49 protein-coding genes, 2 tRNA genes and 1 riboswitch (2 of these 52 running past the window's edge) are annotated in these 57,671 nt (G+C 61.7%); of the genes, 33 read left to right on the plus strand and 18 right to left on the minus strand.

What is annotated here, in order from left to right; genetic code table 11:
• Positions 1-2,094: the 3' portion of a type IV pilus modification PilV family protein gene (locus V3330_RS12780; RefSeq protein WP_354695818.1), read on the plus strand. 48 nt of this gene lie to the left of the window's left edge; only the last 2,094 of its 2,142 coding nucleotides appear in the window; its start codon lies off the left edge, out of view; it ends in the stop codon at positions 2,092-2,094.
• Positions 2,095-2,134: 40 nt separating this feature from the next.
• Positions 2,135-2,773, plus strand: a complete 639-nt coding sequence (locus V3330_RS12785) for a hypothetical protein (protein WP_354695819.1) — start codon at positions 2,135-2,137, stop codon at positions 2,771-2,773.
• Positions 2,774-2,795: 22 nt separating this feature from the next.
• On the opposite strand, the gene V3330_RS12790 is transcribed toward V3330_RS12785, so the two are convergent.
• The gene (locus V3330_RS12790; RefSeq protein ID WP_354695820.1) at positions 2,796-5,111 is read right to left on the minus strand and encodes an ATP-binding protein; all 2,316 of its coding nucleotides are present in this window, start codon (positions 5,109-5,111) and stop codon (positions 2,796-2,798) included.
• A gap of 344 nt (positions 5,112-5,455) precedes the next feature.
• Here V3330_RS12790 and V3330_RS12795 point away from each other — a divergent pair, with 344 nt between their 5' ends.
• From V3330_RS12795 to metB, 18 genes are all read left to right on the plus strand, one after another.
• Entirely contained in the window at positions 5,456-6,739 is a 1,284-nt protein-coding gene (locus V3330_RS12795) for an efflux RND transporter periplasmic adaptor subunit (protein ID WP_354695821.1), read from the plus strand.
• 34 nt (positions 6,740-6,773) lie between these two features.
• Positions 6,774-7,496 (plus strand): ABC transporter ATP-binding protein, encoded by a 723-nt coding sequence (locus V3330_RS12800; RefSeq protein WP_354695822.1) that lies wholly within the window; start codon positions 6,774-6,776, stop codon positions 7,494-7,496.
• Positions 7,489-8,808, plus strand: coding sequence for an ABC transporter permease (locus V3330_RS12805; RefSeq protein WP_354695823.1), 1,320 nt, complete (start codon positions 7,489-7,491; stop codon positions 8,806-8,808). The genes V3330_RS12800 and V3330_RS12805 overlap by 8 nt, the downstream gene beginning before the upstream one ends.
• 18 nt (positions 8,809-8,826) lie before the next feature.
• Positions 8,827-10,041, plus strand: coding sequence for an ABC transporter permease (locus V3330_RS12810; protein ID WP_354695824.1), 1,215 nt, complete (start codon positions 8,827-8,829; stop codon positions 10,039-10,041).
• Between the two features lie 165 nt (positions 10,042-10,206).
• A complete protein-coding gene (locus V3330_RS12815) occupies positions 10,207-11,559 on the plus strand; it encodes a sigma-54-dependent transcriptional regulator (RefSeq protein ID WP_354695825.1) in 1,353 nt (450 codons plus the stop codon).
• 14 nt (positions 11,560-11,573) lie between these two features.
• Positions 11,574-12,902, plus strand: a complete 1,329-nt coding sequence (locus V3330_RS12820) for a sensor histidine kinase (RefSeq protein ID WP_354695826.1) — start codon at positions 11,574-11,576, stop codon at positions 12,900-12,902.
• A 90-nt stretch (positions 12,903-12,992) separates the two neighbouring features.
• Entirely contained in the window at positions 12,993-13,754 is a 762-nt protein-coding gene (locus tag V3330_RS12825; protein WP_354695827.1) for a phosphocholine cytidylyltransferase family protein, read from the plus strand.
• Between the two features lie 16 nt (positions 13,755-13,770).
• On the plus strand, positions 13,771-15,402 hold the full coding sequence (gene aepX, locus V3330_RS12830) for a phosphoenolpyruvate mutase (RefSeq protein WP_354695828.1): 1,632 nt from the start codon (positions 13,771-13,773) through the stop codon (positions 15,400-15,402).
• 11 nt (positions 15,403-15,413) lie between these two features.
• Positions 15,414-16,574, plus strand: a complete 1,161-nt coding sequence (gene aepY / locus V3330_RS12835; RefSeq protein ID WP_354695829.1) for a phosphonopyruvate decarboxylase — start codon at positions 15,414-15,416, stop codon at positions 16,572-16,574.
• A 134-nt stretch (positions 16,575-16,708) separates the two neighbouring features.
• Positions 16,709-17,311, plus strand: a complete 603-nt coding sequence (locus V3330_RS12840) for a methyltransferase family protein (RefSeq protein WP_354695830.1) — start codon at positions 16,709-16,711, stop codon at positions 17,309-17,311.
• Between the two features lie 20 nt (positions 17,312-17,331).
• On the plus strand, positions 17,332-18,408 hold the full coding sequence (locus V3330_RS12845) for an aminotransferase class V-fold PLP-dependent enzyme (RefSeq protein ID WP_354695831.1): 1,077 nt from the start codon (positions 17,332-17,334) through the stop codon (positions 18,406-18,408).
• A 59-nt stretch (positions 18,409-18,467) separates the two neighbouring features.
• Positions 18,468-18,737, plus strand: coding sequence for a hypothetical protein (locus V3330_RS12850; protein WP_354695832.1), 270 nt, complete (start codon positions 18,468-18,470; stop codon positions 18,735-18,737).
• Positions 18,738-18,749: 12 nt separating this feature from the next.
• The gene (locus V3330_RS12855) at positions 18,750-19,946 is read left to right on the plus strand and encodes a CDP-glycerol glycerophosphotransferase family protein (protein ID WP_354695833.1); all 1,197 of its coding nucleotides are present in this window, start codon (positions 18,750-18,752) and stop codon (positions 19,944-19,946) included.
• Positions 19,939-21,762, plus strand: a complete 1,824-nt coding sequence (locus tag V3330_RS12860; protein ID WP_354695834.1) for a DUF3413 domain-containing protein — start codon at positions 19,939-19,941, stop codon at positions 21,760-21,762. The genes V3330_RS12855 and V3330_RS12860 overlap by 8 nt, the downstream gene beginning before the upstream one ends.
• Positions 21,759-23,189, plus strand: coding sequence for a membrane protein insertase YidC (locus tag V3330_RS12865; protein WP_354695835.1), 1,431 nt, complete (start codon positions 21,759-21,761; stop codon positions 23,187-23,189). Before V3330_RS12860 ends, V3330_RS12865 begins: the two co-directional genes overlap by 4 nt.
• 15 nt (positions 23,190-23,204) lie before the next feature.
• On the plus strand, positions 23,205-23,969 hold the full coding sequence (locus tag V3330_RS12870; protein WP_354695836.1) for a phytanoyl-CoA dioxygenase family protein: 765 nt from the start codon (positions 23,205-23,207) through the stop codon (positions 23,967-23,969).
• 37 nt (positions 23,970-24,006) lie between these two features.
• Positions 24,007-24,396, plus strand: a complete 390-nt coding sequence (locus tag V3330_RS12875; RefSeq protein ID WP_354695837.1) for a DUF6165 family protein — start codon at positions 24,007-24,009, stop codon at positions 24,394-24,396.
• A gap of 67 nt (positions 24,397-24,463) precedes the next feature.
• Positions 24,464-24,584: riboswitch (SAM riboswitch) on the plus strand.
• 98 nt (positions 24,585-24,682) lie between these two features.
• A complete protein-coding gene (gene metB / locus V3330_RS12880) occupies positions 24,683-25,876 on the plus strand; it encodes a cystathionine gamma-synthase (RefSeq protein WP_354695838.1) in 1,194 nt (397 codons plus the stop codon).
• A 9-nt stretch (positions 25,877-25,885) separates the two neighbouring features.
• Here metB and V3330_RS12885 read toward each other — a convergent pair whose 3' ends face one another.
• Together V3330_RS12885 and V3330_RS12890 are read right to left on the minus strand one after the other, a co-directional pair.
• Positions 25,886-27,322, minus strand: coding sequence for an amidohydrolase family protein (locus V3330_RS12885; RefSeq protein WP_354695839.1), 1,437 nt, complete (start codon positions 27,320-27,322; stop codon positions 25,886-25,888).
• A gap of 104 nt (positions 27,323-27,426) precedes the next feature.
• On the minus strand, positions 27,427-28,512 hold the full coding sequence (locus tag V3330_RS12890) for a glycosyltransferase family 9 protein (protein ID WP_354695840.1): 1,086 nt from the start codon (positions 28,510-28,512) through the stop codon (positions 27,427-27,429).
• A gap of 57 nt (positions 28,513-28,569) precedes the next feature.
• Here V3330_RS12890 and V3330_RS12895 point away from each other — a divergent pair, with 57 nt between their 5' ends.
• The 6 genes from V3330_RS12895 to V3330_RS12920 all read left to right on the plus strand — a co-directional run bounded on the left by V3330_RS12895 (position 28,570) and on the right by V3330_RS12920 (position 34,435).
• Positions 28,570-29,277 (plus strand): 3-deoxy-D-manno-octulosonic acid kinase, encoded by a 708-nt coding sequence (locus tag V3330_RS12895; RefSeq protein ID WP_354695841.1) that lies wholly within the window; start codon positions 28,570-28,572, stop codon positions 29,275-29,277.
• 86 nt (positions 29,278-29,363) lie between these two features.
• A complete protein-coding gene (locus tag V3330_RS12900) occupies positions 29,364-29,942 on the plus strand; it encodes a GNAT family N-acetyltransferase (RefSeq protein ID WP_354695842.1) in 579 nt (192 codons plus the stop codon).
• On the plus strand, positions 29,914-30,765 hold the full coding sequence (locus V3330_RS12905) for an MBL fold metallo-hydrolase (RefSeq protein ID WP_354695843.1): 852 nt from the start codon (positions 29,914-29,916) through the stop codon (positions 30,763-30,765). Before V3330_RS12900 ends, V3330_RS12905 begins: the two co-directional genes overlap by 29 nt.
• A gap of 290 nt (positions 30,766-31,055) precedes the next feature.
• Positions 31,056-31,922 (plus strand): SPFH domain-containing protein, encoded by an 867-nt coding sequence (locus V3330_RS12910; protein ID WP_354695844.1) that lies wholly within the window; start codon positions 31,056-31,058, stop codon positions 31,920-31,922.
• Between the two features lie 375 nt (positions 31,923-32,297).
• On the plus strand, positions 32,298-32,915 hold the full coding sequence (locus V3330_RS12915) for a peptidylprolyl isomerase (RefSeq protein ID WP_354695845.1): 618 nt from the start codon (positions 32,298-32,300) through the stop codon (positions 32,913-32,915).
• A 659-nt stretch (positions 32,916-33,574) separates the two neighbouring features.
• Positions 33,575-34,435, plus strand: coding sequence for a DUF6502 family protein (locus tag V3330_RS12920; RefSeq protein ID WP_354695846.1), 861 nt, complete (start codon positions 33,575-33,577; stop codon positions 34,433-34,435).
• Positions 34,436-34,518: 83 nt separating this feature from the next.
• Here V3330_RS12920 and V3330_RS12925 read toward each other — a convergent pair.
• Positions 34,519-34,595 (minus strand) — tRNA-Arg (locus tag V3330_RS12925).
• A 72-nt stretch (positions 34,596-34,667) separates the two neighbouring features.
• Positions 34,668-35,825, minus strand: coding sequence for a ribonuclease D (gene rnd / locus V3330_RS12930; RefSeq protein WP_354695847.1), 1,158 nt, complete (start codon positions 35,823-35,825; stop codon positions 34,668-34,670).
• A gap of 385 nt (positions 35,826-36,210) precedes the next feature.
• On the opposite strand from rnd, the gene V3330_RS12935 reads away from it, so the two are divergent.
• The gene (locus V3330_RS12935) at positions 36,211-37,845 is read left to right on the plus strand and encodes an SUMF1/EgtB/PvdO family nonheme iron enzyme (RefSeq protein WP_354695848.1); all 1,635 of its coding nucleotides are present in this window, start codon (positions 36,211-36,213) and stop codon (positions 37,843-37,845) included.
• Positions 37,846-37,895: 50 nt separating this feature from the next.
• Here V3330_RS12935 and V3330_RS12940 read toward each other — a convergent pair whose 3' ends face one another.
• Positions 37,896-38,756: a S1/P1 nuclease gene (locus V3330_RS12940; RefSeq protein ID WP_354695849.1), complete on the minus strand. Its 861-nt coding sequence runs from the start codon at positions 38,754-38,756 to the stop codon at positions 37,896-37,898.
• Between the two features lie 169 nt (positions 38,757-38,925).
• Between V3330_RS12940 and V3330_RS12945 the strand changes: the two genes are divergently transcribed.
• Complete coding sequence (locus tag V3330_RS12945; RefSeq protein WP_354695850.1) at positions 38,926-39,591, plus strand: putative 2OG-Fe(II) oxygenase; 666 nt, start codon at positions 38,926-38,928, stop codon at positions 39,589-39,591.
• Between the two features lie 4 nt (positions 39,592-39,595).
• Here V3330_RS12945 and V3330_RS12950 read toward each other — a convergent pair.
• Both V3330_RS12950 and metX read right to left on the minus strand, forming a co-directional pair.
• Positions 39,596-39,682 (minus strand) — tRNA-Leu (locus V3330_RS12950).
• A 119-nt stretch (positions 39,683-39,801) separates the two neighbouring features.
• The gene (gene metX / locus V3330_RS12955) at positions 39,802-40,908 is read right to left on the minus strand and encodes a homoserine O-acetyltransferase MetX (RefSeq protein WP_354695851.1); all 1,107 of its coding nucleotides are present in this window, start codon (positions 40,906-40,908) and stop codon (positions 39,802-39,804) included.
• Between the two features lie 175 nt (positions 40,909-41,083).
• Here metX and trmB point away from each other — a divergent pair, with 175 nt between their 5' ends.
• A complete protein-coding gene (gene trmB, locus V3330_RS12960) occupies positions 41,084-41,689 on the plus strand; it encodes a tRNA (guanine(46)-N(7))-methyltransferase TrmB (RefSeq protein WP_354695852.1) in 606 nt (201 codons plus the stop codon).
• A gap of 25 nt (positions 41,690-41,714) precedes the next feature.
• Here the strand turns inward: trmB and V3330_RS12965 are convergent, their stop codons facing one another.
• The 9 genes from V3330_RS12965 to ccmA are packed head-to-tail and all read right to left on the minus strand — an operon-like array spanning position 41,715 to position 48,478.
• Entirely contained in the window at positions 41,715-42,740 is a 1,026-nt protein-coding gene (locus V3330_RS12965) for a tetratricopeptide repeat protein (protein ID WP_354695853.1), read from the minus strand.
• Complete coding sequence (locus tag V3330_RS12970) at positions 42,740-43,219, minus strand: cytochrome c-type biogenesis protein (protein WP_354695854.1); 480 nt, start codon at positions 43,217-43,219, stop codon at positions 42,740-42,742. The genes V3330_RS12965 and V3330_RS12970 overlap by 1 nt, the downstream gene beginning before the upstream one ends.
• Positions 43,216-43,749 carry a DsbE family thiol:disulfide interchange protein gene (locus V3330_RS12975; RefSeq protein ID WP_354695855.1) on the minus strand — a complete coding sequence of 178 codons (534 nt, stop codon included), beginning with the start codon at positions 43,747-43,749 and terminating at the stop codon, positions 43,216-43,218. Before V3330_RS12975 ends, V3330_RS12970 begins: the two co-directional genes overlap by 4 nt.
• Complete coding sequence (locus tag V3330_RS12980; protein WP_354695856.1) at positions 43,746-45,707, minus strand: heme lyase CcmF/NrfE family subunit; 1,962 nt, start codon at positions 45,705-45,707, stop codon at positions 43,746-43,748. The genes V3330_RS12975 and V3330_RS12980 overlap by 4 nt, the downstream gene beginning before the upstream one ends.
• A 6-nt stretch (positions 45,708-45,713) precedes the next feature.
• A complete protein-coding gene (gene ccmE, locus V3330_RS12985) occupies positions 45,714-46,175 on the minus strand; it encodes a cytochrome c maturation protein CcmE (RefSeq protein ID WP_354695857.1) in 462 nt (153 codons plus the stop codon).
• Positions 46,159-46,311: a heme exporter protein CcmD gene (ccmD, locus tag V3330_RS12990; protein ID WP_354695858.1), complete on the minus strand. Its 153-nt coding sequence runs from the start codon at positions 46,309-46,311 to the stop codon at positions 46,159-46,161. The genes ccmE and ccmD overlap by 17 nt, the downstream gene beginning before the upstream one ends.
• Positions 46,311-47,186 carry a heme ABC transporter permease gene (locus tag V3330_RS12995; protein ID WP_354695859.1) on the minus strand — a complete coding sequence of 292 codons (876 nt, stop codon included), beginning with the start codon at positions 47,184-47,186 and terminating at the stop codon, positions 46,311-46,313. The genes ccmD and V3330_RS12995 overlap by 1 nt, the downstream gene beginning before the upstream one ends.
• Positions 47,187-47,201: 15 nt before the next feature.
• Complete coding sequence (ccmB, locus tag V3330_RS13000; RefSeq protein WP_354695860.1) at positions 47,202-47,870, minus strand: heme exporter protein CcmB; 669 nt, start codon at positions 47,868-47,870, stop codon at positions 47,202-47,204.
• A gap of 17 nt (positions 47,871-47,887) precedes the next feature.
• Positions 47,888-48,478: a heme ABC exporter ATP-binding protein CcmA gene (gene ccmA / locus V3330_RS13005; protein ID WP_354695861.1), complete on the minus strand. Its 591-nt coding sequence runs from the start codon at positions 48,476-48,478 to the stop codon at positions 47,888-47,890.
• Between the two features lie 282 nt (positions 48,479-48,760).
• On the opposite strand from ccmA, the gene gor reads away from it, so the two are divergent.
• Together gor and V3330_RS13015 are read left to right on the plus strand one after the other, a co-directional pair.
• Positions 48,761-50,116, plus strand: a complete 1,356-nt coding sequence (gor, locus tag V3330_RS13010) for a glutathione-disulfide reductase (RefSeq protein WP_354695862.1) — start codon at positions 48,761-48,763, stop codon at positions 50,114-50,116.
• Positions 50,117-50,138: 22 nt separating this feature from the next.
• On the plus strand, positions 50,139-54,341 hold the full coding sequence (locus tag V3330_RS13015) for a S8 family serine peptidase (RefSeq protein WP_354695863.1): 4,203 nt from the start codon (positions 50,139-50,141) through the stop codon (positions 54,339-54,341).
• Between the two features lie 105 nt (positions 54,342-54,446).
• Here V3330_RS13015 and kynU read toward each other — a convergent pair whose 3' ends face one another.
• Entirely contained in the window at positions 54,447-55,742 is a 1,296-nt protein-coding gene (kynU, locus tag V3330_RS13020) for a kynureninase (protein ID WP_354695864.1), read from the minus strand.
• 149 nt (positions 55,743-55,891) lie between these two features.
• Here kynU and queA point away from each other — a divergent pair, with 149 nt between their 5' ends.
• Together queA and tgt are read left to right on the plus strand one after the other, a co-directional pair.
• Positions 55,892-56,908, plus strand: a complete 1,017-nt coding sequence (queA, locus tag V3330_RS13025) for a tRNA preQ1(34) S-adenosylmethionine ribosyltransferase-isomerase QueA (protein WP_354695865.1) — start codon at positions 55,892-55,894, stop codon at positions 56,906-56,908.
• Positions 56,909-56,912: 4 nt separating this feature from the next.
• Positions 56,913-57,671, plus strand: partial view of a tRNA guanosine(34) transglycosylase Tgt gene (gene tgt, locus V3330_RS13030; RefSeq protein WP_354695866.1) — the 5' portion only. It continues 348 nt past the right edge of the window; the window shows 759 of its 1,107 coding nt (coding positions 1-759); it begins with the start codon at positions 56,913-56,915; its stop codon lies beyond the right edge, outside the window.

The raw sequence follows: 57,671 nt of genomic DNA on the forward strand, positions 1-57,671 counted from the left end.
TTGTTGGAAGTGCTCGTTGGCATTACCGTGTTCGCGGTCGGCATTCTGGCACTGACCCAGTTGCAGGGCGGCCTGGCCCGGTCGGCGGCAGAATCCAATACGCGCACGGTCGCGATCAATATCGCAGAGGAGGCAATTGAAACCAATCGAGGCTTCAGCCGGATCACTCAGGATCCTGATGGCCTCGAGTATGCCTACCTGGATATCGAGACCCGCCAGTACACGGTCACGCGCGGCGGCATTACCTATTCGGTGGACCTTCAGGTCACCGATTACTGGTACGACCGGGCGGCCGAGTCCTTCACGACAACCGAGCCTCTCGTCGCAGCGGTATCGGACTTCAAACTCATGCGCATCAACGTGGGCTGGGGTGACGGGCCGGAGTTCATGATCGACAAATCCAAATCTACCCAGGGCCGGTTGGGGAGCGACGGGGTGGTCATGAGTGAAGTCATTTCGTCAATCACCTCCGCGGCTGACGCCAAGTCGGCCACCGGTGGCACCGGGGGGCTGTACCTGCCGACCATCGATTACAATCCGGGCAGCAATCCGGAGATCATTTCGATTTCGCTGGGTGACAACAAATTCAAGGAGTCGACCACGCCGCTGCCCAGGGTCATTCGGGACGATGAACTGGTGGAAACGACGTTCGACGTCGTGACCTATTCCCAGGATGACCAGGGCGCCACCTTCCTCCGGCGCGAGGAATTTCGCGCCGTAAGCTGTAACTGCCAATTGCGCGTACCGAACTCGGGTGAAGCAGGCGGGTTGCGGCCCACGATCTGGGATGGCAACGACTACACCCGCGGTGAATTCGTATCCAAAGTCCATGGCGTGGGCACGTCCAACCAACAGAGCCAACTGTGTGATCTCTGCTGCCGCGACCACCACGACGGCGGAACAGGAGAAGAAGACGACCCCGCCGACCCGGGGCGTTCGAAATACGACCCGTTCCGTCCCGCGGATGAGTATCACTCCAGCGGCGCATTGAGCGGCGATCATAAACACTACTACCGCAACAGCAGTGGCGGGCTGACGCTTGCCGAATCCAACGGCAGCAATTACATGGAAGCCTGCCGCATGGTGCGCAAGGATGGTTTCTGGCAGGTGGCCCAGGATCTGCGCCAGGAAGGGTTGAACCTGTTTCCAGAGGATTACCTGAATACCAGCGCGGAGGTGTCCGTCTATTCCGATTACGTGACGGACGCCCTGGGACTGTACGAGTCCGCCATGGACGGTGTCGATGCCTACGAGCTTAACCCGCCGCAGTTGACCGCGCCTGAAGACATGACGCCCGTAGTCCAGTTTCCGGCCACCGAGTCCGACGATCCAACGATCCTGCCGACCCCGCTTGGCAATACCAGCCAGCAATTGCGTGGACGCGGGATTTACGTTGACTACATGTCCGATACCCTGCGCACCATCGTAGACTGCCTGCAGGATGGAGGTACCGGCGTGGAGTGTGGTGCGCCGTACATCACCACGCCGCTGGAGATCATCCCTTTTTACGACGTTCAGCTCACCTGGCTGGCACGCTGGAACGAAACTCCATTCAACAACCCGGTGGACGTGAGCAACGAAGCCATCGCTGACAACAACACCCACAGCCGCGGTGTCGCACAACGCACCCAGGGTACCGGCGACTCCACGATCGATGCCAAGGTGCACAGCGGCAATCTCGGTCTGACCGGGACAGATCCCATTGATCCACAGTACGTGGCTGATCTCAATTCGCAGATACTCTACGTGAGTGCGCAAAGCAGCACGCCGCCTCCCGGGGTAAACCAGATTGAGGTCGAGGGCACCATTACGTCGAACATCAACGGCTTCAAGGCTTCTGATGTTGAGATATCCGCCACCGGCGCGCAGTGCAATCGTACGAACACCGGATTCGCCTGCCTGCTGGAATCCGGGGTCAACAATCCGCGCATCACGGTCACCAACTACTACAAGCACAACCAGACTCGGGTTGCGTGCAGCCCGACCTTGTCTGTGCAGGGTTCAGACACGGGTGCCAACGGCTGGACCCGCTTCAATCTGCCGATGTCGTCGACGACGGACGCCGACATCATCATCAAACTAAACAGCTGCTAGGACGCGGCGAGAATAAACCTGAGGAAAGGGAGAAACCAAAATGACCCGCGAAAGAACTCTGGATGCATTACTGACCAATTACCAGGATTTCGATATTGGTGAACTGCAGCGAAACTTCGAACTGGACAAGCACGAGGAGCGGGTCAAACGCCCGGTCGCACGCTATTCCTACGCTTTAATGCGAGCCGCGCTGAATGTATTCGTTCAGCATAATTTCGCGGATCACCTCAACACCCTCGCATTCGACCGGGATACCTTTTGCGAGAATGTTCAGCGCTACGTGCCGCAAGTCTGGGCCTACTACCTGCAAGAAGCGCAGGAGAGCCTGCCTTCGGCGCGAATTTCCCAACTGTTCGATCTGGAATTTCTCGACTGGGGCCAGGGGGGGGCGAACCGTTTCGGTGCCTGGCACCGGTTGACTTTTCCGGAGTTCCAGGTGGATGTGCTGCTCCAGGTTTCCAACGGCAAAGCGCGGTTGGGGGCCTTCGAAGGCCTGTGCTTCCTCGACAATGACCGGAATCGGCAGTTCAGTCTGCCCGAGGGGCACGAGCACGAAGCCTGTCAACACCTCGGGTCGGTACATCTGCAGACCATCACCGATGAAATTCTGCAGGCATTGGGCATCACGCCCGAATCGGCGATCGCGGCCATCAAGTGGCAGATGCGTCAGCCCGGATAATGCATCGCGCCGGAGATATTGGTCAGGCGCCTGCGTCGACTCGCGGTAACCATGTTTCCATAATGGACTGAAGCTGTGCCAGCCTGAACGGTTTGGCCAGATGATCGTCCATGCCGGCCGCGAGGCAGTCTTCGCGTGCGCCGAACATGGCGTGGGCGGTCAATGCGATGATCGGCGTCCGGGGTCGTCCTTCGGAGGCTTCCCGGGCGCGGATGCGGCGGCTGGCGGCATAGCCGTCCAGCAATGGCATCTGGCAGTCCATCAACACCAGGTCGAAGTCCTCCTCGAACATCCGGTCCACGGCCTGCTGGCCATCGTTGACGGTGGTGACCCGTACGCCGAGGGCTGCCAGCATTTCCTCACAGAGGATACGATTCACTTCCTTGTCGTCGGCCACCAGCACGTGGGGGCCGGGCTCGGCTTCATCCCCAGTCTCGCCGTCATTCGGTTTGCAGGCCAGGGCCGCTGTACTCGACCTAGCCTCGTCTTCGGTCGAAGGGCGCGGGGCCGCGGTGCTCATTCCCGGGGGAATCTCCATCGGGGGATGCGTAACAGCGATGTCGGGCAGCGGTGCCGAGTCGGGCAGCACCTGCAGCGGTACCGAAAACCAGAATCGTGATCCTCTGCCCGGTTGAGAGTCCACGCCGATTTCTCCGTCCATGAGTTCGACGATGCGGCGGCTGATCGACAAACCCAGGCCGGTGCCGCCTTGCAGCCTCGCCGTTGAAACACCGGCTTGCGCATACGGAACAAACAGGCCTTCCCGCTGACTGTGCGTGAGGCCACTCCCGGTGTCCTCGACCGTGAAATTAAACCGGTCGCCCAGTGGTTTCCCGGGTTCCCTTCGCAATTTGAGCCTCACCTCGCCTTGATCGGTGAACTTGATGGCGTTATCAACGAGATTGACGAGAATCTGGCGCAGCCGCAGGGGGTCACCCGACACGCGGCTGGGAAGGCCGTCCTCGCAGTCCACGGTCAGGCGCAAGCACTTGTCCTCGGCCCTCAAACGGAACAGGCCGGCAACCTGTTCGAGCAGTTGGGCGGGATTGAACGGCACCTGTTCGAGTTCCAGGTTGCCGCTTTCTATCTTGGAATGATCGAGGATGTCGTTGATGACCCCGAGAAGAGCGGAAGCGGAGTCCTGCGCCAGTTCCACGTATTGGCGCTGGGTTTCGTCCAGTGGCGTGGAGCGCAGCAGCTCGAGCATGCCGGAAACACCGGACATCGGGCTGCGGATTTCGTGACTCATCTCGGCGAGAAAGCGTGCGCGGGCCTGCGCGACAGCTTCGGCGGATTCTTTTGCCTTCCTGAGCGCTTCGGCCGTCTGCCGGTGGGTTGAAATGTCGCGCAGCATGGCCATGGCCAGCCATTCGCCGTCGACGTAAATCCGGCTCAGCCGCAGGCTGCATGGAAATGTCGAGCCGTCCTTGTGGCGCGACACGATTTCCCGGTCCGTCCCGGATGAATCCGGCAGCTCCGATTCCAGCAACTGCTTGAGGTCGCTCTGCGGATCATGATCGTCTGCAATGGCACAGATGTCGCTGACCGCCCGGCCCACCAGTTCGCGTTGCCGGTAGCCCAACATCGAGAGGGCGGCCGGATTGGCCGAGCGAATCATGCCTTGCGCATCGGCGGTTACGATTCCGTCCAGGGCACCGTCAAAGATGGCGCGATACTCGGATTCGCGGATTTTCAGGCGCTTGCGAATGGGAATGATGGCGCTGCGAAAGCCCAGCGTGATGAGCAGGGCGACGACCATCCACGCCATGGAATTGACCAGCACAGCCTGCACATAAGGGCGGCGAATTTCCGACATGGGAAGTTTCGCAACCAGCCCCAGCTGGAATTCCGGCAGCCATCGGTAAGCACCGAGCATTTCCCGGCCGGCAAAGTCCGGGCCCGTATCCGTACCCGTACGCCCGGCCAGAGCGCGCTGCATGAACACCGCCAACCCGTCGTCGGCGTCAATGCCCAGTCGGCGCGTGTCGATTTCCCCACCCTTGGATTGCAGCACGACGACCGGGCGGCCGTTGTCCAGCCGGCCGACACAGTATTCGACCGGTGTCGGAATATCCTGCAGCAGCGACTGGGCAGCCAGAAGTGGGAGAAGGGTCTCGTCGCGGGTGTTGCCGCTTGCCGCCGGCGGGACCATGTCTTCCGGTGATTCGGCCAGCCGGACCAGAAGCTCTCTTTGGACGCGCAGTCCCTCGGCCAATTGCGATTCGGCACGGTTGCGGGCCTGCTGATACGGGAAATAAAGGGTGGCAGCCACCGCGCCCACGATGAATGCGAGCGTGGCTAGTGTTCCGGCCACGACGGCTAGAAGGCGACGGGACATGTGGGTCAGCGCCTCAGCCGCTGGGATTGGGAGATGCCCGGCCGCGCCAGGACGACGCTTCCTTGCGCCGCCGGGCCGGGATCCAGTGATTTGGCCTCCTGCCAATATGTGTCGGATGTTCCATGGTGGAACCCAGTATAGCCAATTTTGGCTAAAAATCCACAACTACGTGCATTGCAGCGAAATCGGGACGATTTCGGCCCCGTGAGTGTCCGCGAACCGGTCCGTCGCTGTCCGCCGGACAGTCCCGGGCTTCCACTGGCCTCCAGTCACCTCTCTGCGGTGCGGTTTAAACGAATGGCCCGATTGTTGCATCCAAAGGGGATACTCGTCAGGAAATCAACATGCACAAAGGTATACGAGATACCTCGGCTCAGGATGTCGCCCGGGAACGTCCCAACCGCAAGCGCCGGATAATGGTTCTGGGCTTGGTCGTGACGGTCGTTCTGGCCCTGGCGCTGGCGGCGGTCAATGCTCTGGGTACCTGGCTCGCAACCGACCTGAGCGTGTCGGGTGACCGTATCCGCACCGCCCGGGTGCAACGTGGTGACCTGCTTCGCGACGTAAATGTGCAGGGCCGTATCGTCGCGGCCGTCAGTCCCACGCTGTACAGCCCTGCTGCGGGAACCGTGACCTTGCACGTCCAACCCGGTGATGAAGTGACGACCGGAATGGAACTGGCCCTTTTGCACAGTCCGGAGGTCGAGTCGGAATTCGAACAGGAAGCGTCAGCGCTGGCAGGTCTGCGGGCGGAAGTCGAGCGCCAGAAAATCCAGGCGCGCAAGGATCAGGTTACCAGTCAGCAAGTCATCGACCTCGCCCGGGTGGAACTGACCGCCGCGCAGCGCGAAATGCGCCGGGCAGAGCAATCATTGGCGATCCAGGCCATTTCACAGATCGACTACGAGCGATACCGCGATGATCTGGCGCGCGCCGAGGTTGAATTCCGCCACGCGGAACAGGACGCTGAACTGGAACGGGACCGCCAGGCTTTTGAGATACGCACCAAACAACTGGCGGTGGAGCAGCAGCAACTGCTGGTCAACAACCTCAAGCGACGGGTCGATGATCTGACCATCCGTTCCCCGGTGTCAGGAATCGTCGGTAACGTCGCGGTCGAACAAAAGGCGGCAGTAGCGCCGAACCAACCGCTGGTTACCGTCGTCGACCTGAGCGCGTTCGAAGTCGAGGTGCGTATTCCCGAAGCCTACGCAGACGATCTGGGCATCGGCATGCCGGCCGAAGTGCAATACAACGCCCGCCAGTATGCCGCTGATCTCACTTCGCTCTCCCCGGAAGTAATCAACAGTGAAGTTACCGGCCGATTGCGGTTTCGCGACGCGGCACCGCCTGGTCTGCGTCAGAATCAACGAGTGACCGCTCGCATTGTCATGGATCGCCTGGAGGCGGTGCTCACCCTGCAACGCGGGGCATTCGCCGATTCGGCGGGCGGGCGCATTGCATTCGTGCTCGGGGCGGACGGAATCGCCCGCAAGCGCACGGTGGTCCTCGGGGCCCGGAGTGTGAACCGGGTCGAAGTCGTGGACGGACTGAGCGAGGGAGAACAGGTTGTGATTTCGAGTATTGCCGAATTCGAAGACAAGGAAACGATTCGTGTCGTCGACTGACGATGACCGTGCATCCGAGCTGGAGGAAAAATTCATGCTGAAAATGACCGACGTGAGCAAGGTGTATCGAACCGAACTGATCGAGACTCATGCGCTCAGGAACCTGAACCTGGAGGTTTCGGAAGGAGAGTTCGTTGCTGTCACCGGGCCGTCCGGATCCGGCAAGACCACCTTTCTCAATATCGCGGGCCTGCTTGAAAAGCCGACGGGCGGCAGCTATGAACTCGATGGCGAGGATGTGGGGCGGCTCAGCGACGACGCCGCGGCCCGCATTCGCAACGAAAAGGTCGGTTTCATATTTCAGAGCTTCAACCTGATTCCCGACCTGAACCTGTACGACAATGTTGACGTGCCGCTGCGCTACCGTCGCTGGTCCGGAAAGCAGCGGCGCAAGGCGATCGAAAATGCGTTGGAACTCGTGGGTCTCGCCTCTCGCGCCAACTATCTGCCCTCCCAGCTTTCCGGTGGACAGCAGCAGCGGGTGGCCATTGCCCGGGCGCTGGCCGGACAGCCACGCTTTCTGCTGGCCGATGAGCCCACAGGCAATCTCGACTCGCTGATGGCGCGTCAGGTCATGGACATGCTGGAAGCGATCAACGGCGAAGGCACCACCATCGTCATGGTGACCCACGACCAGGAACTGGCACGCCGTGCGCAGCGCAACATCCAGGTGCTGGACGGTCAGGTCAGTGACCTCGATACCCTGTACCAGGCCCGAGTGGACCGGCTCGCCCGGGAGGACTCGGCCCATGTTTAGCTACTACCTGAAACTCGCGCTGCGCAGCATCCGGCGCAATCCGGTGTTGTCCACCCTGATGGTGTTGGCGCTGGGTCTGGGTATCGGCGCGTTCATGACGACCTACACCGTGTACTACCTCATGTCGGGCGATCCGATTCCACACAAGAGTGACGTGCTCTACGCGGTACAGCTCGACAACTGGGATCCGAACGATCCGCCCACGGAGTCGCAGCGTGACGTTCAACCGCAGCTGACCTGGCGCGACGCGGAATACCTGATGCACAACCCGACGCCGGCGAGCGATCAGGCGGCCATGTATCGCACCGGCGCCATCGTGGAAACCGGGTCTGAAGGGCAGACACCGTTTGAGGGCAATATCCGCGCGACCTACCCGAGTTTTTTCCCGATGTTCGATGTTCCGTTCCGGTACGGCCGTCCCTGGGACCTGGCAGCGGAATCGGGACACGAGCGCGTGGTGGTGCTCAGCCGCAAAATGAACGATGAGCTGTTCGAAGGCGAAAACAGTCTGGGTCGTACCGTGAAATTCAATGATACGCCGTTTCAGGTGGTTGGCGTGCTGGACGACTGGCGGCCGACCCCACGCTTCTACCAGGTCGATTCCGGTGGAACCTTCGGAGATGCCGAGGACTTCTACGTGCCGTTGAACACAGCCGTGGACCGCGTCTTTCTGCCGCACGGCAATGTCAACTGCTGGCTGGAGCCGGACGGTGGTGGAATCGAGGCATTTCTGCGTTCGGAGTGTGTCTGGCTGCAGTTCTGGGCGGAGCTCGCAACGCCGGACGAGGCCGCGTCCTACAAGGACTTCCTCGATAACTACGTGCGCTCACAAAAGGAAACCGGCCGGTTCCCCCGGCCCCTGAACACGTTCATCACGCCGGTGATGGAGTGGATGGACGTGATGGAGGTGGTCTCCACCGACAATCGGGTGCTCGTGCGGGTGGCGTTTCTGTTTTTGCTCGTGTGCGTTCTCAACACCGTTGGATTGCTGCTGGCCAAGTTTCTCGGCAAGTGTCCGGAAGTGGCGCTGCGGCGGGCCATGGGGGCCAGCAGGCGTGCGATCTTTTCGCAGAATCTCGTCGAGATCGGCCTGATTGGCGTTCTCGGGGGGGCGGTCGGGCTGGCGTTCGCCTGGTTGGGTTTGCAGCTTATCGACAAGCTCTATCGCGGTTACCAGCACCTGGTGCACCTCGATGCCGTCATGCTGGTCACCGCGCTGGTGATCGCCGTCGCGGCCAGCATCGCGGCCGGACTCTATCCCGTGTGGCGCGTTACCCGGCTGGCACCCGCCGGTTTCCTCAAGACCCAGTAGGACGACAGGAGAATCGACATGGCAATTCGACCCATTCTGAGTGCGCTATCGCGCAATGCCACCGGGGCTCTGCTCATTGCATTGCAGATCGCGTTGACGATGGCGATCATCACGAATGCGACATTCATACTTCGGGAACGAACCGCCTATATCGAACGCCCCTCGGGGCTGGACGAGGAAAACACTCTGGTGGCGGTCACCACGGATTTCGCGGCGGATCTGGATTCCCGGGCGTTGCTGGCGAGGGACCTCGACCATCTCAATGCGATGCCCGGCGTGCGCGCCGCCATCGTCAGTCATTCCGTTCCCGTCAGTGGCAGCGGCAACGGTGAGACCTACCAGGTGGCGCGTGATACGCCCTCCAACGAGGCGGTTTCGTTCGGCAACTTTTCGGCGGACGAAAACGGACTGGAAGCGTTGGGGTTGGAGCTGGTCGCGGGGCGCAACTTCCGGCCGGAAGAAATCCGCTGGCGCACCCTGGAATCCCATGAGAATCAATCTGTAGTCCTGGTCAGTCAGGCTTTGGCCGATGCCCTGTTTCCGGATGGAAATGCCGTCGGTCAACTGGTCTGGGAGGGGCCGACTGCCGAGTCTCCGACGGAGATCATCGGGGTGTACGACGAAATGCAGAATGCATGGCCGACCAGTTCCAACGTCGATCGCACTTCGCTGCAGCCATTTCGCGACTTGAGCACGCAATACCGCCACTTCATTATCCGCGCCGAACCCGGTCAACGTGACCGGGTGCTGAGCGAGGTGGAGCAGTACCTCGGCGAAGAGCGTGGCCGCATGCTGTACGTCATTAGAACGTATGAGGAGCAGAAACGGCGGACCTATGCCCAGGACATCGCGATGGTTCGGCTGCTGACCGGTGTCGTTGTGGTGCTGGGCACGATTACCGCGTTCGGCATCGTCGGCCTGGCGTGGTTCAGCGTGACCCAGAGGCGCAAGCAGATTGGTACGCGCCGTGCGCTGGGTGCGCGTAAACGCGATGTCATGGCGCACTTCATGATCGAGAACTGGCTGATCACGACCCTCGGCCTGATATTGGGCACGGCTGGTGCGTTGGCGCTCAACTGGTTTCTCGACACCGAGTACCAGGTCGGCCGCATGCCATTGTGGTACCTGCCGGCGGGAGTGCTGGCCTTGTGGGTGCTGGGTCAACTGGCGGTGCTGGCTCCGGCCCGCCGGGCCGCTGCGGTGCCCCCCGCGCTGGCGACACGAAGTGTCTGATCGGACGTTATAATCGCGGTTTGCCTGCGACCCATCCCGCGCGTGGCAGGATGGGTCCCACAGACAGGTTTCGGATTCCGGCACACGCTGAATGATTGCCCGTGCATTCCGGCGCGGCAATCCTGAAGTCGCCGGAATTCCCGATGCTCTTCGTCGGAGGCTCACATGCCGCTGGTCCTGATCATTGATGACAACCCGGATATCGCCAAGGCGCTTGAAGTTTCGCTGGGGTTGATCGGTATCGACACCTGTCATGCCGACAGCCCCTCGCGTGGTCTGGAACGGCTGCACGCCGAGCCGGTTGATCTGGTCATCCAGGACATGAACTTCACGCGGGATACGACCTCCGGAGAAGAGGGCGTGGAATTGTTTCACCGCATCCGGGCGCATGATCCGGACCTGCCCATCATCCTCCTGACGGCCTGGACCGATCTGGAAACCGCGGTCGAGCTCGTGCGCGCGGGTGCCGCGGACTACCTGGGCAAGCCCTGGGACGAAGACAAACTGCAGACCTCGGTCAAGAATCTTCTGGAACTGCGCGAAGTGCAAACGGCACATGACCGGCTGCGGGATGACAGCCGGCGCCGGCGGCGTCAACTTGCCGAGAATCACGATCTGTGTGGGGCGGTTTACGCTTCGGAAATCATGCACCAGGTCTTCAGCATGGCGGTGCAGGTCGCGGCAGCGGATGTTCCGGTGCTGATCACCGGTCCCAACGGAGCGGGCAAGGACGTCGTCGCGCGCGTGATTCAGGCCAATTCAAAACGCCGCGACAAGCCGTTCGTGACCGTGAATATCGGAGCCCTGCCGGCCAGCCTGATGGAGGCGGAACTCTTCGGCGCCGAAGCAGGGGCATTCACGGGCAGCGCAGCGCGCCGCGAGGGGCGGTTCGAGGCGGCTGACGGTGGAACCTTGTTTCTGGACGAAATCGGCAACCTGAGCACCGAAGGACAGGTGAAGCTTCTGCGCGTTTTGCAAACGGGCGAGTACGAACGCCTGGGCAGTTCGCAAACCCGGCGTGCCGACGTCCGTATTGTCAGCGCCACCAATGCCAACCTCGCTGAAGCCATTCGCGAACGAACTTTTCGTGAAGACCTGTATTACCGGCTCAACCTGATCGAAATCGATGTCCCGCCCCTGGCGCAGCGGGCCGAGGATATTCTGCCGCTGGCCACCTGTTTTCTGGCGGATGGTGTCCCACTTTCCGCCGGCGCGGAACAGCGGCTGGTCCGCCACTCCTGGCCGGGAAACGTACGTGAGTTGCAGAATGTCATGCGCCGGGCCTCAATCCTCGCGGGAGGGTCGCGAATCCTGCCCGAGCACCTCGGTCTCGACCTGGGTACGCCAGGTCCCGACGCGCGTCGGGCAGAGCCCGACGAGGACGAAATCCGCAGTATCATGGCGGATTGCGAAGGTAATGTATCCCGTGCCGCCCGCCGCCTCGGTTTGAGCCGGCAGGCCTTGTACCGCCGGCTCGAGAAGCTGTCTGCAGAGCCGGATGGCCCGGCAGACCGGTAGCAGAGCCTCGTCCCATGCGCCGCAAATCACGCTTTTCGCTCGAAGGGCGGTTCATCGCGCTGCTGAGCGTCATCGTTGCGGGAAGCGCGGTGCTGTCCGCCCTGTTGGCCCTGCACTGGCGGGACGGGTGGCTGGTGATTCCGGTTGTCATGCTGGTCGCCATCGTCGCCGTGGTGGCGGCGGTCCGGCGGTTTTTTCGTCCCATCGATGAAATCCACCAGGCGCTGCGCAGTGGCGTGGCCAGCTTCAAGGATCACGACTACAGCGTGACCATCGCCACGAGCCGTGGGGATGAGTTGGGCGAACTGGTGCAGGTGTACAACGAACTCGCGGAGTCATTGCGCAATGAGCGCTTCGACCTGTTCCAGCGCGAGTTGATGCTCGATACGGTGATTCAGTCCAGCGCGGTCGCTGTCTACATCGCGAACGAAGCCGGTGCGGTGATCTACGGCAATCGTGAAGCCGCTGACCTGGTGGGAAAACGGGGCGGGATCGAGGGCCACGATCTGCTGAAACTGACCGGCGCACGGGCCGAATCGCTGGCGGCCGCAATCGCAGACGGCAAGGACGGGCTGTTCACCCTGCCTCAGGATGGTGACGGCAGTGAGATTCTTCACCTCACCTGTCGGAATTTCAATTTGAACGGGCGAATTCACCGCCTGTTTCTGATCAAGAAACTGACCCGCGAAATCACCCGGCGCGAAGTGGAAACGTGGAAAAAGGTGATTCGGGTCATCACGCACGAGATGAACAACTCGCTCGCACCCATTCGGTCGCTGATCACATCGGCCCAGAAGATCGCCGAGACCGGAAAGGGCGGGGAACACCTGCGGGACATCTACCAGAGTATCGGCAGCCGCGCTGGACACCTGCAAACGTTCATCGAGGAGTACGCGCATTTTGCGCGTCTGCCGCACCCGCGCGCGGAGTGGGTTGACTGGAATCCTTTCGTGACCAGCCTGGAATCGCTGGCGGAATTCAAGCTGGCCGAGAATCTGCCTGATGACCCGGGTCATTTCGATCCGGTGCAGATGGAGCAGGTGCTGCTCAACCTGATGAAAAATGCGGCGGAATCCGGGTCTGATTCAGCAGACATTCGTTTGCGTGTCCTGCAGAACGAAACGGAGACGCTGATCGCCGTGGAGGACCGGGGGGACGGGATGAGTACGGAGCAGATGCAATTGGCGCTGTTGCCTTTCTATTCGACCAAGCGCAGTGGTACCGGTCTGGGGCTGCCGCTGTGCAGGGAAATCGTCGAGGCGCATGGCGGCACATTCAATCTGTTTGCGCGCCAGGACGGGGGGATGGCGGCCACCTGTCGTTTGCCGCGACCGCCCGGGTGAAGCCGCGTGAGCCGGTCCTGGATCGGGTAAACTCTGGTCGTTGGTAAAGGCCGTCGCGGCCGCAAGACGGACCCGTAAGTGAATCAACCCATGCATGCCATCATTCTTGCCGCAGGTCGCGGTCGCCGATTGGCCGGTCAAATTTCGGACGGCCTGCCGAAGTGTCTGTTGGAGTTCGGCGGCAAATCCCTGCTGAGGCGCCACCTCGAATTGCTATGGCGTGGCGGTGTGTCCCAGGTGGACCTGGTTGTGGGCTACGAGGCGGATGCCATCATCGAGCACGTGGGCCGCCTGAGCGAACGGCCGGCCGCGGCGTTTCACTTCAACCCCCGGTTCGAGGAAGGCAGTGTGGTCAGCCTGCTGGCGGGCCGGGAAACCCTGGAGTCCGGCAGCGATGTGGTGCTGATGGATGCGGATGTGCTTTACCATCCGGTGATACTCACGCGCCTGCTGCGATCGGACCATGCCAATTGTTTCCTGATGGACCGGGATTTCACACCCGGCGATGAGCCGGTCAAAATCGCGCTGCGGGATGGACGGATCGTGGAGTTTCGCAAGCAGTTGGCCGGAGATCTGAGGTTCGACCGGCTCGGCGAGTCTGTCGGGTTTTTCCGCTTTGACGGATCGATGGCGGCTACAATGGCAGGCGAATGTGCGCGTTTCGAATCCGAGGGTATGTCAGATGCCCCCCATGAGGAGGCGATCCGCAACGTCGTGCTCCGCGCACCGCAACTGTTCGGCGTGGAAGACGTGACCGGCCTGCCCTGGATCGAAATCGACTTTCCCGAGGATGTGACGCGGGCCGCCGACGAGATTCTGCCGGCCATTCGCGCGGATCATCCCGATCATTGAACCGATACCGATTGCCGTGAATTCCAAGACCACCCAATTGCGCCATTTGTTGTCGTCCGACGGCACGGAATTCATCATGGAGGCGCACAATGGCCTGTCGGCGCGAATCGTCGAGGAGACCGGATTCAAGGGCATCTGGGCGTCGGGTCTGGCCTTGTCCGCCCAGCACGCCGTGCGCGACAACAACGAACTGAGCTGGACCCAGGTCGTCGACGTGCTGGAATTCATGGCCGATGCGACCTCCATTCCGATCCTGCTCGACGGCGATACCGGCTACGGCGATTTCAACAACATGCGGCGGCTGGTGCGCAAACTGGAGCAGCGCGGCATTGCCGGCGTGTGCATCGAGGACAAACTGTTCCCGAAAACCAACAGTTTCATCCAGGGCGAGCGTCAGCCCCTGGAGGACGTGGAAACATTCTGCGGGAAAATTCAGGCGGGCAAGGACGCCCAGTCGGACGATGACTTCTGCATCGTGGCCCGGGTCGAGGCCTTTATCGCCGGCTGGGGCCTGGATGAGGCCCTGCGCCGCGCAGAGGCATACCGGGAGGCGGGCGCGGACGCCATTCTGATGCACAGCAAGCTGAGCCGCCCGGACGAAATTCTCGCGTTCGCAACCGAGTGGGCTGACCGTGCGCCCCTGGTCATCGTGCCCACCAAATATTACTCGACTCCTACCGAAGTATTCCGGCAGCACCGGGTTTCCCTGGTCATCTGGGCCAATCACCTGATCCGCAGCGCCATTTCGGCCATGCAGGACACGGCGGCCCGAATCCAGGCATCAGAATCGCTGGTCGACGTCGAGGGACAGATCGCCACCGTTGCCGAAATCTTCCGTCTGCAGGGGGCCGACGAATTGCTCGAGGCCGAAAAGCGCTACGCGCGCTCGGCGCGTGCGGAAACCTCGGCGGTGATCCTGGCCGCGAGTCGGGGACAGGCACTGCGGGAATTGACCCGGGAACGCCCCAAAGTGATGATTCCGGTCGCCGGCAAGCCGGTGCTACGCCGCCTCGTGGACAAGTTCAAGGCGCAGGGCATCAACGATGTGACCGTTGTGGCCGGTTACCGGTCCGAGGCCATCGACGTCCAGGGGGTGCGCATCGTCGAAAACGGCGACTGGGAGGAAACCGGTGAACTGGCCTCACTGGTCTGCGCCCTGGATGCGGTTGGGCCTGACACCATCGTTCTCTACGGAGATCTGTTGTTCCGGACCTACATCCTCAACAATCTGCTGGATTGGGACGCACCCCTGCTTGCGGTGGTCGATTCTTCACCTCTGGATCAGGCGCAGGGCAATACCAACGACATCGCGTACTGCAATGCGCGGGATGACCGTGCCATGTATCAGCAACGCGCTTTTCTGGATCGGGTGTGCGCGGACCGCGATTGGCAGGGCCGCGAGCCCGACGGCCGCTGGATCGGCTTGTTGCGGATCAGTGGTGACGGGCGAGACGCGGTTGGGCGTGGCCTGGACGCCTTGCGGGCGGATCCCGGCTTTCCGCGCATGGGCATGCCCGACCTGTTGAACCAGCTGATCGAACAGGGGGACGCGCCGCAGGTGCAGTACATCACCGGTCACTGGATGGACCTGAACAACCACGATGACCTGCAGCGGGCGGCGGGCTTCGCGCAGGGTCATCGTTCCTGAGCTCCGCGATCATGATTCAGGCACACGAATTCATCGAACCCGCGAAATCGCTGGGTTTCCGTTTCTGGGCCGGCGTGCCGTGTTCCTTTCTGACCCCATTCATCAACGCGGTCATTGATGACGGGGGAATGCAGTACGTATCGTCCGCCAACGAAGGTGATGCCGTCGCCACGGCCAGCGGTGCCGCGCTCGGCGGGCAGCCGGCCGTCGCGATGATGCAGAATTCCGGTCTCGGCAATGCCGTCAGTCCGTTGAGTTCGCTCAATTGGGTCTTTCGGATTCCCATTCTGCTCATCGTCACCTTGCGGGGCGAGCCGGGTCTGGGCGATGAGCCGCAGCACGAACTGATGGGTCAGATCACGGGTGCGATGCTCGAGCGCCTGCAGATTCCGTGGCGCTACTTTCCGGTTGAGCCGGCCGAAGTCGAGAGCGCACTGGCCGAGGCCTGCGAACACATGAATCGCACCGGCCGTCCGTACGCCCTCATCATGCGCAAGGGGTCGGTCGCGCCGGTAAGTCTGCAGAGCGAATGGCGTCCGAACGTCCGGCCGGCATTGTTCCGTGAGGAGTTGACGTGCACGGCGGAAGCGGCCCTGACCCGTCGTGAAGTGCTGGGTACGGTCATCGATGCCACACCGGCGGATCACAGCATCGTCATTGGCACCACGGGGTATACCGGGCGGGAGCTGTTCGCATTGGCGGACCGGCCAAACCACCTCTATCTCGTTGGGTCGATGGGCTGCGCGTCGTCGCTCGGATTGGGGCTGTCCATGGCCTGCCGGGATCGTGATGTCGTCGTCGTCGATGGTGATGGTGCCGCACTGATGCGCATGGGCAACCTGGCGACCGTGGGCGCTTACGGAGGTCCCAGGCTGCGCCACCTGGTGCTGGATAATGGGGTGCACGAATCCACCGGTGGCCAGGCGACCGTAAGTTCGGCCGTGAGTTTTGCCGCAGCGGCTTCGGCCTGCGGCTACCGCCATGCGGAGGAGGCGGTGGATCAGGAGGCGCTGGATCGCTTCGTGCGTGAAACCACGGGCCCCGCGATGCAGCATTTCAGGATCCGGCGCGGCGTGCCTTCTGGACTGCCACGGCCGGATGTCAGCCCGCCGCAGGTCTGTCGCCGCCTGATGGGCGCCCTCGGTGTCGAGGCTCCCTGGTCGGATATCTAAAACCCACCAGCCGGGGTTGGGGGCTTGCCGATGCGCGATTGCGATTGGCCAGCCTGCTGCGCTGACTTTACAATGCACCCCATCGTCGCTGAAGCGACGATCCGTTGTACACATGCAAACAGGAGTCTGATGCGATGGTGAGCCGTCGAGCGAGAAAAATGGGCGAGCGCACCGGTCTCATCGGCATGCTCGACAGCCTGCGTTTCCACGAGGCCTCCCGGCAGGGGATTGGCCTCCTTCTTCTGCCCGTCTGTGCCTGGTTTGCGCTGCCGGGCAGTCCGGAACGTGTGCTGGCGGGGCTGGCACTGGCCTTGATCGGCGAGATCTGGCGCATTTACGCAGCCGGCGTGATCTACAAGAACAAACAACTGGCCACCACCGGTGCCTATTCCCTGGTCAGGCATCCGCTGTATCTGGGGAATTTCATGATTCTGGCCGGATTCACTTTTTCGAGTGCCCACTGGGGCGTGATCGCGGCCGTTATCGCCTTTCTGGTGTTTTATTATCCCGCCGCCATTCGTTATGAAGATGCGAAACTCGAACGGTTGTTCGGGGATTCCTGGCGCGAGTGGAGCCGTTCCACTCCGGCCATGTTTCCCACTCGCCTGCGGTGGCGCGCCAACACGGATGCCGAGTGGAATGCCCGTCAGTCCCTGTTGCGTAACGGCGAGTTGCCCATCAGCATCTATCTGGTGGCATCGGCGGTGCTGATGCTCTACCGCAGCGGCCTGATCTGAGTATCGCGGGCCCTCCCACCGTGCGCTACATCCTCCTCAATCCCGGTCCGGTCAGCCTCAGCGAAGGGGTTCGGCGGGCCGCCGTCGCCACGGATCTCTGCCATCGCGAGCCCGAGTATTTTGATTTGCAGGATCGGGTTGTGCAGGGGCTTGGCAGTCTCTACGCAACCAGCGCTCCGGACTGGCGGCCCGTGCTGCTTTCGGGATCCGGGACTTCGGCGCTCGAGGCCATGGTCGCATCACTGGTTCCTCGGGAGGGGAGACTGCTGGTGCTGGAAAACGGTGTGTACGGCGAGCGCCTGTCACGGCTGGCCGGGATCCACGGGATCGAACACGATGCAATCGCCCATGACTGGGTCGCCGGCTGGGATCTGGAGCGGGTCAAAGAGGCGCTGGACGGCGGAGGGTATTCGCACGTCGCTGCCGTGCATCACGAAACCACCACCGGGCGCCTCAATCCGGTAGCCGATCTGGCCAGTCTGTGCGCCGCCAATGGTGCTGCCCTGCTGCTCGATGCCGTGTCGAGCTTCGGCGCCGAAGCCCTGCCGTTCGATGCGCCAGCCCTGGTGGCTTGCGCCGCGACGGCGAACAAGTGTCTGCATGGCATTCCGGGCGCCTGCCTGGTCATGTTGCGTGAATCGGCACTGAAGGACACGGTCGAGCCGCCTCGCAGCCTGACCCTCGATCTGGGACTGTGGGCCGAACACCAGTCGCGGCGCTCGACTCCTTTCACCCCTCCGGTCAATTCGCTGCTGGCGCTCGATCGCGCGGTGGAGGAATTGCTTGAGAGTGGCGGGTGGCGTGTACGGCGTGCACGCTACCAGCGGTTGGCCGCCGCAGTGGCCCGAACTCTCGATGAACTGGGTGTCCAGCCCTACATCGATCCCGCCGAATCCTCCTGCGTGTTGCGTTCTTACTCTCTGCCCCGAGGGAGGGATTACGCATCGATACATCAGGCGCTGAAACGACATGGGTTTGTCGTCTACGCGGGGCAGGGCGACCTGTCGGCGAAAATGTTTCGCGTCTCCACCATGGGTGATATCAGCGACTACGACCTTGCACGCCTGCTGGCGGCGTTGTCGGACGTGTTTGGCTGAGATTCGGCTCCGTGGGTTAAGCAATGATAAAATGGCGCGTTGAAAAACTGAGCATGCGCATGAAAGTTCGAGCGAACCACAAGCGGGCCCAACGACCCGCACAGCGCCGCGGTGCGATCACCGGGCTGGCAGCCCTGATGCTGGTGCTGGCGTCTTCGCCCGCGTTCGCCTATCTCGATCCGAGCACCGGCAGCATGATCGTTTCAGCGATCATCGGCATATTCGCTTCTGTTGCCCTGGCCGTGAAAACGTATTGGTACAAATTGAAAGGCCTGTTTCGCGGCAAACGAGGCCCGGCTCCGGACGAGGATACGTCCGGAGAGGCGTAAGCAATTCCGCCGATGTCGCTGTTGGCCGGCTGGCGTGGATGGCGCGCATTCAACAAGCTGCCGAAAGTCTGGCGCGAAATCGTGGTTTATTCCGAGTCCGGCCAGGACTGGCATCAATTCAGCGGCCTGATCGAAGCGCTCAACGAATCCTTTGAACGGCGGGTTTGCTACGTCACATCCGATGCGTCGGACCCGGGCCTGCAGCGCAGCCATGAGCGCTACCGTGCTGTATACCTTCCCGAAGGCTTCTTTCTTACTCTGTTTTTCCAGACCTGCCGCTGTGATCTGTTCGTCCTGACGATGATGGATCTGGGTAATCTGCACCTCAAGCGTTCCGTGCATCCGGTGCATTACGTGTACGTTTTTCACAGCATGGGCAGCACCCATATGGTTGATCATGCCGAGTCCTTCGATCACTACGACACGCTTTTCTGCGCCGGCCCGCAGCAGATGGCCGAGATTCGGCGCAGGGAGGAGCTCAAGGGCTTGCCGCCGAAACAGTTGTTTGAATTCGGGCATCCGCGGCTCGAAGAGGTTATGCGGGCCGGTGAAAACTGGCGCCAGGGCCGGGGTGCGGTTGGGGGTGAGGATTTGGCGGGAAAGCCGCCAATTGTCCTCGTCGCGCCCACCTGGGGTGACAGCTCGATCTTCAATGTGTGCGGCGTTCCCCTGATCGAAGGATTGCTGGGTGCCGGATTCGAGGTGATCATGCGGCCGCATTACCAGTCGAACCGTTTGACTCCGGAAGTCATTTCCGGCGTGCGCGACCGCTTCGCCGGACATCAGCGGTTCACGTATATCGATCGCATGGGCGAAACCGATTCCCTGCTGCGTTCCGATCTTCTGATCAGCGATTGGTCGGCCATGGCCCTGGAATACGCCCTGGGTCTGGAAAAGCCCGTGCTGTTCATCGATGTGCCGCGGCGGGTAAGAAATCCCGACTGGCGGGAACTGGGCATCGAACCCCTGGAATCCGCCATCCGTCATCAGGTCGGGCGCATCGTCTCGCCGCAAGATCTGGCTCAGGTGCCCGATGCCATACGGCAGTTGCTCGCCGACCGGGAAGCATTCCGGTCCCGCATGCGGGAGCTGCGGCAGGACATTGTCTTCAACCTCGGTCACAGCATCGAAACCGGTGCGGCGGAACTGGCCCGGCTGGCGGAACAGCAGATTGCCGCCCGCGGGCAGCAGGTGGCTCTTGATGGCTGATCGTTCCGGACGCGCAAGCCTGTTTCGCTGGATGGCTTGGTTCGCCATGGCCAATTCGGTGGTGTTGGCACTGATCGGTCTGCGCTACTTCAGCGGGTTCAGCGGTGGAGGAACCCCGCTGTCCTGGATTTATGTCGTTCTGATCTATCCGGCGCACCACATCCTGCTCGCCGTCATTCCCCTGTTTGTGGTGCTGGCGCCGATTGTGATCCTGTTCCCTCGTCGGCGTTTGATTACCGGCGGCGGCGTCCTGATCTATGCGGTCATGATCGCCGTCATCATGCTGGACAGCCTGTTGTGGGCGGAAAGCCGGTTTCATCTGAACGCGCTGACGGCGCAGATTCTCGGGTGGCAGAGTTGGGCGTTCGCCGCCGTGATGGCCGTCGTGGGCGCGGTATTCGAAATTCTGCTGGCCGGCTGGGTCTGGCAGCGGCTGGAAAATCGGGGCCGATTGGGCGGACGCTGGTTGGCCGTCGCCAGCGTGGTGGCCATTCTGGCTTCGCAACTGATCCATGCCTGGGCCGATGCTGCCTACTACGTGCCGGTGACGTCGGTGGGGCAGCAACTGCCTGTTTATGAAGGGTTCACCGCGAAACGCCAATTGACCCGTCTCGGGCTGGTCGATCCGGCGGTCAGCCGCGAACGCGAAGCCGCGCGACGGCTATCCAGGCAACTCGATGATGGGGCGGGCGTGGTGCTGGATTATCCCCTGAGCCCCCTGCAATGCGCGTCCGGACCGCCCATGAACATCCTGCTGGTCCTGGCGGATGCGCTTCGGTCGGATGTGATTTCCGCGACCAATGCACCTTTCATGACTCGCGTGGGGCGGGAATGGGCACAACGATTCACTCGCCATTTCAGTGGAGGCAATTCCTCGCGCATGGGTGTCTTCAGCCTGTTCTACGGACTCCCGCCGGGCTACTGGAGCAGTTTCGAAGCCCTGCAGCGCTCGCCGGTCCTGATTGACGAGATTCAACAACGCGGCTACCAGCTGGGTCTGTTTTCCAGTTCGACCATGTACCGGCCGGTCAGCCTGGACCGAACCGCATTTGCGAATGTCGCCAACCTGCGTCTGGGCACCGAACCGGCGGATGCGCCCGCTTATGAGCGCGACCGGATCGTGCTTTCCGAATGGCAGGACTGGCTCGACCAGCGTGATCGCGACCGGCCCTTTTTCGGCTTTCTGTTTTTCGATGCCACCAATACCCAGGACTATCCACCGGAGTATGGCTCCCGGCCGGGGTTCGCTCCGGAGGGGGAGGGCGAACTGGATCGCCGCTTCGCTGATTACCGGCGTTCCGTTCGGTTCGTCGACGACCTGATCCGTGACACGGTCAGGGACCTGGAGGCCCGTGGTCTGGCTGAGGAAACCCTGATCATCATCACGTCCGACCACGGTGAGGAATTCGACGAAAGCGGGGCAGGCCTGCGTGACCACGGTTCGGGGTATACGCGCTACCAATTGCAGGTGCCCATGCTGATGTTGTGGCCCGGCCGCTCCGCCGCCAGGTTCGATCACCGGACTTCGCACTACGATGTGGTCCCCACCCTGATGCAGGACGTGCTCGGTTGCCGTAATCCGGCCTCTGACTATGCCAGTGGTCGTAATTTGTTCAGCGGCCAGGATTGGAGCTGGCTGTTGACGGGCAGCTATTACAACTTCGCTGTTTTGGAACCGGACCAGATTACCGTGACCTATCCCAATGGGCGCTTCGAAGTGCGGGGTTGGGATTACCGCATTCGTACCGATCCGCAGGTTCGCGGCGATGTGCTGGAGGCCGTGGCGAACGAAAATGCACGGTTTTACCAGCGATGAAGTCAGGTGCATTTTTCGCGGCGGGTGTTGCGTTTGCGCTTCTCCTGTCGAGTGCGGCTCGGGCTCAGGTGGAAATCACCACCGAGTCCCTGTCGCTGCATTTCGGCGCCCAGGGGGAGTTGCTGGCGGCCGAAGCCTGTCATCCCCGTTGCGCGGATCCTGATGCACGCAGGCAGGCTATCTCGGCGCCCGGCGGCATCGTGTCTTTTGCTGACGCGGAAACCACTCAATGGTCATGGGTGCGCGGGTTGGAAACCCGCGAATCCGTTCTGAGCTTTCGGTCATCCGACGGCCGCGAGGTGACCTGGTCGATTCCCGAAAGCGGCTATGGAGTGGGGCTAACCGTGCAGGGTGCGGGCGCCCTGATGCTGCGTTCCGGGGATAGTCTGAAGCCGCGAGCCCTGCCCGGGTTTGGCGGCTGGCTGGAGCAGGTCCGCCATGTCGTGATCGAGCGGGATGGAGCCGAAGCATTCGGCCCGGGTGAACTCGATACGGAGACGGTCAGGGCCGAGTGGGCGGGGGTGCGCAGCCGGTTCTGGAGTGTGCTCGTCAGCGCGGATCGCAGCAGCCGTTTTCGGCTCGGCGTGGACGCCGATGGTGGACCGACGGTCCTGCGTGGTGGTAAGTCCGAACGCGAGGAGTTGCTGCTCTACATCGGTCCGGTCGAGCCGCGTGCCCTGGCCGCGACCGATCCCCTGCTGCGTCACATGATGTATGCGGGACTGTGGTTCTGGCTGCGATGGATCTGCTTCGCATTGTTTTACCTGCTGGATGCGATCCATGCCCTCGTACCGGTCTGGGGCGTGGCCATCGTGGTCTTGTCGTTCAGCGTGAATTTCCTGATGGCTCCCCTCAGCAGGGCTGCCGACCGCGTACAGCAAACCGTGCACGAAACCGAGGCGCGCCTGGCGCCGGAACTCACGCGCATCAAACAGGAATTTCGGGGGGAAGAACAGGCGGCGAAAATCATCGCGCTGTACAAAACCGAGCGTGTGCATCCGCTGTACAGCCTGAAAAGCCTGGTGGGCGTGGCGATCGTGATCCCGGTGTTCATCGGGGCCTTCGACATGCTGGCTGAAAAATTTCATTTGATGCATACCCCGTTCCTGTGGATCAGCGATCTTTCGCGTCCTGACGCATTCGCTGCCCTGCCGATGGACTTGCCGTTTTTCGGCAGTTCGCTGAACTTGCTGCCGTTTGTCATGACGGCTTTGTCGATCGTGGCTTCGGTCATGCACCGGCCGCTGGCGCAGCATGCCCTGGTTCGCCGCCGGCAGGTGCGCAACATGATCGTGTTGGCGGCCGTCTTTTTTGTGTTGTTTTATACTTTTCCGGCCGGCATGGTCCTGTACTGGACGACCAATAACCTGATCTCGGTGCTGAAGGCGCTGTGGGCCCGTTTTCGGCCGGTCACCGAGAGCCACTGATTCGTGGAGATCGACATGGAAGACGAAAGCGTGCTGACTCCCGACCAGATTGAATCATTTCACCGGGATGGCTTCCTGGTGGTTCGGGGCCTTTACTCGTCCAGTGAAATACGCCAGATCAGTGACTGGACCGACGAGGTCGCCGCCTATCCCGAAGAACCCGGGAAGACCATGATGTATTTCGAAACCAGCAGCGCCGACGGGGCGCGTATTTTATGCCGGATCGAGAATTTCGTACCCTGGCACGCCGGCTTCAACCGTCTCATTACCGCTCGCAGGTTGCGGCAGGCGGTATCGGAGTTGCTCGGGGAGCCGGCGGTTCTGTTCAAGGACAAGATCAATTTCAAGCTGCCCGGTGGTGATGGCTTCAAGGAGCACCAGGACGTGCAGGCGGGTTGGGATGACTATGCCGATCTGCACATTACGGCCATGGTCGCGATTGATGCCACCACCGAGGCGAATGGCAGCCTGGAAATGATTCCGGGAATGCACCGGCGTGGCCTGCTGGGTGAAAAATGGTCGCCTCTCACCGACCAGCATACGGAAAATGCCGAGTACCGGCCGGTGCATTGCGAGCCCGGGGATGCCGTGTTCTTCGATTCTTTCGCTCCGCACCGCTCGGCACCCAATCGCACGGATAAGGCCCGGCGGGTGCTGTACATTACCTACAATGGCGTTTCGGCGGGGGATTCCCGGGAGCGCTACTATGCCGAGAAGCGGCGCAATTATCCGCCGGACATCGAGCGCGAACCCGGAAAGGACTATCGGTTCAGGGTGTAAGCCTGGAGCCGGGAGTCAACGACAGGAAGAAGGTCAGATGGACATCATTCAGGTACCCGTATCACCCGGTGAAGTACTGGACAAGATTACGATCCTGGAGATCAAGTCGGAACGCATGACGGATCCGGCGCAACGGTCCAACGTTCGGCGCGAACTTGGATTGCTGCGCGATACCTGGGCCGCGGCCGTGCCCGCCGATGAGACCATCGACCGCTTGCACCGGGAGTTGCGTGAGATTAACGAAAATCTGTGGGACATCGAAGACGGAATCCGGGACAAGGAGCGTGCCGGTGAATTCGATAAGGATTTCATTGAGTTGGCCCGTAGCGTGTACATCACCAATGACCGGCGGGCCCGGGTCAAGAAGCAGCTCAATACGCATCTCGGGTCCCAAATCGTCGAAGAAAAATCCTACCAGGACTACTGAGCCCTGATCCCCGATTGCACAATTGATCTGTTGCGCTCGGCGCCTGACCTCGCTTAGAATTCCCCTGAACTCATTCAGACCGGCAGAGGGACTGGCCCTTGGAAGCCGGGGCAACCTTCGAAGCTAACCACTTCGAAACGGTGCCAATTCCAGCGAAATCCTTTATCCGGGATTTCGGGAAATGAGTGACCGGGCAGCCTTTTCGATGGGCTCGGTCATGCTCAGATCGCTTTGCGGAATTTCCGGATGAGCTTGCTGTTACCGGAAATTCGGAGAAGTGAGAAACATGAGCAAGCTGCATCAAGAAACCCTGGTTACCCGCTACGGAGTGAACTCGGACGCCAACCACGGTGCCGTGATTCCCCCGCTCTACCTGTCCTCGACATTCGCTTTTCCCCGATTCGGGGAAAAGGGTGCTTACGACTACACCCGTTCAGGCAATCCGACCCGCGATCATCTCGGTGGGGCGCTGGCTGCCGCCGAGGGTGGTGCCGGTGGTGTCGTAACGGCATCGGGTATGTCCGCCGTGCACCTCGTCACCCAGCTGTTGCAGCCCGGTGACCTGCTGATGGCTCCACCCGACTGCTATGGCGGCTGTCATCGGCTGTTGAGCGCCGCCGCGCGCAAAGGACAGTTCGAGCTGGACTGGGTGGAGTTGTGGAACAGTGAGTCCGCCGCCGCTCGAATTCGCGAGCAGGCGCCACGCATGGTCTGGATAGAGACGCCGAGCAATCCCCTGCTGCGGATCACCGACATTGAGCACATCGCCGCCGCTGCCCATGAGGTCGGGGCGCTCGTCGTTGCCGACAACACCTTCCTGTCGCCGGCGGGGCAGCAACCTCTGGCACTGGGTGCGGACATTGTGGTGCATTCGACGACGAAGTACATCAACGGACATTCGGATGTCGTGGGTGGGGCCGTAATCGCCGCCGACGCGGCGATTCTGGAAGAACTCGAATGGTGGGCCAACTGCCTCGGTGTGACCGGTGCGCCGTTCGACAGCTTCCAGGCCATGCGTGGACTGCGGACCCTTGGCGTGCGTTATCGGCAGCATCAGGAGAACGCCGAACGGGTCGCGGCGGCGCTGCAAGAAGAGGATCTTGTCGAGTGCCTGTATTACCCGGGGCTGAAGAGTCATCCCGGACACGAGGTCGCGGCCCGGCAGCAGAATGGTTTCGGGGCGATGCTCAGTTTCGAACTGGCGGCATCCCATGAGGAAATTCCCGTGTTCCTCAACGCCTTGCGCCTGTTCACCCTGGCCGAATCCCTGGGCGGAGTGGAAAGTCTCGTGGCCCATCCCGGCAGCATGACTCATGCCGCCATGTCCGAAGAAGACCAGGCGGCAGCCGGTATCAGCTCCCGGCTTTTGCGCCTTTCGGTCGGAATCGAACACGCCGAAGACCTGGTGGCCGACCTGAAGAATGCGTTCGCCGCGGTACGGGATGCGCGGGCCGGATTATCGGTACGCCATATCGCCTGAGGCCGGGCCTCAGGTGATTCTGCCTCCGGTCAGGTCGAGCAGACGCAGGAATTCGCGCCGCGTGCGCGGGCCGTACGTCTGGAAGTGAGGCCGGGGGTTCTCCCGGTACGCCGGGCGCATTGCGCCAATCGGGTCGGTGGCGGCTGTGCGCAGCACCTCGTCGACCGAAATCCGGTACGGAACGATGGCGTTCAGCCCGAACACCTTGGCGCGCAGTCGCGGCGTGATTTTCGGGTATCCGTGCGCCTCGCGCAGTTCTGCGGGAATCTGGAATGCCCGAAATGCCTGGATCTGGTCCTGTGGTGATCCGTACCAGACGGAATCCGTGCCCCAGAGAACGTTGTCCTCTCCGATATATCGAAACAGCTTGCCCAGCGTGTGCGCGGCCCCCGCCGGGTCGCGCATCGACAGGAATCTCCAGGTGCTGCCGAGTTCGGCGTACACGTTGCTGTTGGGCGCTACGCCGTTCTCGATCACGGAACGTATCAACGAATCCACGCCTTCATTGCGAGCCGGGTCATACGGGCCTTCGGGCTGACCCGGAACGTAGCCTGAGTGATAGATCAGGAAATTCACGTCGGGATAGCGGCGTGCGACAATTCCGATGTCGTCGCACAGCGAATGCTCATAGGACTGGCGCCCGAACGGGATGCCCTTGTGGACGCAGATGTTGTTGACTCCGAGTTTGCGTGCTTTCTCGATGAACGGAATACCGGTGTCCTCGTCACTGAGGAAGAATCCCCTCCCATCCGGCCCGTACTGCGTATAGCATTTCCACGCCGCGACGTTCCAGGATTCGGCGAGTTCATCCATGAATTCCAGATCGCCCGGCTGGTTGGGGTTGCACCGTCCGTGCAGCAACAGGCGCTGGCTGCCTTCAAGACGGTCGACCATGTCGCGGGTCGCGGCCGCTTCCTCGATTGACAGCGGTTCGTCCGCCCGGGAAGAGGGTATGAACGACAGCGCCATGAGGTCGGTGTCGCTGTCCAGGAACACATCCTTGATAAAATTTTCCGCGCCCAGACAGGTCATGTAGTCACGCCCCAGCAGGTCGTGGTCCTCCCGGCATTGCGGTTTCAGTGTCGTTGCGAGGTTAGGCGGCAGGTAGTGACCCTGCACGTCGAAGATGAATTCACTTCCTTCCAGCCGGCTCGCCGCGAGTTCCGGGTCGAATGCCGCATCGGCGGGCAGGTCGAAAGTCGCGCCAGCCGCTTGATTGGCGCCGTGAGCCTCGTTGAATGCAAGCAAGGTCGCGGCGGCGCCACAGCTCGAGGCAAGGAACGCGCGTCGGTCCAGCCCCGTGCGCCGGGCGGCCTCGGTGACCCGCTCGACCGCGAGTCGCCGGGCTCGTTGTTCAGGCTCCCGGAGCGGAATCGGAACGAACTCACCGTTGGAAGTGCTGTCCAGTTTGATAGGCAGGTCGGAGTCAGTGGGTGGTGTCTTCATATGACCTCCTGCGTCAGTGAACGGTTGAGGTGAATATATCCTGAAGCCTGGATGTCAGGGGCGCCTGACGCCAGTGCCGGAAGTCGTGGAAGGCGTTCCGCGAGTCAGGAGGATGTGTCGGACGCACCGCCGGGGGGCGACTCACTGGCGGCTCTCCAGGTGCGCAGTTGTTCAATCACGTCCCCGGGTTGAATCAGATCCATCACGCCCTCGGTTTCGATACGGGTTCCCCATCGCAACTCCTCCGGCTCGCGACCACGAAAGCGGCGAGCGGCCTCCCGGAACCGATCGACACACAATTGCAAGCTGCGATAGGGGCCCGAGCGGCGCGACCAGGTGGCGGCGTACAACCCGAGCACGGGCGTGCCCAGGGCGGAGGCGATGTGGGCCGGTCCCGCGTCGGGCGAAATAACGAGGTCGGCACGTTGGAGCAGGGCTTTCGACTGCTCCAGGGTATCTTTTCCGACCAGATTGAGACTGGGCGCCTTCATCGCGTTGGCGATGGCTTTGGCCATACGCACCTCTGCCGGTGAGGGGCCGCCGGTGAGAATGACCCGCGCTCCCCAGGATTGATGCGCGAAGTCTCCCGCGGCGGCATAGAATTCTGGGCGCCAGTTGCGCAGAGTGTGGCTGGAACAGGGGCTGATTACGATGACGGGCCGGCCGCTTCCGGTGTGCTCCCTGGCCCAGTTTTCCGCCTCCGCACTGATGGGCAGTGACCACCGGGGTTCCCCGGGCTCCAGCCCGAGTGCGCGGGCAAATTCCAGGAAGGCCAGGGTTTGATGCTGAAACGCGACTGGCGCGACTCGTCTGTTGGTGAACCAGTGATGGAGGTCCCGGGAGCGGGCCCGGTCCCATCCCAGTCGCAGTGGGCTGCGCACCAGGCGGCTCAGCAGATTGGCGCGGGCCGCCACCTGCATGTGCAACAGGGCGCTGAAGCGTCGCCCGGACAGTTGCCTGTTCAGCTTGCGAACGGCGGGCCAGCCACCCCGTTTATCGAATTCGATGAATTCCACGCCGCTGAAGTTGCCGAGCAGACGGCGCTCCAGTTTGCCGATGATCCAGGTCAGCCGGGTCTCCGGCCAGGCGTGTTGCAGGCAGCGAATCACGGGAACCACATGGGTTACGTCGCCGAGCGCGGAAAGGCGCAGGATGCACAGGGACTCTGGCGGTTTTTGAAACAGGGCCATGGGTGCTCCGGATTGACGCTGCAGGGGCGCCCCCGCACAATGTACGCTGGTGGCTCGATGAAAATATCATACGAACAATCGCGTTCGCGGGCCATTGTATATGATGCAAATCGCATCGAGCAGCCGGACGAACGACTCTTCGAACCGCGTTACTGGCGAGAGCAGGGCGCGATCCGTGGGCAGGCGAGGGGGCGTGGCAGCGCACTGATGCTGGATACGCCTTTCGGTCCCGCCGTGTTGCGCCAGTATTTGCGGGGTGGGCAGGTGGCGCGGTTCAGTCGTGACCGATACATTTTCACCGGTTACCGGCGATCCCGGCCCATGCGGGAAGTGGGTGTGCTCGCCTATCTCGTTCGCCAGGGTCTTCCGGTACCCCGGCCTCTCGGCGCCATCTGCCGTCGCTACGGCCCGACCTACCAGGGCGCGCTGATCACCCGCAGAATCGAAGGAGCCGAGCCACTGGCTGATGTCATGGGGCAGCAGGCCTGTGATGATCCGGTCTGGGCCACGATTGGGGTTACAATCCGTCGCATGCACGAGGCCGGCGTGGTGCACGCGGACCTCAATGCACGGAATATCCTGGTCGCGGGCGATTCCCGGGTGTATTTGCTGGATTTCGACCGGGCGGTCCTTAAACGCGGTGCCGGACAGCGTTACCGGGCCAACCTCGAACGCCTCAAGCGCTCACTGGTCAAGTGTTGGCCGAGCGCCGCCGACGGTTTCGAGGAATGCTGGACACGAATTAAGCTGGGCTATTCGGGCTGAACGGAGGTGCAATACCCGGGTACGGCCATCTGACTGCGGGCATCCGGATTGTGACCGGGCCGGGAACAAGGGCTACAGGATTGAAAATGATTTTTGGAAGGAAAGGCAAGACCGAATCATCACCGCCGGTTTATCGTCCGCGCGTGATCGAGTCTGAACGCCTTCGGCTGGTGGCAGCCGACCGTACGTTGGTGGAGGCCGATCTGGCGCAGAACGATGCACTTGGCGCCTTGCTCGGTGCTGCCGTTCCCGAAAACTGGCCCCCCGAATTGTACGATCGCGAGGCCATGCGGTATGCGCTCAATCACCTGGAAGATGCCGGGGAGCGGGGTTGGTCATTCTGGTATCTGCTGGTCATTGCGGACGGGAGAGATGAACTGGTCGGAATCTGTGGATTCAAGGGGCGACCCGACCCCCTCGGTTCCGTCGAGATCGGGTATTCCATGCTGCGGCAATATCGCAATCAGGGATATGCCAGTGAAGCGGTGGATCGGCTGATCCGCTGGGCCTTCAATCATCACCATGTCGTGGAGGTCAGTGCGGAAACATTTCCGCACCTGAAACCGTCCATTCGTGTCATGCAGAAGAACGGGTTTATCCATACGGGCCCCGGTTCCGAGAGAGGAGTGGTTCGCTATGCGGTTTCGCGACCGGATCGTCGCTAGACGCACGCTGCGCTGGTTGGGCATATGGGCGCTGGCCTTGCCTTTTCAGACGTTGGCCGATGTCACCATCACCCAGTTGGCCAACGAAGGCGTATTGCTCGATGACGGAGATTCCACCCGTGTCATGATCGACGGCATGGTGGTTGAATCCTACAGTGTCTACGCGGGATTGCCGGAAACACTCCACCCTTCGTTTTATCAGGCGGCGGATTCCTTCGCGGACATCGACCTGGCGCTGGTCAGTCATCAGCACCATGATCACAACCAACCCATCCATGCCTGCCGTTTCATGCAGGCCAGCCATGCCACGGTGTTCTACTCGTCGACCCAGGTGATGGATTTGATGCGCGAGAAATGCCGTGAGTTCACATTGACGAGCCCGCGAATCAAATTGATCAATCCCGAGTACGACCGCCCTGAAGTTCTTCAAGTCAAGGATGCCCGGGTCAGTGCGTTTCTGTTGTCCCACGGCAGAGGTAAATACGCCATTCTGCAGAATTTCGGCCACCTAGTTGAAATTGGGGGAATGCGGGTGTTGCATATCGGCGATGCAGCCATGAGTGCCGCCGATTTCGCTCGTGCCGGCGTAGACGAAATGGGTGTAGACATCGCTCTGGTGCCTTTCTGGTATTTCCAGCCCGGACCTGGCGGTGACATTGTGCGCCGGTTTCTCGATGCCCCGAACATCATTGCAGTGCATATTCCACCCAGTGAACTGCACGAGGTGAAAGAACATCTTCGGGTGGAATATCCAGAAGTCATTGTTCTTGACGATGCGCTCGACCAGGCGCGCTTTAGCGCAACCACCCCGTCGCCTCCCTAGTGTTTCAGGTGCACCTGTTCTGCGCGCCGCACTGATATCGCACACCGCGATTGGTTCCCGGTTCAACCGGAACTGCTGGAGGCCCGGGGCCATCCATCCCGATGGTGAACCCGGATTCGGTGTGAACGGCGGGTAGCGTCCGGTAGCCCACTCGGTGTTCTACGTTGTCGTGATGCCCCGGCCGGGCGGTATGGCGGTGTTGGCCCGCCCCGTAGCACGCCGGCTGTTCAGTCCCTGTTTGTGTGATATTATAATAATATCATTATGTACTATTGCTGGAGGGCGCTCCCATGATTCGAGAAATCACCCGTTCCGTCGCATCCGGTTACGTGGCATTGGTGCTTTTGCCAGCTCTGACCGTGTTGTTCGGCTGGCTTTTCATCCAGGCGGCCCAGGCAAATTCTGCGGTTCCCGCCGCGCTGTATCTGCTTGCGCTGGTTGCCCTGCTCATCTGCTTCAAAGGGTTTTTCATGGTTCATCCGAACCAGGCCAAGGTTCTGCAGTTGTTCGGCACCTACGTCGGGAGTGTCCGGCAGACCGGGTTACGCTGGGCCAACCCTTTCTATTCCAAGGAGCCGGTTTCCTTGCGGGTGCGTAATTTCGAAAGCGAAGTGCTCAAGGTAAACGACAGTAGCGGTAACCCCATCGACATCGCGGCGGTTGTTGTCTGGAAAGTGGTCGATTCCGCTGAAGCCGTATTCGAAGTCGACGATTATGAAAGTTTTGTACGCATCCAATCCGAGGCAGCCCTGCGTAATCTCGCAACCAGTTATCCGTACGAAGCGCACGACGAAGGACAGGTTGCGCTGCGCAGCGACCCACAATCCATTGCCGAAAAGTTGCGTGAGGAAGTTCAGGATCGGCTGGACAAGGCAGGGGTCGAAGTCATCGAGGCGAGAATCAGTCACCTGGCTTATTCGCAGGAAATCGCCAGCGCCATGCTCAAGCGCCAGCAGGCGGCAGCCGTGGTGGCGGCGCGCCGGCAGATTGTCGATGGTGCCGTCGGCATGGTGAAGATGGCCCTGACTGAACTCGAGGAGCAGGGGGTGGTCGACCTGGACGAGGAGCGCAAGGCGAACATGGTGTGCAACCTGCTGGTCGTGCTGTGTGGGGAAGAAAACGCACAACCCGTGCTTAACACCGGCAGTCTCTACTGAGGCACAATCTCGCATTTCACTAAACGATGTCACAGAAGAAATCCTTTCCATTGCGGCTCGATTCGCGAACATATGATGCCGTGAAGCGGTGGTCCGATACCGAGTTGCGCAGCGTCAACGCGCAGATCGAATATGTACTTCGCGACGCATTGCGGCGGGCCGGGAGGTGGCCTGGTGAGAAAGATTCCAGGAGTGAGTCCCAATGATGGCGCCGGTGTGCTCATCGGTGGCAACGGATCAGAGGTCTGTATTTCGTCACTGTCGGGTTTTCCCAGCCGGGGTTTTTCGCGGCCTGAAATGGCCCGGGGGATGGCGGGCGTTTATCGCCCAGTGCGTTGAAACGGTCATTTTCGATTTCTGCCAGAGGAGTGATTCATGTTCTCGTTTCTGAGACTTGCCGCATTTGCCACGGCACTTAGCCTGTTGAATCCGTCGGTTGCCCGTGCGGAGTTCGCGTGTTTTCCCGAAGAGGTTTTGCCCGATAACCTGTTTCCCACGGTACGGGTTGAGACGAGCATGGGGGCGTTCGATATTGAACTGAACCGATTGCGTGCGCCTGTGACCAGCAACAATTTTCTGCGCTACGTTCTCGATGGTCACTACGATGGAACGATTTTCCATCGGGTGATGCCCGGGTTCGTCGTTCAGGGCGGCGGATATACCCGTGATTGGGAGGAGCGTCCCGTCAGAGAACCCATCATCAATGAATCCGGCAATGGTCTCGGCAACGTGGTGATGTCGGTGGCAATGGCGCGCTTCGATGATCCCCATTCCGCGACGGCGCAGTGGTTTGTAAACCTGTCGTCCAACGAATCTCTGGATCCCAATTCCCGTAGCTGGGGTTATGCCGTTTTCGGTTCGGTGATTGCCGGGCGTGAAGTCGTCGAGGCAATTGCCGGTGTCGATACCGGTTACAGTGAAGCCATCGATGCTCCGGACGTTCCGCTAGTACCCGTTTTGATCGAGCGGGTATACGTAGTGGGGATGGAGTAATTTCGGTTGATGGGTAGCCTGCGCGAGAAACCGCTTTGTGGGTTTCTCAGTCGTTCATCGCCCGTTTGCCGTTGACTCCGGGCGGGCCGGTTTCCCGACGAGGATTCTCACCCTGAACGGACAAATTGTCAGATTCTGCCTGACGAAAACTCACGCCAGAACTCCGCAGTGCCTGTGAGCCCCCGAGCCCCTCCGCCAGTGAGGTGTGAGGCTAAAGAGGGATTCTGGTCGCGCAGCCGTAGTACAACTCCACAAGATGGATTGACTGGCGATTTCTCCGGGTGGCTTCAGGCTTACGCCGGTTCGCCTTTACGGCAAATGTACGCGGTGCGAGTGCCAAATTGCCGGTCGCGGCCATGTGCGAAGGATTGTCATTTACCTCTTTTTACGCATAAAAAATTGACATATATGGCAAAAAATGACATAAATGTCAGTGCAAGGGGAAACTAGAAGGTGCTCTGGTAACCGATTGCCAGGCCGATCAAGGGGGACACGGCGGTCTGGCAAGCGCGGACGGTTCAGGAGCTCTTCCGGTGAAGCGAAGTCCGGCTCGACGTAAAGGGTCCGGACTTCGCTTTTTGCGTACGCCAGACAGTCTGGATGGCGTGCGCTTATCCGTCCCAAAAAAGGATTGCCGAAAATGCCTAAGGAGCGCTGTCGTGTCAGATCCGCGAAATGATGAACTCACGGATGTAGCCATTCTTACCCGATCTGTCGAGAACGTTTTCCGCAAGCTGATTCGCTTCCTGGTAGGACGGATTTCGCTTGTTAAATTACAGGAGATTATCCGGGTAATCTTCATCGAAGAAGTGGAGGATCAGCTACGTCTTGAGTTCCCAAATAGAAATGTTTCATTGACCAAATTGGCTCTAGCTACAGGGCTGGATACAAGAACTATTGTGCGCATTAAGAACAGCTCCCAATTTCGCAAGCCGTTTTTCAATACGAAAAATTTTCTGGCCGAGCTGACTCCAGTTGCTTCAATTCTGGACGTCTGGAGTAGTAAGTCGCCGTATTATGATGAAAAAACTGGATTACCTAGAGAACTGGACATCATGGGTCCCAGCGGATCATTTGAGGCATTATTCTCTAGCCACATCAAGAGTAGAGGGGTTACTCCCAAATCGCTAATAAGCCAATTGTTGAAAAGCGACACTGTCGAACTAAGTAAATCAGGAGAGAAAATACGACTAAAAAAACGTGCATATTTGCCGGCACAATCCGTTGACAAGCAAGGTGCTATCGAAATGGGCTTCGGTGCTATTGGTTCCCTTGTAAATACCGTGCATCATAATATTTCGAGTCAGACACACCCTGACGATCGCTTTTATCAACAAGGCGCTTGGACCTTACGTCTGCCGGCCAATCGTAGAAAAGCTGCAAGGGCTGAGCTACGAACGCTACTGGAAAACACAGATGATCAAGCACGCACAATTCTGGCTAAGTATGAAGAGCCACACCCTAACTCACAACAGCTTACCGTGGGAGTAAGCTGCTTCTACTTTGAAGATGGTATTTGACGTAATTGGATTGACCAACGATGAAGATTTATGCCAAGGGGGCGTACGTTAAGTTCTAATACTGGACAACGACTTTGTGAGCATGGCGCCCCGGACAGGATTCGAACCTGTGACCTTCCGCTTAGGAGGCGGATGCTCTATCCAGCTGAGCTACCGGGGCAGTGTTGGGATGGCTGCTGATTCTAGCTGTTGACAACCGGAGGCTCCACCCCGGGTCGTCGGGCTCGATCTTTCAGCGCGAAGGGTGGAGTTGGCCCAGAGTTTCGAGGAGTTCCCGTGTGATCACTTCTTCGCGCCAACCGCGCAGTCGTTCGGGTAGTTCTCCGCCGGACTCCTGGCTGCGTATCAGATCTTCGAGAACCTTGCGGGATGCCAACAGGGCCGGATCGACACCGAGTTCTTGGCCTTTTTGTTTTACCCGCGTGCGCAGCGCGTCCAGTGTCTGCCTTTGGGCTTTTTCCAGTGGTGGAATGGGTTGTGGGGGGTTACCTGTTCCGGCGGCGTTTTCGATGAGCGACAGCAGGGTCTGGCCGTATCGCTTGATGACGGTCGGATGAAGGCCTTCGATGTCCGCCAGGTCAGTTCCATTTTCCGGACGTTGGCGGGCCATTTGCAGCATGACGGCATCGGGAATGACAAAACCGCGCGCCCGGTTTCTGGCCACTGCCGTTTCTTCACGCCAGCGGGCGAGTTCCCTTAATACCATCAGTTGTTGCGGGTTAAGGCGGCCGGCGCCCTTGACCCGCTTCCAGGCATGTTCCGGCATCGGAGGTGTGCGGCTGCTCCGCCGCATCAGGTCGATGTCCTGCTCGACCCATGCACTGCGGCCGAGTGTCTCCAGCCGCTGGATCAACTCGCGGCAAATCAGCGGCAAGAAGACCACATCGTTCGCTGCATAGTGGAGTTGTTTTTCGGTCAGCGGCCGCTTGAGCCAGTTTGAGCGGGTCTGTTCCTTGTCGAGTTCCACCTCACAGAGCCAGGAGATGACGGCGTGATAACTGATTTGCAGCGGTTGGCCAACCATGGCGCATGCAACCTGTGAATCAATCATCGGGGATGGAGAAACGTTCAGGGTAACCCACAGGACTTCCAGATCTTCCGACGCGCTATGAAAGCACTTGAGTACGGATGGGCTTTGCAGCATGTGTGCGAGGGGTGTGAGGTCGGAAATGCCCAGGGGGTCGATCAGCCATGCCGTATGACCGTCAGAGACCTGAACGAGCCCGAGATCGGCCCGGTAGGTGCGTTCGCGCAGGAATTCGGTATCGATTCCCAGTACATCGACAGAATCCCACTGGCTGGCACACATTTGCAACGCTTCGTCTGTCTCAATCAGAACGGGCGTTTCCGCAGCATTGCGTGCTTGTTCGATATCGGGTTTTTCAATCATTTAGTGTATATATTTCAATTGCTTGTATCTTGATAATGTCCCTGATTTCGGAAGGGTTCCGGCTTGTCCCGCCATCCCATCTGGGGTAAGGTGCTCGCGATACCGAGGCGTGGTTCCACCCGGTCCAGCGCGCGTTCGTGCGCATGTTACAGGCAAGGGATTTTGCATGCATCCTGCATTATGGGTCACTACCGGGCCTGCCCCGGAAAGCTGCCTTGGCGTATCGTCTCTTCGCCAACTGTTTGCCTTGCTCCTGCTTTTCTCCATCACCGGCGCCTGCCAGGCTCAGGCTGAGCCGGATTCGTCCGTGGTCGCTTCCGGGGCCGCTCAATCCCCCCGACGGGTGGAGCGGCTTGGCGATACTGAAACGGGACGGGAATGGGAAATGCAGATCCTGGTTCCCGGCACGCCGGGGCGCCAGGAGAGTCTTGAGCGGCTTCCCGATGCCGCCCAGCAGGAACGGGTCCGTCAATTGCTGTGGGAATTCGCCGATAATCCCGGTGACGGTGAGCTTGTATCGCGGCTCGATGCTGAATTGGAGGATATCCTCGTTCAGGCTCGTCGTGCCCTTGAACAGGGCCGTACCGGCGAGGCCGGTTCGCTGCTTGATATTGTCGACGACATCATGCCGAAATTTCCCGGTCTGGCCGGAGCAAGGGCTCAACTGGCACAGGCCAGGGCGGTCGATGATCTGCTTGCCGCCGGTCGCGGCGCGCTGGAGCGCGGTGACATCAGCCAGCCCGAAGGCGAGTCCGCCTGGGATTATTACCGCAGGGCATTGGATGCGGATCCGGGTAACGCGGCCGCGGCTGAGGGTCTGGCCGACGTAGAGCAGGCGATGATCAATCAAGCGCTCGTGTATGCGCGGCGTGGTGAGTTCGATGCTGCCGAGCGGGTACTCGAAGAAGCGGGTCATGTGCGGCCGGACAATAGCCTCGTGGCCCGCGGACGTGCCCAGTTCGACGAAATCAGGCTGGGTGAAGTCCAGCGGCTCGAAGCGCGGGCGGTACGTGCGATGGATGCGGGCGAATTCTCCACCGCCGATCGAATTCTGATCGACCTGATCGCGCTGGGCGGCCAGGATGACCGCGTCAAAACTTTACGGCGCCGCCTCGAAGAGGCACGCAGGTACGGGGGATTCAGTCCGGGCCAGATCATCCGGGATCCTTTCCTGAATTCCGATGCCGTGGCGCCCGAGTCGGTTGTCGTGCTGGCGGGCAGCTTCACGATGGGTTCGGAAGCTTCCGAGGCCGGGCGAGCCGAGAACGAAGGGCCGGTTCACCGGGTCACGTTTCGCAGCGGCTTCGCCATTGGCAGAACCGAGGTGACAGTGGAGCAGTTCCGGGTATTCGTCAAAGAATCGGCTTATCGAACCGATGCGGAACGCAACGGCCGTTCCACGATCCTCGACCCGTTTTCCGGTCGTCTGACCGAACGCAAGAACATCAGCTGGGAATCGAATTTCGAAGGTCGTCCCGCCGATTCCGATGAGCCCGTGATCCACGTTTCTTGGAACGATGCGCAGGCTTACGTGGAATGGTTGGCGCGTGGGACCGGCAAATCCTATCGCCTGCCATCCGAATCGGAGTTCGAGTACGCCCTGCGGGCAGGTACCACGACGCGGTACTGGTGGGGAAACGGCTCGCCGAACTCGGTGGTGGAGAATCTGACCGGCGATGGAGACAGCTCGCGGTCGCGCCGCCAGTGGAGCGTTTCCTTTGAGAAATATTCAGACGGATTCTGGGGCCCGGCGCCGGTTGGCGCCTTCCAGGCCAATCCGTTTGGCTTGTTCGACATGGGCGGTAATGTGGGTGAATGGGTGCGTGACTGCTGGCACGATACCTACGTGCGCGCCCCCGGCGACGGCAGTGCGTGGATCAATCCCGGCTGCATCGAGCGCGTCATTCGCGGTGGATACTGGGCGAGTTCGCCCGAGCAGAGTCGTTCGGCGCATCGTCTGTATGCCAAGGCAAACTATCACGATGCCCGTATCGGTTTCCGAATCGCCCGTGATCTCTAGCTCATTCGGTTGAGCCTCTCCGGAAATTTTCTCGGCGGGTGCAGAACCTGTTACCGTTCCGGCTGATCCGTGCACGGGTCCACCGTAGGCGACACATCGACATCACCTTTCCCGAGCGTGGCATCCAGGATACGTGCCAGGCGTTGGGCCGCCAGCGGTATCTGTCGCTGGATCACCGACCAGGATTGGTCGGCGAAAGCATCACTGATGCCAAGGCTTTCGGGGTACGAAACGTTCTGGGCGAGGCGATGTGATTCGCCGGTCCACCGATCTACTTCACGTGGCGACCAACTGTGCGCCCGCGCATCCGTGTCACTTTGTGGCGGCGGCCCGGCGAGGCTGGCGAGGAGCGCACCTGTCGATTCGGAGCGGTCGCGAATGAGTCTCCCATCCCAGAAATGGTGCAAGTCCACCGTTGTGCCTTTGAACTCGACTTCGATCGAATTGCCGCCACGATCGTCTGCGAAACCGCAATGCAGCGGCTGATGGAGATCGCCAACGAGATGGCATAGCCAGGCAAAGGCCTGCTGCCTGCGATTCCGTGCCAGTCGAGGGTCCTGCAGTTCCTGGGCATATTTCTTGATCGCCTCGGTAACGCACAGGCCGTCCGGGCAATCCCGGTTGCGGTCATAGTTCGTCGCGGCCCGGGGGATGTTGACGTAGTGCTGGGGAGAGGTCCACTCCCAGCTTGGGTCTTCGCGAATGGCGTCCGGCCAGTTACAGAGTTCTTCGATCGTGTCCGGATCGGTGGATTGCAATATTTGGTTCAGCGCGGCGCGGGCCGTTCCATCGATCTGCTGCATGGCCAGAATGCCTACCGCCGTGTGCCCTTCCGGGCCCCAGGCCGAAACCGTCGTCGCCCAGGCAATCAGCGCCAGCACACTCCAGGCTCGGGGTCGTCGAGTCTCCATGGAGTCTATTTTCGCTCATGCCGTGCCGGGTGTCGCGCCTGATCGGTCGAGAGGCCTCATCGCGCACCGGGTCCGATCGTTGGCGGTGATCTTTGTGCTGGGCTAGGATGCCTTGGTCAAATGGCGCTGGCCCCTGATCGGGATGCAACGGGTCAGTCAGGGAGCAGGCATGGAATTCACCCAGGATATCGAGATTCATTACCCCACCACTGTAATGCAGCGCAGTTTCAGCGATGCCGCAGCTTTGAACTCCCGTCTGTATGCCTTGTTGCGTGCGCTTGCCGACCGTTACGAGAAGACGGCCCGGAACGCGGTTTCCTCGGGGCAGATCGCCACCCAGGGCGGGTACCAGACGGCTGCCAGCATGAATCTGTTCCTGCTCAAGGAAGAAGCCATCCGGACCTTCAGGGACGAATTGGTGCTGCCTGCGGTACGGGACTATCTCGAGCACGTATTCGGGGACCAGGCGCGGCACTTCAATCCCTGGCCGGACGGGTGGGCGAATCTCCTGCGCCGGGGTGACTGGCAGCGTCCGCATTTCCATCCGACCCACCGGAATGTGGTCTGCGGAGTCTATTACGTACACCTTCCCGGGAATCTGCCGGAACCGCAGGGCAACATCGAGTTCTTCAATCCCATTCAGGCCAGCGTCAACCACGGATTTCCGTCGACCCGGCGATTACTGCCGGCCGAAGGAAAACTGATCCTGTTTCCGCCGTGGTACGTGCACTATGTGCACCCGTTTGAGGGGGAGGGTGAGCGCTGCATCATCGCTTTTGACGTGTTTGCGCAACGTCCAGCTCGCCGTGTTCAGGGTGAAGATACCAGTGGATGATACTTGGTGCCGGAGGTGGGACTCGAACCCACACTCTGTTGCCAGAACCGGATTTTGAATCCGGCGCGTCTACCAGTTCCGCCACTCCGGCCCGGGTGGTGTACTGCACGAAGGCGCAAAGTATAGCCATAGTGCCCGGCCCTCGCCAGCGGGAAGGGCGAGGCGCCGGTATCGAATGAAAATCGGGTTCCCGGGCCGGGTCGCTCCCGGTCAGGTTTCGCCGTCGAGTACCTGGGCGAAGTATCCGGCAACGGCTGGTCTGAAACGGTCGTAGTCGACGAGGAATGCGTCGTGCCCCTGGTCCGAGGGCAGGGTGACGAGGTTCGAGCGCACGCCGTTGGCGTGAAAGGCGTCGGCCAGGTCGCGTTGCTGGTGCACCGGGAACAGAATGTCGGAATCGACCCCGATCAGACAGGCCGATTCCAGCGCGATGTGAGACAGGGCATCGGTCAGGTCGGCGTGGCCTTCGGTGGCATCGAACCAGTCCATGGCTCGTGACAGGTAGACGTAGGTACAGGGATCGTAGTTGGAGACGAACTTTGCGGCCGCGTTTTCCAGGTAGGATTCGACAGCGAAGTTCATGCCGAACGTGGTGGGTTCGTATCGGTCCTGCGGCAGTCGGCCGAAGCGCTCACGCCATTCGCGCGCGGACCGGTAGGTGATCATGCCCAGTTTGCGGGCCAGGCGCATGCCGGTGCGGGGCCAGCGCTCCGGGGAGTAATTACCGTTCTGCCAGTCCGGGTCCGAGACAATGGCTTCGCGCTGCAGGGAGCGGATGGCGATGCTGAACGGTTCGGCGTTGGCGGAACTGGAAATTCCCAGGAAATGCCGCGCACCATGTGGAAACTGGTGCAACCAGGCCAGTCCGCTCATGCCGCCCATGGAAGGGCCGACCATCATGCGCAGTTGCGTGATGCCGAGGTGGTCCAGAACCAGCTGTGCCGCCCGGGCGATGTCCCATATGGTCACTTCGGGGAATTCCAGGCGATAGGGCTTGCCCGTGGCCGGGTTCGTGCTGTCGGGTCCTGTGGACCCCTTGCAGCTGCCCAGTGAGTTGATGCAGACCACGAAGTTCCGGTCGGTGTCGATGGGGCGGCCGGATCCGACCATGGGTTCCCACCACCCTTCGCTGGGGTCCTGCGCGCTGGACGTGGCATGCGCGCTCGGCGAAATCCCGGTCAGAATCATGACCGCGTTGGATTTGTTCGCATCCAGACTGCCCCAGGTTTCATAGGCCAGGGTCAACTCGGGGATGGACCCACCCCGTCGGAATGAGAACGGTTCGGTGATGTTCAGGTATTGTGTCGCGCTGTTCATCCGGCCCGCCGGGCTGTTCAAATCCGGCACACATGATACCTTGCGGGCATCGGCCCCGCCTCAACGGCGGTCCAATTTTTTGTCATATGCATATGCCGGGATGGAAACTAGCCCAACGCCCACGAATGAGCCCGTACGCAGTGCCCAGCGGACACCTCACCCCCGGCTTGCCCATGTGGTACGGCGGCACCTGGATCATCCCTGGCGGGGCGTTCCGCACGCGCCAACGGTAGCGGCGTTCAGCCAGGTCGCCGAGTGGGTCGAACGTGATTCCCGGCCGCTGATCCTGGACTCGGGTTGCGGCACCGGCAGCAGTACCCGCGAGATCGCACGTGTCTGGCCGGATTGCCTGGTGATCGGCATCGACCGGTCGGAGGCAAGACTGGGTCGTCTGGCCGCTCCAGGTCTGCCCTGGCGGGACGGAAATGCGCTGTGGGTGCGTGCGGAGCTGGCCGACTTCTGGCGCCTTGCCGTGGCCGCGGGCTGGAAACTCGAACGTCACTATCTGCTTTACCCCAACCCCTGGCCCAAGGCCGCACATCTGCGCCGCCGCTGGCATGGCCATCCCGGGTTCACGGCCTTGCTGGCACTCGGTGGTTGCCTGGAATTGCGGACCAACTGGCGGATCTACGCCGAGGAGTTCGCATTGGCGCTGGGACTGGCGACCGGCGGCAACGTAGCGGTGGAATCCCAGGTCACTGGGCCGGTCACCACGCCGTTCGAACGGAAATACCGGGCGCGTGGTGACCCGCTGTTTCGCGTGGTCAGGGACCTGCCGTGAATCCTGCCACGGACCCGGGCCGTTATTATTCGACCGGCTGGTCCAGCACGAGCTGGACGGGTTCGCCGGGAGTCATTGGCACCGTTGCTGATTGCCAGTCTCCAGGCGCTGCCATTGGATTTCCGGTGCGGGACCAGCGGGCCTGGGCTTCCAGGTTCTGCACGGAAGAGATAGGACGCTGCGGCAGCATGCTGTCGGCATCGGACAGTTCGATGCTCAGTGGCAGCTCCGGTGTGTCGATTCTTCGAACACCTAACGGTGGCCCGCCGGCCGCGCCTGCCGCCCGCACGATGATGAACAGGCTGGCTGCTTCGTCAGGGGATGCCAGTGCACTCCGGGCGGTGTCGGAAACACTGACTTCGATCGCATATTCCGGCGCGTCAATCGGGTCTGCGCCGGTGGCGGTTTCCTCGCCCAGGCGCGATCGGGCTTCGGCGATTTGAGCCTGCACGGCCTGGGCCACACCGGAGTCCGGCTCGACCTGGCCGACCAGCATTTCCCACCAGTTGATGGCTGCCTGGTCATCGCCGCGCTGCGCCGCCGCCAGGCCGAGCAGCCAGTAGCCTTTCTGCAAGCCGGGCTGTGCGCCAACTGCCTGTTCCATCTGCATCACCATGTTGGCGGTGATGCGCGGGTTGCCGGATGCGAACAGTCGGGCTTCGACCCACTCGACCATGACCACCGGGTGATCGGGCTGCAGGCGCCTGGCGGTTTCCAGTGCGGACAGCGCATCGTCATAGCGCTGCAGGGTCTTGTAGGTACGGGCGAGCAGGACCCAGCCTTCGAGATCCTCGGGCGATTCGGTCAGGCGCGACCGCAGACGTTCGGTCAGGTCGTCCATGTCCTGTGCGGTGATGGCGGCGGGTTCACGCGCCCCGGGATCCAGGGCCTCGGGATTACCCACGTCGACGTAGAGCAGCAAGGCGGCGGTCGGAAGCAACAGGCTCAGCATCACCGCAGCGCCCCGCCATGCACCGGTTCCGGCCAGCAGGGGCCACAGGGTCGCCAGCGCCGCGACAAGCAGCAGGCCGGCTGAAAGCCACCAGAACACTACGAATCCCGACCGGGTCGTGAACCCGAAGGGGGCGGGGCGGTGTCACTTTCCGGTACCTGGGCGCGGCGGCGAACCGCCGTAAACAGCGTCAACGCACCGATTACAAGCAGCACCCCGGGCATGAGCCAGAGCAACAGGGTGTTGCCCTTGACCGGCGGGCGATACAGGACGAAGTCGCCGTAGCGATCGACCAGAAACCCTTTTATCTCATCATCGCTGTGGCCGGCCATCAACATTTCGTGAATTTCCTGGCGCAAATCGTGAGCGAGCGGAGCGTCGGAGTCGGCCAGGTTCTGGTTTTGGCAAACCAGGCAGCGCAATTCCTCGGTCAGGTCGGCGAAACGGCGTTCCTGCTCGGGATTTTCGAAGACCAGCGGTTCCTGCTGGGCCAGCACGAGACCTGAGGTCAAATGCCCGAAGAAGATCAGCAAAATGGCGGGCAGGACGATTCGCAGCTTCGTGTCGAGAGAACTCACGGTGTGTTTCCTGCTTCGAGCCGGGCGAGAATTTCCGATTCGATGATTTCGGGCGTCAGGGCGCCGATGTGCTTGAACACGATGCGGCCTTCAGCGTCGATGAGAAAGGTTTCCGGTGCTGCATAGACGCCAAAATCGATCGCGGTGCGCCCGCTTTCGTCGGCCAGATTCACCGCATAAGGGTTGCCGAAATGTTCCAGCCAGGCCAGGGCGTCAGATTCCGCGTCACGGTAGTTGAGTCCGACGATGGGAATGCGCTCTGATTTCGCCAGCGCCTCGATGACCGGGTGTTCGACCCGGCAGGTCACGCACCAGCTGGCCCAGACATTCAGCAGAAACGGCTCGCCGAGCAGATCCTCATGTCCCAGTTGAATCGCGGGCTGGCCCAGCACCGGCAGGCTGAACTGCGGCATCGGCTTGCCAATCAGCGGAGAGGGAATCTCGGTCTTGCGGTCGGCGATGGTCAGTCCGACGGCCAGCAGCACGGCCAGCAACAAAAACACGCCCAGAGGCAGCAGTCTTCCGATCATGCGCCCGCCTCCGCGGTCGTCACCGGAGCGGGTTGCCGGGCCGCGGCCGGCTGCCGATAGCGGCGGTCGCTGGCTGCCAGCAGCCCGCCGGCCGCCATCATCAGCGCCCCGAGCCAGATGAAGCGCACGAAGGGCTTGTGGTAGACCCGTACCGCCCAGTCCCGCCCCTGGTCATCCAGCGGTTCACCCAGCGAGACGTACAGGTCGCGGGTCAGGCCCGGGTCGATCGCCGCTTCCGTCATGACCTGGTTGCCTTGCAGGTAGCGGCGTTTCTGCGGCTGCAGCGTCGTCAACTGGCGGTCTTCGCGGAGTACCGTGAAGTTCCCCTCGTCGGCCACGTAATTCGGACCTTCGACGTGTCGGGTTCCATTGAACCGAAAGGTATAGCCGGCCATTTCGAAGTGGTCACCCGGACTCATGCGCAGGTGCTTTTCGGTGCTGATCGCATTGGTCAGACCGGCGCCGATCAGGAACACGCCCAGGCCGACGTGGGCCAGCGTCATGGCGGCCGGTCCGCGGCCTTCCAGGCCGCCGGCCGAGCGGGCGCGGGCGATGAGCCATTGCAGGCTGGAAGCGATGATCCACAGTGCGGCGGCTACTCCGGCGATGCCCCAGGCATCGACGCCTTCGAAATACCAGGCGGTCGCCGCCGCGGCCGCAATTGCGATGACCGCGGGAAGGCGCAGCTTGCGCAAGACTCGACTCAGGCGGTCCTGGCGCCAGAAAGCGTTGAAACCGATCGGCACGGCCAGCACCAGGGGCACCAGTAGCCATGCGAACAGCGTACCGAAATAGGGTGGCCCGACGGATATCTTGCCGGCGTTCAGTGCATCCAGCAGCAGGGGGTAGAGCGTGCCGAACAAGACCATGCAGGCCATGACGGTGAGCACCAGGTTGTTCACCAGCAACAGCGTCTCGCGCGACATGCCGGCGAAACGCGATCCCTGCAGCATGCCCGGCGCGCGCAGCGCGAACAGCAGCAGGGAGCCCCCGACGACCAGGAACAGGTACACGAGGATGAAAACACCGCGTGTCGGGTCGGAGGCGAAGGCATGCACGGAGGTCAAAACTCCGGAGCGCACCAGGAAAGTTCCCAGCAGGCTGAGTGAGAACGCCGCAATCGCCAGCATCAGGGTCCAGTTGCGGAAGGCGCCACTTTTTTCCGTGACGGCCTGGGAATGAATCAGTGCGGTCCCGACCAGCCAGGGCATGAAAGAGGCGTTCTCAACCGGGTCCCAGAACCACCATCCTCCCCAACCGAGCTCGTAATACGCCCACCAGCTCCCCAGTGCGATGCCGACGGTGAGAAACGTCCAGGCAATGTGAGTCCAGGGGCGGGACCAGCGCACCCATTCCCGGGTCACCTGGCGTCCGAGCAGGGCGGCGACCGCGAAGGCGAATGACACCGAGAAACCGACATAGCCCATGTACAGCATCGGTGGATGCACGATCAGGCCGGGATCCTGCAGCAGCGGGTTCAGATCCATGCCCTCGGCGGCGCCCGGCAGCAGGCGGGCGAAGGGATTGGATGTGTACAGGATGAACAGCAGGAAACCGGCGCTGATCCAGCCCAGTACGCCCAGCACACGGGCCCGGAATGCCTCGGGAAGCCTGCGGCTGAAAAGCGCCACTGCGGCCGTCCAGGCCGACAACACCAGCGACCACAGCAGCAGCGAGCCCTCGTGCGCGCCCCATACGGCAGAGAAACGGTAACCGGCGGGCAGGCGGGAGTTGCTGTTGCGCGCGACGTACTCGATGGAAAAGTCCAGGGTCAGAAACGCGTAAGTCAGCAGCCCGAAGGCAGTTCCGACCAGAGCGAACTGAACCAGCGCGGCCTGCGAACCGATCCGCATCAGTCGTGAATTGGCGGTGTGCGCTCCGAGCAGCGGCAAGGTACCCATCAGCAGGGCGACGAGCAGGGCACCCAGCAGCAGAACCTGTCCCAGTTCTCCGGTCATGGGGCTTCAGCCTTCCCGGTCCGATGAACCGGCTGCCGCCGGGTGTCCGGCTTTTTCCAGGGCATCGGCAACTTCGGGCGGCATGTAGTTCTCGTCGTGTTTCGCCAGCACTTCGGTCGCTGCGAATTCGCCGCTGCCGTCGAGCGACCCCCGTGCGATGACGCCCTGGCCCTCGCGAAACAGGTCGGGAAGTATGCCCACGTAGCGAACCGGAATTTCGGCCAGACCGTCGGTAACGACGAAGCGCACGGCGAGGCCGTCGGGTTCGCGTTCGGTACTGCCGGTCTTGACCAGCCCGCCGAGGCGGAACTGGCGGTCTGCCGGCATTTCCAGTTCGGCAACCTCACTGGGGCTCTGGAAGTACAGCAGGTTCTGCTGCAGCGAATAGAACGTGATGGCCGCCGCGACGCCGACTCCGACGAGAATCAGCAGGGTGGCGATCAGGCGGCGTTTACGCGTGGGTGTCATGGGTGGGGTCCGTGCGATTGACCTGTTTCAGATAGTCGATGGTGCGCCTTCTGCGCAATACCGGGGCCAGCGCGGTCCAGATGAGTACGATCGCGCTGATGGCGTAGGCTGACCAGATAAACGGTTGATGGTTCATCAGACCTGCTCTCCGTGTTCGGATCCATGCTGGCCGGTCCCCGGTTGTTCGGAGCCTTGCTGTTCGGAGCCTTGCTGTTCGGACAACGGCAGTTCGGACGTCGGCTGCCGGGCGATCAACTTCTGCGCCCATCCCTTGCGCAGGTCCTGCTCCAGGAGCATCGCACGGGCGCGATCCAACAGGTTCGCGGCATAGAACAACTTGGTGGCGATGGCCATGATCAGCAAGGGCCAGAGCATGCTCGGATGAATGTTACTTCCGGTCACGCCAATGCTACTGCCCTGGTGCAGGGTGTTCCACCACTTCACCGAAAAGTGAATGATGGGCAGATTGACGAGCCCCACCAATGCCAGCAGGCAGGCGGCCCGCGCCGCCTTGCGCGGTTCATCGAAGGCGCTGTAGAGCCCGATGACCCCGAGGTAGAGAAACAGCAGCACCAGTTCGCTGGTCAACCGTGCGTCCCAGACCCAGTACGTGCCCCAGGTCGGGCGTCCCCACAGGGAACCGGTCACCAGTGCCACCAGGGTGAACGCCGCGCCCACGGGGGCCGAACTCATGGCCAGTATTTCGGCGATGCGGATGCGCCAGACCAGCGCGATGAAGCCAAAAGTGGCCATGACGGCATAAATCAGCATGGACATCCATGCCGCCGGGACATGGATGTACATGATGCGGAAGCTCTCGCCCTGCAGATAATCCGGTGGCGCCCGGAACAGGCCGAGGTAAAGGCCCCAGGCGGCCAGCAATCCGAAGCCCAGCCACAGCCATGGAGCCAGGCGCGCGGCGAACCCGTAGAACCACGGGGGCGATCCGGTGCGATGGAAAAACAGGACAAGGGCGTTTTTCCGCGGTTTGTGGCCAGAATGCGTGTTCATAACGAGGTTCGGTGGTCAGGACAGGCTGATTTTAAGGGCGGCGGCGGCCGCAAACGGAGCGAGTGTGACAGATGTTATCAGGCCCGCGAGCAGCAGTCCGAGGAACGGGCCATACGGCAGTCCGTCAGCCGCTGCCATGATGCCGCCGGTAGCGATGATCAGCACCGGGACATACAGCGGAAAGACCAGCAGCGAAAGCAGTTGCCCGCCACGCCGCAAGCTGACGGTCAAGCCGACGCCGATCGCGCCCAGCAGACTGAGAATGGGCGTACCGAGCGCAAGGCTGGCCACCAGTACTGACACCGATGAGGCGGGCAGGTTCAACCAGATCGCCAGCAGGGGTGACAACGCGACGATGGGCAGGCCCGCCAGCAGCCAGTGCGCGAGCACCTTGGCCATCACCAGCAGCGAAACCGGGTGGCCGGAGAGCACGAATTGTTCGATGGATCCATCCTCGAAATCGGTGCGGAACAGACTGTCCAGCGAGATGACCGTGGCCAGAAGCGCCGCAATCCAGATCACGCCCGGCGCTATCCGCGCCAGCAGCGCGGGCCCGGGTCCGATACCGAGCGGAAACAGGCTGACGACGACCAGCAGGAAGATCACCGGGAACAACAGTTCGCCGCGGCGCCGAATCGCCAGCAGCAGGTCACGTCGCAGCAATGCCAGAAACGCGCGGGTCATGGACGGGGCCTGCGCATTCACGAGCCGGTGCCGGCCTTGAGGGCGAGTTCGTCTTCGACCGGCACTTGCGGCCGATGATTGCCGTGGGTGGCCATTACACAGGCACCTCCGCGGGCCAGGTGGCTGGCCAACAGTTCATCGACTCGTGAGCAACCTTCGGTATCGAGATTCGAATAGGGTTCGTCCAGCAACCACAGTCGGGCGGGGCTCAGCAGCAAACGGGCCAGCGCACACCGCTTGCGCTGCCCGGCGGACAGCGTGCGGGCCAGTTGTCCGGCCACGCGGCGCAGGCCAAGCGCATCGATCGCAGTCGCGGCAGAAGTGGTTCCGGTGCCCATGAAGTTACTGAAAAATTTCAGGTTTTCCTCAACGCTGAGGTCGTCCTTCAATGCGAGTTGGTGGCCCACGTAGGCGATCCGGTCCGCCGTGATCCCCACGCGGCCCGCCGTCGGTTCCAGCAGACCCGCCAAAACGCGGATCAGGGTGGTTTTCCCCGAACCGTTGGCTCCGGTTATCCGCAACAACTCGCCAGCGCCGAGCCGGAACGACACGGGCTGGAAAACCGGCGCGAAAAAGCGCTCATAAACAAGCTGATCGACCGAAATCATTGCGATGTGACAACACCTGGGGCAGGTCTCCTGGCTATGCTACGGACTCCCTCGGGGCAAGTCCATCCGCCGGGGTCCGGAAATGGGTGGGAAACATCGCGCCGCAGATTGGATGCACGCCAGTGCGCGGTTTTCCGGTCCCTGATCCGATGGAGCGGATGGAGTGCCCGGGTTTCCCGCCTGTTGTCGTTGAGTGCGTCCGGTGTGTCGGGTGTGTCGGCGCCACCGGGCTGATAGGCTACGCCTCCCGTATCGGTATGCGGAGGATGGAGTAAAGGCTACATGACGAATTTTGACTACGACCTGTTTGTGATCGGCGCCGGTTCCGGTGGTGTTCGCGCCGCGCGCATCGCGGCGGCCCACGGAGCGCGGGTGGGGATCTGCGAGGAAAGCCGGGTTGGCGGTACCTGTGTGATCCGGGGTTGCGTGCCCAAGAAACTGATGGTGTACGCGTCGCATTTCGCGGAGGACTTCGAGGATGCGGCCGGCTATGGCTGGAACGTGGGTTCGGCACGGTTCAGCTGGCCGCAACTGATTGCCGCCAAGGATCGGGAAATCGACCGGCTGAATAGCGTGTATCTGCGGCTACTGGAGGAATCGGGCGTCACGCTCTATCCGGTGACCGGCACCTTCGAGGACGCGCATCATCTGCGCCTGGGCGACCAGGTGGTCAGTGCCGAACGCATCCTGATCGCCACCGGGGGCCACCCGTGGATGCCGGATATTCCGGGGTCCGAACTGGCCATTACATCGGACGACGTGTTTCATCTGCCGGACCTGCCGCGCCGGATCGTCGTGGTGGGTGGTGGCTACATCGCCATCGAATTCGCTGGCGTGTTCAACGGACTGGGTTCGGAGGTGGTTCAGGTGTACCGCGGCGACCGGCTGTTGCGCGGGTTCGACGGCGACGTCCGGAATTTTGTGGGCGAGGAAGTCTGCCGCAAGGGCATCGACCTGAAATTCGAATGCAATGTCAGCGCCATTGAACAGGAGAATGGTGCTCTCCGGGTCGCCCTGGACAACGGGGAAACCCTGATGGCCGACCAGGTCCTGTTCGCGACCGGTCGGGTGCCCAATGTGCGCGGATTGCACCTGCCAGCCGCCGGCGTCGACATGCACCCGGGCGGATGGGTGCTGGTGGATGAATTCTCGCGGACCAATGTGCCGCACATCTTCGCGGTGGGTGATGTGACCAACCGGGTGAACCTGACCCCGGTGGCCATCCATGAGGGTCACGCGTTCGCCGACACGGAATTCGGCGGTCAGCCTCGCTGCGTCAGTCACGATTATGTTCCGTCGGCGGTATTCAGTCAGCCTCCGGTGGGAACCGTAGGGCTCAGCGAGGAGGACGCACACACGCATTTTGGCGAGATCGACGTCTATAAATCCACGTTCCGGCCGCTCAAGCACACCCTCACAGGACGTGACGAACGCATGTTGATGAAACTCATCGTGGACAAAGAGACTCAAAAGGTCATCGGTGTCCACGTGGTGGGCATGGACGCGGCCGAGATTGTTCAGGGCTTCGCCGTGGCAGTAAAATCAGGTTTGACCAAGGAACAATTTGACGCGACCGTCGGTATTCACCCCACAGCGGCGGAAGAGTTGGTCACCATGCGTACTCCGGTGGGAGACTGAGTTCACGGACGAGGCACGAAGTATGAGTAGTTCGAATCGGTTATTTCGCATCCTGGCCGGCGCTTTGACGTTGGCTATGACCGCCACGGTTCCCGTTCACGCTGCCGGTGAGCGGGTGGAAGGGTTGCAGCGTTACGTGGTCGAGTTTCAGGATGCGCCACTGGCGGCCTACGACGGCGGTGTGTTGATGCTGCCGGATGCGGCCGGTAGCGAGCGTCTTGAGGCCACCAGTCCCACCGTGACGGGGATGGGTAAACTCAATGTCCGCTCTCCCCGGTCCCAGGCCTATCTGCGCTACCTCGATGACACCCACGGCGCCTTCCGACTCGAAGCCGCACAGTTGCTGGGCCGGACTGTCGATCCGGTGCATGTGTATCGCAATGCTCTCAATGGCATGGTCCTGGACCTTACACCGGCCGAAGCCGCTGAACTTTCCGGGTCGCCGATGGTGCGCTCGATCGCGGCGGATACCCGGCACCGTCTTGAAACCGATGCGGGTCCGGAATGGATGGGTGCCGGCTCGTTGTGGAACGGCACGGCAGGCTTCCCCGCGAGTGAGGGTGAGGGCGTGGTGGTCGGCGTGATCGATTCCGGCATCAACTGGGATCATCCATCGTTCGCGGACCCGGCCAACGACGGTCATAACCACGTCAATCCATTCGGTGACACGCTTGGGTTGTGCGAGATGGAAGATGTGCCGTGCAACAACAAGCTCGTGGGGGTCTACGATTTCGTCGAGGACGATCCGGGCACGAGCGATGTGGTCGAAGAAAACACCAATGGCAAGGACAACTCCGGTCACGGTTCGCACGTGGCCGGAATCGCCGTGGGCAACCGGATCAACGTAACCCTCAACGGAACGGTCAATACCCGGCTGTCGGGGGTCGCGCCCCATGCCAACCTGGTGGCCTATCGGGTGTGCTATATCGGCGACCCCCCGGCGGACGATGGCGGTGGATGCCTGGGTTCGGCCATCCTGTCGGCCATCGACCAGGCCATCGCCGATGGTGTGGATGTGATCAATTATTCGATTGGGACCGACGCGTTCAGCCCCTGGAGCCCCGGCAGTATCCCAATCGCGTTTCGCAACGCCCGCAATGCCGGCATATTCGTGGTGACCTCCGGCGGTAATTCCGGTCCGAATCCGGGAACGGTCGGATCGCCGGCGAATGCGCCGTGGGTGGTGGCGGCCGGAAACGCCACGCATAACCGCGTCTTCGGTAGCCTGGTCGAAAATCTCTCGGGCGGCGTGAATCCGCCCGAGGATATCGTGGGCGCCAGCCTGAGCGGAGGGATCGGTACACGTCCCATCGTTCATGCCAAGGACTTCGGGTTTCCGCTGTGCGGTACCGGGCCGGCCGAATTGGGCTCCTCCTGCGGTGACAACACGGGTGCCAGCAACCCCTGGCAGGGCCAGACGCCGTTCAACGGTGAAATCGTGGTGTGTGACCGCGGCACCTACGGTCGGGTGGAGAAGGGCAAGAATGTGATGCTGGCCGGTGCCGGCGGCTTCATCCTCGCCAATACGGACGCCGAGGGTGAAAGCATCGTGGCGGATGATCATTGCCTGCCGGCGAGCCATATCGGAGCCGCGGACGGCAATACCATGCGTACCTGGCTGGATTCCGGGGCCAACCACCAGGGCGGCATATCGGGCTTCGTGCTGGCCGAAGCGGACCGATTCGGCGACCAGTTGAGCGCCAGCAGTTCACGCGGCCCGGTGCTCGAGCCGGTGCAGGATACGCTCAAGCCCAACGTGATCGCACCGGGAACGTCCATCCTGTCGGCTTCGGAAGTGGAGCAGCAGTTCACGGTGTTGTCCGGAACATCCATGGCCTCGCCGCACGTCGCGGGTGCTGCGGCTTTGTTGCTGTCGGTGAATCCGTCCTGGAGCCCGGCCCAGATCGCCTCCTCGCTTGAACTGACGGCAAGTGCCGATCTGGCCACGGACATCGATGGCGAAGCGGCCAATCCGCATGAACGTGGAGCAGGCAGGCCCCAGCTCGGCGATGCGGCCAATGCCGGTTTCTTCCTCGACGTGAGTAACCAGGAATTCGTCAATGCGAATCCGTCACTGGGCGGAGAGCCGCGTGACCTGAATCTGCCGGCGCTGGTTCATTCGGCCTGCGCGGGTACATGCTCGTTCCAGCGCACGGTCACGGATCAGATGGGGGGTGGCAGTTGGAGTTACTCGGCCGTGCATTTTCCCGCGGGTACCGGTGTGACCGTGACGCCCGCCAATTTCACCTTGAGCAACGGCGGTTCGCGAACGCTGGACATCGAAATCGATGTCGAGTCATCGGGCATCGTCGGCGAATGGGTGTACGGCGATGTCGTGTTTTCCGCCGCGGGCTCGCCTGATCTGGTGATGACAGTGGCTGTTTATGCCAGCGGCGGCGACCTGCCCGATGTGTGGTTTATCGACGATGACCGCAGCACCGGATGGACGGACTTCCAGTTGTCCGATCTCGCGGCCATGCCCGATGCGACCTTCCTGAGTGGCGGACTGGTCGCCCCGACGCGGACGGTGCAAAACCTGATGCAGGACCCGACAGCCAGCGATCCGGCTGTTGAAAAAGGCCGCCTGCCACGAACCGAGAACGAAGACCCCTTCGATGGTGGGTCGGGAGTCTTCACGGTATGGCACAACCTGCCTCAAGGCGGCTTGTGGCTGCATGCGGAAACCCTTGCTTCCACGGCGGCCGATCTCGACCTGTTCGTCGGCCGCGATGACAACCTGGACAATGACGCCGACGAAAACGAGGTGCTGTGCGAGAGCACGACATCCGGTGACATCGAAAACTGCGATCTGTACAACCTGGAGCCCGGCAACTACTGGATCGTGGTGCAGAACTGGGACGGTACCCAGAACGGGGGTGACGAGGCCACCTTGCTCAGCGCCGCCGTCGATGCATCGGATGGATCGCGCCTGGTCGTCAGCGGTCCGGGCATAGTCGGCAAGAATGACGAATTCACGCTGCGCGCGAGTTGGAGTGACATTTCGGCGCTGCCCGGCGAACAAGTGCTGGGCGCCATTGGAATCGGTACCCGACGTGATGTTCCCAATAACATCGGCGTGATCCCGGTGCGCTTCAACCGAACCGGCATCGCTACGCCCCAGACCCTGCCCCTGTTCGCCGGGGAGACCCAGCGGTTCGCGTTGGCGGGCAATGCGCAGCACGACCGCATCTTCATTGATATCCCGCCCGGTGTGACTGCTCTGGACGTGTCCGCGCAGGGCCGCAACTCCAGCCAGAGCGACGCGCTGAGCCTGGAACTGTTCCGCCAGGACTTCGGCACGGCCCTCGACAACCCGCCTTTCGACGAGAACCCCGGAGGCCTGGCCGCGGCCGGATCCGCGAACGGGTCCGGTGGCAACGGGCCACAGGTTTCGCTGAACGGAACCGTCACGCCTGGACGTTATTTCGTACGCGTCAGCAATGGCAGCGGCAGCCCGGCCGCGGTCAGCCTGCTGGCCAGCGTGTCTTCGTCGACTTCGACGCTCACACCGCACCGGGGCCTGTGGGATTTCGACCGTGGAATCGCCCAGGGCGCCGAGTGGAATGCCGTTGGTGACTTCCGGTTCGCCGTCTGGTACGCCTACGACAAGGCGGGCCAGCCCACGTGGTACATCGCCAGCGGGCCGGAGCAGGTCGGGAACATCTGGGTCGCGGATCTGTTGCGGGTGACCAACGACGGCAGCGAGCAGCAGGAGAAACGCGTCGGACGGCTGGCCATGACCTTCCTCGCCGACAATGAAGTCATCATGGCGTACTCGGTGCTCGGTGCCGCCGGATTCGATCCGATGCATCCGAACGGTCCCAACACCTGTCCCGACATCGGAGGGCTCAAGAGCTATACCGGCCACTGGTACCGGGGGGTGAGCGGGCTCGGCGGATCAACCGTTCTGGTGTACGCATCGGCACAGGCCCAGGTTCATTACCTGTTTGATGCGGTGGGCGTGCCGCGCTGGGTGCTGGCGGCGGACGACGGCAATCAGTCAGCCACGGCCGAGGTCATTCCGATGCTGCAGTTCGAGGGTTTTTGCGCCACCTGTGCGCCCACGGCCGTCGATTTCGACACGATGGGCACCGTGACGCGTACCTTCGGCACGCAAACCAGCGGTAGCTGGACGCTGGACATCGGTCTGCTGCCGCCCTTGTCGCAGACGGTTAACCGTACCGACAGCATCGAGAAATTGTCAGACACCCTGGCCTGTCCCTAAGGGTCGTTCAACGCTGTCTCGCGGGCTGCCCGGGTTGCCGGGCACCCGCAGCTTTCTGATTCGGGGAAGGGATGAATCCGGATGTGCGATCGGGTTGCGAGCGGCTCAGTTCTTTCTGTCGGCCCAGGTCCGTATCAGGGCGACCAGGCGCGCGCAGTCTTCGTAGCGATTGTAAAGCGGCACCGGAGCCACGCGGATCACGTCCGGCTCGCGCCAATCGGGCAGGGCGCCGGAATGTTCGAGACATTCGAACAAGGCCCGGCCTGCATCGCGCCCGGCTCGCACCCGCAGCGACAACTGGCATCCGCGCCGGTCGTCTTCGAGCGGGGTGATGATCTCGAGAACGTCGTCGAGTTCACGTTGAATGGCTGCGGCCAGCCAGCCCGTCATATCCAGTGATTTCGCCCGCAGACGGTCGAGTCCCGCCTCGGCAAACACCTGCAGCGAGCCCAGCAGGGGTGCGATCGCCAGGGTGGGGGGTGTTGACAGCACCCAGGCTTCGACGCCGGGCGCCGGGTCGAACTCCGGGGCCATGCGAAAGCGGGTTGCCAGGTCATTGCCGAACCAGCCGTTGAAACGGGGCAGGTCGGTCCGCCGGTCGTAGCGTTTGTTGACATACATTCCGGCAATCGCACCCGGCCCGGCGTTGAGGTACTTGTACGTGCACCAGGCTGCGAAGTCGCAGTCGCTCTCCCCCAGCGCCACCGGCACGTTGCCGATGGCATGGGCGAGGTCGAAACCGACCCGGGCGCCGGCTGCCCGCGAGGCGGCTGCAATGCGTGGCAGATCGAAAACCTGGCCGGTCGCGTACTGTACGCCGGGCCACAGGACCAGCGCCACGGTGTCGCCCGAGCGTTCCAGATAGTCCTCGATGTCCGTTTCGTCCAGCAAGCGGCGGCCGTCGGCGGATTCCAGTTCCACCAGACATTCATCCGGGTCCAGGCCGTGAAACCGAATCTGTGATTCCACCGCGTAGCGGTCCGAAGGGAACGCCTGTTTTTCGATGACGATGCGGGTGCGCCGTCCTTCGGGGCGGTAAAAACTGACCATGCCGAGGTGCAGATTGACGGTCAGTGTGTTCATCGCGATCACTTCGCCGGGTTCCGCGCCGGTGAGTTCAGCCAGTCCTTCGCGCAGCAGTTCGTGGTAGCGGGTCCAGGGCCGCTCACCGGTGAAATGCCCCTCCACTCCGCGTTCCTTCCAGGCCTGCATGACTTCGCCAAGGGCCGCTTCGGAGGCCTGGTGCAGCAGGCCCAGGGAGTTGCCGGTGAAGTAGAGTGTGTCGCTGCCGTCCGTATGGCGCGGAATGCTGAATCCCGAACGGAAATGACGCAGGGGATCGGCCGCATCGCGTTCTCTCGCCGCGGCGAGCAGATGTTGGGTCGGGTCACTCGGGTTCATGCGCGCTCCTGCAACGGGTTCCTCGAATCTACCGGGGAGAATAAAACAAGACACGGGTCAACGGGGCATGGATTGAGTCGATCACGCCGGATTTTTCTCTGTCGGGGTAGAATGCGGCCCCCTGGAACCCGAGTTCTGAATCGCCACCCATGCACCGCAGTGATTTTCAATACGACCTGCCGCCGGAGCTGATCGCGCAGCAGCCCCTGGCGCGCCGTTCCGACAGTCGCCTGCTGCAGGTCAGCCGCGGGAACGCTACCTTGTCCGATCGGGTGTTCCGGGATTTGCCGGAGCTCCTGGAGCCGGGTGACCTGCTGGTATTCAACGACACCCGGGTGCTGCCGGCGCGCCTGTTCGCCCGCAAACCTTCCGGAGGACGGGTGGAGATTCTGCTGGAGCGCCTGCTGGACGAGCAGCGGTGCATCGCCCAGCTGCGCGTCAGCAAGCCGCCGCGCGCGGGCGGCTCCCTGCTGCTCGAGGACGGCACCGAACTCGCGGTGGATGGCAGAGAGGATGCTTTTTTTCGCCTGCGCAGTCCGGCGGCGCCGCTGGCGGAGATCGTGGAGAAACTCGGCCATATGCCGCTGCCTCCCTATATCGATCGCGAGGACACCGCGGAAGACAGCGAACGCTACCAGACGGTCCTGGCGCAGAGGCCCGGCGCCGTGGCCGCGCCGACGGCCGGGCTGCATTTCGACACTGATTTGCTGGAACGTCTGGAGCGGCGCGGAATCCGCCGGTGTTCGGTCACCCTGCATGTGGGGGCGGGAACCTTTCAGCCGGTCAGGGCCGAACGCATCGAGGATCACCGCATGCATGCCGAATATCTCGAGGTTCCTGAGTCCGTCTGCGAAGCGGTTGCCGGGACCAAAGCCGGCGGTGGCCGGGTCATCGCGGTCGGTACCACTTCGGTCCGCAGCCTGGAGACGGCGGCCCGTGATGGCGGACTGCGGCCATACGCGGGCGACAGCCGATTGTTCATTTATCCTGGATTCGACTTCCGGGTGATTGACGGTATGATCACCAACTTCCATCTTCCCGAGTCCACGCTGCTGATGCTGGTCAGCGCATTCGCCGGTTTGGACACGATTCGATTCGCCTATGCCCACGCCATTGACGAGCAATACCGGTTTTTCAGTTACGGCGATGCCATGTTGTTGACCTGATGCCATGAATTTTCAGTTGATCCAAACCGATGGCCCGGCGCGGCGCGGTCGCCTGGAATTCGAGCGCGGCAGTGTCGAGACACCGGCCTTCATGCCGGTGGGCACCTACGGCACGGTCAAGGCCATGACGCCGGCCGAGGTACGTGGTACCGGTGCCGATATCATTCTCGGCAATACCTTCCACCTGATGTTGCGCCCCGGGGTCGACATTATCCGGGCACATGGTGATCTGCACGATTTCATGTGTTGGGACCGTCCCATCCTGACCGACTCCGGCGGGTTTCAGGTGTGGAGCCTGGCCGAGCGCCGCAAGATCACGGAACAGGGTGTGACCTTCGCCTCGCCGGTGGACGGATCGCGGGTGTTCCTGGGGCCTGAAGAATCGATGGCCGTGCAGCGCGCGCTGGGCTCCGACATCGTCATGGTGCTGGATGAATGCACCCCGTATCCGGCCACTGAATCCCAGGCCCGTTCGTCGATGGAGCTCTCGCTTCGCTGGGCCGAACGGTCGCGGCGTGCGCATGAAGGCAATCCTTCGGCGCTGTTCGGTATCGTGCAGGGTGGCATGTACGAGAATCTGCGCCGGGTTTCCGCCCGGGGATTGCAGGAAATTGGTTTCGACGGGTATGCCATCGGAGGCCTGTCGGTGGGCGAACCTGAGGCGGACCGCGACCGGGTGCTGGAATGCACCACGCCTGAGTTGCCGGAACACCGGCCCCGGTATCTGATGGGGGTGGGGCGGCCCGAGGACATCCTGGCCGGG

The sequence above is a fragment of the Elongatibacter sediminis genome (genome assembly GCF_037892215.1).
GTDB classification, from domain to species: domain Bacteria; phylum Pseudomonadota; class Gammaproteobacteria; order Xanthomonadales; family SZUA-36; genus Elongatibacter; species Elongatibacter sediminis.

Excerpts from the sequence above, each read along its gene's own strand:
- V3330_RS12785 (WP_354695819.1), top strand. The coding sequence starts at position 2,135 with ATGACCCGCGAAAGAACTCTGGATGCATTACTGACCAATTACCAGGAT.
- rnd (WP_354695847.1), bottom strand. The coding sequence starts at position 35,825 with ATGATTGAAAAACCCGATATCGAACAAGCACGCAATGCTGCGGAAACG.
- ccmE (WP_354695857.1), bottom strand. The coding sequence starts at position 46,175 with ATGACACCCACGCGTAAACGCCGCCTGATCGCCACCCTGCTGATTCTC.
- aepY (WP_354695829.1), top strand. The coding sequence starts at position 15,414 with ATGATTCAGGCACACGAATTCATCGAACCCGCGAAATCGCTGGGTTTC.
- V3330_RS12850 (WP_354695832.1), top strand. The coding sequence starts at position 18,468 with ATGAAAGTTCGAGCGAACCACAAGCGGGCCCAACGACCCGCACAGCGC.
- V3330_RS12895 (WP_354695841.1), top strand. The coding sequence starts at position 28,570 with ATGAAAATATCATACGAACAATCGCGTTCGCGGGCCATTGTATATGAT.
- ccmB (WP_354695860.1), bottom strand. The coding sequence starts at position 47,870 with ATGACCCGCGCGTTTCTGGCATTGCTGCGACGTGACCTGCTGCTGGCG.
- V3330_RS12940 (WP_354695849.1), bottom strand. The coding sequence starts at position 38,756 with ATGGAGACTCGACGACCCCGAGCCTGGAGTGTGCTGGCGCTGATTGCC.
- V3330_RS12800 (WP_354695822.1), top strand. The coding sequence starts at position 6,774 with ATGCTGAAAATGACCGACGTGAGCAAGGTGTATCGAACCGAACTGATC.
- queA (WP_354695865.1), top strand. The coding sequence starts at position 55,892 with ATGCACCGCAGTGATTTTCAATACGACCTGCCGCCGGAGCTGATCGCG.
- V3330_RS12885 (WP_354695839.1), bottom strand. The coding sequence starts at position 27,322 with ATGAAGACACCACCCACTGACTCCGACCTGCCTATCAAACTGGACAGC.
- V3330_RS12810 (WP_354695824.1), top strand. The coding sequence starts at position 8,827 with ATGGCAATTCGACCCATTCTGAGTGCGCTATCGCGCAATGCCACCGGG.
- V3330_RS12910 (WP_354695844.1), top strand. The coding sequence starts at position 31,056 with ATGATTCGAGAAATCACCCGTTCCGTCGCATCCGGTTACGTGGCATTG.
- V3330_RS12915 (WP_354695845.1), top strand. The coding sequence starts at position 32,298 with ATGTTCTCGTTTCTGAGACTTGCCGCATTTGCCACGGCACTTAGCCTG.
- V3330_RS12900 (WP_354695842.1), top strand. The coding sequence starts at position 29,364 with ATGATTTTTGGAAGGAAAGGCAAGACCGAATCATCACCGCCGGTTTAT.
- V3330_RS12840 (WP_354695830.1), top strand. The coding sequence starts at position 16,709 with ATGGTGAGCCGTCGAGCGAGAAAAATGGGCGAGCGCACCGGTCTCATC.
- V3330_RS12855 (WP_354695833.1), top strand. The coding sequence starts at position 18,750 with ATGTCGCTGTTGGCCGGCTGGCGTGGATGGCGCGCATTCAACAAGCTG.
- V3330_RS12870 (WP_354695836.1), top strand. The coding sequence starts at position 23,205 with ATGGAAGACGAAAGCGTGCTGACTCCCGACCAGATTGAATCATTTCAC.
- V3330_RS12980 (WP_354695856.1), bottom strand. The coding sequence starts at position 45,707 with ATGACCGGAGAACTGGGACAGGTTCTGCTGCTGGGTGCCCTGCTCGTC.
- V3330_RS12945 (WP_354695850.1), top strand. The coding sequence starts at position 38,926 with ATGGAATTCACCCAGGATATCGAGATTCATTACCCCACCACTGTAATG.
- V3330_RS12935 (WP_354695848.1), top strand. The coding sequence starts at position 36,211 with ATGCAGATCCTGGTTCCCGGCACGCCGGGGCGCCAGGAGAGTCTTGAG.
- V3330_RS12995 (WP_354695859.1), bottom strand. The coding sequence starts at position 47,186 with ATGAACACGCATTCTGGCCACAAACCGCGGAAAAACGCCCTTGTCCTG.
- V3330_RS13015 (WP_354695863.1), top strand. The coding sequence starts at position 50,139 with ATGAGTAGTTCGAATCGGTTATTTCGCATCCTGGCCGGCGCTTTGACG.
- kynU (WP_354695864.1), bottom strand. The coding sequence starts at position 55,742 with ATGAACCCGAGTGACCCGACCCAACATCTGCTCGCCGCGGCGAGAGAA.
- metB (WP_354695838.1), top strand. The coding sequence starts at position 24,683 with ATGAGCAAGCTGCATCAAGAAACCCTGGTTACCCGCTACGGAGTGAAC.
- V3330_RS12860 (WP_354695834.1), top strand. The coding sequence starts at position 19,939 with ATGGCTGATCGTTCCGGACGCGCAAGCCTGTTTCGCTGGATGGCTTGG.
- V3330_RS12815 (WP_354695825.1), top strand. The coding sequence starts at position 10,207 with ATGCCGCTGGTCCTGATCATTGATGACAACCCGGATATCGCCAAGGCG.
- V3330_RS12905 (WP_354695843.1), top strand. The coding sequence starts at position 29,914 with ATGCGGTTTCGCGACCGGATCGTCGCTAGACGCACGCTGCGCTGGTTG.
- V3330_RS12820 (WP_354695826.1), top strand. The coding sequence starts at position 11,574 with ATGCGCCGCAAATCACGCTTTTCGCTCGAAGGGCGGTTCATCGCGCTG.
- V3330_RS12875 (WP_354695837.1), top strand. The coding sequence starts at position 24,007 with ATGGACATCATTCAGGTACCCGTATCACCCGGTGAAGTACTGGACAAG.
- V3330_RS12805 (WP_354695823.1), top strand. The coding sequence starts at position 7,489 with ATGTTTAGCTACTACCTGAAACTCGCGCTGCGCAGCATCCGGCGCAAT.
- ccmD (WP_354695858.1), bottom strand. The coding sequence starts at position 46,311 with ATGAACCATCAACCGTTTATCTGGTCAGCCTACGCCATCAGCGCGATC.
- V3330_RS12975 (WP_354695855.1), bottom strand. The coding sequence starts at position 43,749 with ATGATCGGAAGACTGCTGCCTCTGGGCGTGTTTTTGTTGCTGGCCGTG.
- V3330_RS12790 (WP_354695820.1), bottom strand. The coding sequence starts at position 5,111 with ATGTCCCGTCGCCTTCTAGCCGTCGTGGCCGGAACACTAGCCACGCTC.
- V3330_RS12865 (WP_354695835.1), top strand. The coding sequence starts at position 21,759 with ATGAAGTCAGGTGCATTTTTCGCGGCGGGTGTTGCGTTTGCGCTTCTC.
- V3330_RS12825 (WP_354695827.1), top strand. The coding sequence starts at position 12,993 with ATGCATGCCATCATTCTTGCCGCAGGTCGCGGTCGCCGATTGGCCGGT.
- V3330_RS12890 (WP_354695840.1), bottom strand. The coding sequence starts at position 28,512 with ATGGCCCTGTTTCAAAAACCGCCAGAGTCCCTGTGCATCCTGCGCCTT.
- gor (WP_354695862.1), top strand. The coding sequence starts at position 48,761 with ATGACGAATTTTGACTACGACCTGTTTGTGATCGGCGCCGGTTCCGGT.
- metX (WP_354695851.1), bottom strand. The coding sequence starts at position 40,908 with ATGAACAGCGCGACACAATACCTGAACATCACCGAACCGTTCTCATTC.
- V3330_RS12795 (WP_354695821.1), top strand. The coding sequence starts at position 5,456 with ATGCACAAAGGTATACGAGATACCTCGGCTCAGGATGTCGCCCGGGAA.
- ccmA (WP_354695861.1), bottom strand. The coding sequence starts at position 48,478 with ATGATTTCGGTCGATCAGCTTGTTTATGAGCGCTTTTTCGCGCCGGTT.